Source organism: Micromonospora sp. CPCC 205558 (genome assembly GCF_036902955.1).
GTDB lineage: Bacteria > Actinomycetota > Actinomycetes > Mycobacteriales > Micromonosporaceae > Micromonospora.
In genome coordinates this window covers 1-57,502 of record NZ_JBAKHR010000035.1, presented here as the reverse complement: position 1 = coordinate 57,502, position 57,502 = coordinate 1, and the positions used below count along the sequence as shown (strand labels likewise).

Here is a 57,502-nt window from a genome sequence, read left to right as displayed (position 1 = left end):
CTGACGTTCTGCTTCGGCATTGACGCCTGGGCGTCAGTCAGTCGATCAGCGCCGCCGGACTTGTCGTCCCGGGCTGCGATGCCACCCAGGGCCGCCAAGCCGACCATGCCGGTCAACCCGGCAACACCGGCGGCGACCCAGAGTTTCCGCCGCCCTGTTCTCGGTGGGGCCGGTGCGGCCCCACCGTCGGTACTCGTTACGTCGTTGGACATCAGAGCCTTCCGCCCTCTCCTGCTGCAGACGGGATCGCACCGCCCGAGGCGCCACGACCAGCTACAAATGGCTTGTAGCCAACTGATACCCACCGTATGAGAACCATCTTCGCAATGCAGACTGATCTGAAATATCCACGCATTGGGCGTAGAGCGGACACAGGTGGTCAACCGCGTCGGGTCGACAGAAGAAGGGCTCTACCAGCACAAACGCCAACAGGCGGCGTGGCTGGTTCACCCCGGGTCGCAGCGCCCCACGTGATCCACTCGGCTGGCTGATAGCGCGCTATCTGAGCGTCGGGATGTAAGTCGGGATGGCTGGGTCGGGTGGACGCGGGCCGGCGAGTGCTGGGACAGGCCTGATGGCGCGGTGAGCCTGGGCCGGAAGGGTCTGGCGGAGGGGTGGTGCCGGCGGGTGCGGGCCGTAGAGGGCTGGGTCCGAATGCTTCGACGCGGCACCGAGGGGGTCTTGCGGTGAGGTGAGTCGGGGTCGCGGTGTGCGGATACCGAACAGCGGTCGCCTCCAAAGCATGATCCACTCGGCTTTCCTGATAACGCGGTATCCGGGCGACGCGGATAGCACGACTTCAAGAAAACCGAGTGGATCACGGTCGAAGCTCAACCCGCCACCCCTCGAGCAAGGGCGTGGGCCAGGGGCAGCCCGGTCGGCTGGCGGGCCAGCTGGGCTGGGCGGGTTAGCTGGGCAGGCGAGGGCCGGCTTCGCGCTGTGCGGCCAGCCAGGTTTCCACCTCGTCGGAGGTGCGTGGCAGCCCGGCCGACAGGTTCACCGCGCCGGTCGCGGTGACCAGCACGTCGTCCTCGATCCGAATGCCCACACCGCGCAGCTCGGCGGGGACCAGCTCGTCCTCCGGCTGGAAGTACAGACCGGGCTCGACGGTGAGCACGTAGCCCTCGCCCAGGGCGCCGTCGCGGTACGTCTCCTTGCGGGCGTTGGAGCAGTCGTGCACGTCGATGCCGAGCATGTGGCCGAAGCCGTGCAGCGTCCACCGCCGGTAGACGGTCGACTTCTCGTCCATCGCCTCGTCCACGCTCACCGGCAGCAGACCCAGCTCGGCCAGCCCCTCGGCGAGCACCCGCATGCAGGTCAGGTGGACGTCCTTGAACTTCACCCCGGGGCGGATGGCCTCGATGCCGGCCTGCTGCGAGGCGTACACGATGTCGTAGACCTGGCGTTGCAGGGCGGTGAACCGCCCGCTCACCGGCAGCACCCGGGTCACGTCGGCGGTGTAGAGGTTGCGGCCCTCGACACCCATGTCCATCAGCAGCAGGTCACCCGGTCGGGTGGCGCCGTGGTTGTGCACCCAGTGCAGGATCGTGGCGTGCTCGCCGGCACCGACGATCGAGCCGTACCCGACGTCGTTGCCGTCGTGGCGGGCCCGCAGCGCGAAGACGCCCTCCAGCAGCCGCTCGGAGACCGCCCGGTCGGCCGGCAGGATCCGGGCCACGTCCTCGAAGCCGCGGACGGTGGCGTCGATCGCGTCCTGGAGTTGGCCGATCTCCCACTCGTCCTTGACCAGCTTCATCTCCGAGATGGCGATCGCCAGCTCCCGGTCCCGAGCCGGTTGGCCCTCGGCGCGGGGCCCGTCGTAGGGGCGGACGGCCGCGTCCACCTGGGCGTCGAAACCGCGCAACACCCGGGTACGCCCCGGCGCCAGGTCGGCGAGCGTCGCCTCCAGGCCGGTCAGGTCGGCGGTGGGCAGGCCCAGCTCGGTCGACTTCTCGCCGAGGGTGGGCCGCCGGCCCACCCACAGCTCGCCGTTGCGGCTGCGGAAGAACTCGTCGGTCTCCCGGGAGGACCGGGGCCGCATGTACAGCGTCGCGTCGTGCCCCGAGCCGTTCGGGCGCAGCACCAGCACACTGTCGGCGTCGTGGTCGCCGGTCAGGTAGGCGAAGTCGCTCCCTGGCCGGAACGGGTAGTCGGTGTCGTTGGCCCGGACCTTCTCGGTGCCGGTGGGGATCACCAGCGTCTCGCCGGGGAAAGCCGCCGAGAGGGCCGCCCGTCGCTTCGCGTAGTTGGGTGTCTCCGGGCGGGGCGTCACAGGGAGCGCGGTGTCGTGCCAGCCCTGCCGCATGAAGGACAGGAACGCCTCCGGGTAGTCCGGATCGTGCGATTCCGTACCGTCCGTCGGCGTACCGTCGGTCTGTCCCTCGGTCATTGCGCCGCTCCCTCCGCTTCGTTGCTGGTCCCGACCGTACCGCGCGCCCGGTTGGCGGTAACGCCCCCCGGGAGTCGGGTGGATCGACGGACGGCTGCAAGGGCCGACAGCGCGCGTGGAAAGATGGCCACCATGTGCGGACTTCTGGCCTTCTTCAGCGCGAACGGCAACGCCGCCGCGCATCGCGACCACATCGCCGGAGCGTTGGAATGCCTGCACCACCGCGGCCCCGACGAGACCGGGGTCGAGGTGGTCGGCGACGCCTCCGGCCGGTACGCGGACGGCGTGTTCGCCCACAAGCGGCTGGCCATCATCGACGTCGCGTCGAGCCACGAGCCACTGCCCTACGCGAACGGCCGTTACCTGCTGACCTTCAACGGCGAGATCTACAACTACATCGAGCTGCGCGAGGAGTTGATCAGGAACTTCGGCGCCCAGTTCGCCACCGCCGGTGACGGCGAGGTGATCGTCGCGGGCTACCACTTCTGGGGTGAGCAGGTGCTCACCCGGCTGCGGGGCATGTTCGCCTTCGTCATCTGGGACCGGCAGGAGCGCCGGGCCTTCGGCGCCCGCGACTACTTCGGTATCAAGCCGATGCACTACCTGGAGACCGCCGACGGCCTCTACCTGGCCTCGGAGAAGAAGGCGCTGCTGCCGTTCGCGCACAGCAACTACCAGGGCGACGCGGGCGTCGACACGGCCAACCTGAGCCACTACCTGACCCTGCAGTACGTTCCCGAGCCCGGCACCCTGCACAAGGGCATCAGCCGGATCGGCTCGGGGGAGTACCTGAACTGGACCCCGGGCGGCCGGATCGACGTACGCCGGTGGTACCGGCCGGTGTTCCGGCCGGCGCCGGTCGACGACGAGCAGAAGCTCTACCACGAGATCCGCGAGACGCTGCGGGAGAGCGTGCGCATGCACATGCGCTCCGACGTGCCGGTCGGCTCGTTCCTATCCAGCGGCATCGACTCCACCGCGGTGGTGGCGCTGGCCCGGGAGTTCAACCCGAACATCCTCACCTTCACCGTCGGCTACGACGTGCCGGGTTACTCGGAGATCGACGTCGCGCAGGATTCGGCCCGGCACCTCGACGTCACCACGATCCCCACCAAGATCGGTCCGCAGGACATGATCGACGCGCTGCCGAAGATCGTCTGGCACCTGGACGACCCGGTGGCCGACCCGGCGCTGGTGCCGCTCTACTTCGTGGCCAAGAAGGCCGCCGAGCACGTCACCGTGGTGCTCTCCGGTGAGGGCGCGGACGAGTTCTTCGGCGGCTACACGATCTATCGGGAGCCGCTGTCGCTGGGCACCGTCAACGGCCTGCCCGGCGGTGTGCAGAAGGGGCTGCGCGCGGTCTCCAAGGCGATCCCGCAGGGGGTCAAGGGCAAGAGCTTCCTGGAGCGCGGCACCACCCCGATCGAGGAGCGTTACTACGGCAACGCGCGGATGTTCACCGAGGAGGAGAAGCAGCACCTGATGCGCCGCTACGACCCCTCGGTGCGCTACACGGATGTCACCGCCCCGATCTACGCCGAGTGCACCGAGCTCGACGACGTCACCAAGATGCAGTACGTCGACCTCTACACCTGGCTGCGCGGCGACATCCTGGTCAAGGCCGACCGGATCTCGATGTCGCACTCGCTGGAGGTGCGGGTGCCGTTCCTCGACCGTGAGGTCTTCGACGTCGCGGCGAAGATCCCGGTCGACCTGAAGCTGCCGCCGCGCTCCGACGCCACCAAGTACGCGATGCGTCAGGCGTTGCAGGGGGTCGTGCCGCCGGCCATCGTCAACCGCAAGAAGCTGGGCTTCCCGACCCCCACCCGGGTCTGGCTGCGCGGCGAGATGTACGAGTGGGCACGGCACGTGCTCAGCACGTCGGGTGCGGGCGATCTGCTCGACCTGTCGTACGCGCTGCGGTTGCTCGACGAGCACAAGCGGGAGGAGGCCGACCACTCCCGCAAGGTGTGGACGGTGTTGATCTTCTGCATCTGGCACGCGATCTTCGTGGCCAAGACCCTCGACCCGGGTATCCAGCGCAACCAGTCCGCGCTGCTCACGAAGCCGGTCGTCGGCTCCATGGTCCGCTGACCCACGCCCCACCCTGTTGACCAAGAGGTTTGCGTCGTCCGGAGCGGTTCCGGTGACGCAAACCTCTTGGTCATTTCAGGTGGTGGTCAGCGGCGGGCGCAGGTGACCGTGGGGATCCCGTTGGTTCCTGTACTGCTGGCCAGGAAGCCGAACGTTGTGCTGCCCTCTGGTGCGACGGTGCCGTTGTAGGAGACGTTCGTCGCCGTCACCGTCGAGCCGGACGAGGTCTGGGTGGCACTCCAGATCTGACTGATCGACTGCCCGTTGGGCCAGGTCCAGCTTGCGGTCCAACCGGAGAACGGCGTACTGCCGTGATTCATGATCGTGACCTCGCCCTGGAAACCGCCCTGCCAGGCGCTGCTCACCTTGTAGACGGCCATGCAGTCATTGCCGGACGGCGGTGGGGTGGTCGGGTCGGTCGGCGGATCGGTCGGGTCGGTCGGCGGATCGGTCGGGTCGGTCGGCGGGTCGGTCGGGTCGGTCGGAGGGTCGGTGGGGTTGCCGCCGCCCGGGCCCACGCCGGTGACCTGGCCGCTGCCGCCGTCGAAGGTCACGTCGGAGCAGCCGAAGAAGTTCTCCTGTGAGTCCGAGCGGACCCAGCGGGAGTAGATGATGTGCCGGCCACTCTTGCCCGACGGCAGGTTGCCGCTGAAGTAGTAGTGCCCGTCGTTGCTTCCGACCGACCCGCGCTGCGGCGGGTTGGTCACCGTGAGGAACGGCTCCTCCAGGTCACTCCAGGCCAGGGCCCGGGTCGGGCTCCAGCTGTTCTTGGTCACGTAGAAGTAGAACGTGCCCGGGTGGTGCGCCCAGTTGCTGTACTTGAAGTCCAGCCGCGCGCCGGCGGTCAGGTGGGTCAGCGGCCAGTCGGTACGGGGCAGGTCGTAGCCGCGGAAACCGGAGTTGCCGCCGCTGCACAGTTGCCCGTCCGGGATGAAGCCGGTGGTCCGGCCGCCCGCGTCGGAGCGCAGCACACTGAACCAGTTGTAGAGCGAGTTCGCCCCGCTCTGCGCCACCGCGGCGGAGCACGCGGGGTTGTTCGGCCTGATCTCACCGGTCTGGCTGCGGCCGTCCTGCCAGCACAGGTAGGTGCGGCTGCCGGGCGTCATCGCCGCGCCGTGCGCGGCGGCCGGCTGCGGATTGGACGCCACTGCGACAGCGCCCAGCGCGAGGGTCACGGCCGCGGTGAGTAACGCGGCCGTACGGGAACGATTCACGGGTTCTCCTGACTCGCGAGGCGTGCTGCCTGAGCCGCCTCGCCGCAATCGGGTGGGATGTGGCCTGATCGCCCCGCTGTCGTGAGCGGTGCGACGATCACAGCGACGTGCCCCGGCGGAAACAGCCAGTGGACGTGCGCCGTCGACGGTCCTGACCTGGACCGGTGCCCTCGCGTCTAACCAACCCGGCAACCGGCGGCGCCGCAGCCCTCGCACCGCCCGGTACGCGTCATCCCACCACGTTGCACGGGCTGAGCGCAATAGGCGTTCCTCGATGCAGGAGAAGACCCGCCGGACCCCGTTGAACGCCATATCCTGCCTACGGGGAGCTGGAACGGAGAGGCGGCCGTCGGTGCCGGACGTGTTCGACGAGGTGCACCGCCGGTGCCGCGACGGCGAGCCGGTCGCGCTCGCCACCGTCGTGGACACCTGGCACTCCGCCCCGCAGCCACCCGGCGCCGCCATGGGTGTCGCGGCCGACGGCACGGTCGTCGGCAGTGTCTCCGGCGGCTGCGTCGAGGCGGATCTCTACGAACGGGCCCGCCGGGTGCTCGTCACCGGCCAACCCGAGCTGCACCGGTACGGGATCATTGACGACGACGCGTACGCCGTGGGCCTGACCTGCGGCGGCATTCTCGACGTGTTCGTGGAGCGCGTCGACGCGAGCGCTCTGCCGGCGCTGGACGCGATCGCCGCCGCCCGCCGCAGCGGCCATCCGGCGGCAGTCGTCACCTGCGTGGCCGCCGACGCCAACAACCCACCCGTCGACGCCCACAAGCCATCGGCCAACGCCCACAAGCCATCGGCCGACGTAGACGAGCGGGCCATTGTCCGCAACGGCGCGCACGGCGACCGGCCGAGTGACCCGGCCCGGCGGCTTGGCCGGCGGCTGGTGCTGACCGGCCAGCGGTCCGTCGGCTCGCTCGGCGACGACCGGCTCGACGACGCCGCCAGCGCCGACGCACTCGGGCTGCTCGCCGCCGGGCGTAGCGGGATGCTCCGCTACGGGTACCACGGGCAGCGTCGAGGCCGCGGGATCAGTCTCTTCGTGACCGCGTACGCGACTCCACCCCGGATGATCGTCTTCGGAGCGATCGACTTCGCCGCCGCGGTGGCCCGGATCGGCGCGTTCCTCGGCTACCGGGTCACCGTCTGCGACGCCCGGCCGGTCTTCGCCACCGCGCGACGCTTTCCCGAGGCGGACGAGGTGGTGGTGCAGTGGCCGCACCGCTACCTGCGTACGGAGTTGGCGGCCGGTCGGCTCGACGAGCGGACAGTGGTGTGCGTGCTGACCCACGACCCGAAGTTCGACGTGCCGTTGCTGGAGCTGGCGCTGCGCCACCCGCTGGCGTACGTCGGCGCGATGGGCTCACGGCGCACCCACGACGAGCGACACAAGCTGCTGAGCGAGGCGGGGCTCAGCCCGGCGCAGCTGGCCCGGCTCGCCTCCCCGATCGGGTTGGATCTCGGTGGTCGTACCCCGGAGGAGACCGCCGTGAGTGTGGCCGCGCAGATCGTCGCGGCCCGGTGGGGCGGCACCGGCCGCTCCCTTGCTGCCCTCGACGGGCCGATCCACCAGTCGGGGTAGCGCGCACGTCGGTCCGTGGCCTTCGGCGCCCATTGGGCCGCGCGCTGTGCCAGCCTGATGCCACGGCGATCGGCTCGGCGAGCGGCGGCCGGTGGCGACGACGAGAGGATCGGCATGGGATACGCGGTGGTGCTCGGCGAGGCGCTCGTCGACCTGCTCGACAGCGAGCTCGACGGGGAGCGGGTCTACCGGCAGGCCATCGGCGGCGGGCCGCTCAACGTCGCGGTCGGGGTGGCGCGACTCGGCGGAGCGGCACAGTTCGTCGGCTCGCTCGGTGATGACGCGCTGGGCGGCCGCATCCGCACGTTCCTCACCGCAGCCGACGTCGGGGTGGCCGGTGCGCTCACGGTGCCGGCGCCGACCACGCTCGCGGTGGTCACGTACGCCGGACCGGAGCCGGAGTTCCGCTTCTACGGCGAGCCGGCGTCCTACGGACTGCTCGGCCCCGACGATCTGGATCTGGCGCTGCTGGAGGGCGCCGACGTGCTCTACTGCGGCTCGATCGTGCTGCTCCAACCGAGCACGCTGGCCGCCGCCCGACGTGCCTGGTCGCTCGCCCCCGGCCTGCGGGTCTTCGACCCGAACGTACGCCCCCGGCTGCTGACCGGGCCAGCCGCGCTGGAAGGGCTGCGCGAGGTGGTGGCCGAGTTCGCTGCCGGCGCGCACCTGGTCAAGCTGAGCGCCGCCGACGCCGTGCTGCTCTATCCCGGTGAGCCGGTCGAGGGGGTGGCGGCGTACCTGCGCGAGTTGGGGGCGGCCACGGTGGTGGTGACGCTCGGCGCGGCCGGCGCGGTGCTGGCCGCCGCCGACGCCGATCCGGTCCGGGTGCCGGCCCCCAAGGTCAACGCGATCGACGCCACCGGCGCGGGTGACTCGGTGATGGCTGCGCTCATCGCCGACCTGCTCGTCGACGGCGAACCGGAGGGTCCGTCGGGCTGGGCCGACCGGGTGGCCTTCGCGCTGCGGGTGGCCGGTCTGGTCTGCGAATCCCCGGGCGGTGCCACCGCCATGCCCACCCGCGCCGCTGTGGCAAACCGCTTCGGCGGGTGACACCCCACTGCCGGGGGCACGGTCGAGTTGACGCCCCGCGAGTCAGGCGTCGCCGTTCAGCTGGAGGTAGGCGCGGTGCGTGGCGTCCAGGGCGGGTCGGGCGCCGAAGGGGGCCTCGGCGGCCACCCGTTCCGGCGGTGCGCTGCCGGTGTGCGCGGCCCGGATCAGCCAGGCCAGCTTCGCCAGGTCCGCGTGCTGGGCGCGGACGAAGTCGACGTCCACCGGGTCGCCGTGGCCCGGGATCACCACCGTGCGCGCGGTGGTGAGCCGCAGCAGGTCCGCGACCGCGTCCGGCCACTGCAGGGGGTACGAGTCCTCGAAGGCGGGCGGGCCGCTCTGCTCCACCAGGTCCCCGGCGACCAACACGTCGGCGTCCGGCACGTGCACCACCAGGTCGGCGTCGGTGTGCCCGCGCCCCGGGTGTCGCAGCAGCACCCGTCGGCCCCCCAGGTCGAGGACCGTCTCGACGTGCACGGTGTGCGTCGGGGCGAGCAGCGGGGTGTCGGCCAGCTCGGCGGCGAGCGTCGGGTGCTCCGCGCGCAACTCCTCGTACGCCTCCCGGCGCAGTCGCTCCGGCTCCTCGCGCAGGGCGGTGGCGGCCAGTGCGTGCGCGTACACCGGGCGGGGCGGGTCGCCGGCCAGGACGGCGTTGCCGAAGCAGTGGTCGTAGTGGTGGTGGGTGTTGACCAGCGTCAACGGACGGTCGGTGATCGCCCGGACGGCCGCGGCCAGTTCGGCGGCCTGGGCGGCCGACGACAGGGTGTCCACCAGTAGCGCCTCGTCGTCGCCGACGACGAGTGTGACGTTGACCCGCAGCAGCGGCTCGGCCAGCACGTGCACCCGGTCGGCGACCTCGACGAAAGCGGCGTTCACGACGCGCGCCCGGCGCGCTCGACGAAGCGTCCCCGGTCGACGAGGATCCGCTCCACCCGACCCCGGGCCACCGTCTGGTCGCCGTCGCTGACCGTGACCTCGAACGACAGCCGGCGACCGTCGACGGCCGCCAGCAGCGCCTGCGCCCGAACGGTCCGGCCGACCACGGTCGGCGCCAGGTGCTCCAACTCGACCCGGGTGCCCACTGTCGTCGAACCGGGCGGCATCCCGGTCGCCGTCGCCGCGACCGTGGCCGCCTCGGCCAGCGCCAGCACCCGGGGAGTGCCCAGCACCGGTACGTCCCCGGAACCGACCGCCTGGGCGGTGTCCGCGTCGGTGACGGTCAACTCGACCTGGGCGGTCAGACCCGGCGCGAGGGCCGGCTCGGGCTGCTCCTGCATGGTCGTCAGCCTAGGTGCTCACCGGGCCCGTCGAGCACGCGGCCGGGGATCCGGCACCGCCCGCCCTCCCACCTGTGCACGGCCTCCCCGGGTGGTCCCCGTCGGTCGATGCCGTGCCCGTCGTTAACCTTGACTCCGATGGCCGTCGTGACTGACCCCCAGCCCCCCGCCCGGACCGACCCGCCCGCGTCCCCGGACGGGGGTCGTCGGCGCGTCATCGCCATGACCGTCTGGGCGGTCGCCTTCGTCGCCGCGTGGCTGGCCATCGGGCTACCCACCGACCCGGCGTACGCCTTCGTCTGGATCTGGGCCGCGACCATCGCCTGGAACAGCGATCGGCCGTGGCGTAGCCACCTGCGTTTCGCCCGGGACTGGGTGCCGGTGGTGCTGCTGTTCGTCGTGTACAACCTCTCGCGGGGGTTCGCTGACAACGGGGCCACCCCGCACGCGATGGAGCTGATCGTCGCCGACCGGTTCATGTTCGGCTGGGCCACCGGCGGCGAGGTGCCCACCGTCTGGTTGCAGCAGCACCTCTACCACCCGCAGGTGCAGTGGTGGGATGTCACGGCGAGCTGGGTGTACTTCTCGCACTTCGTGGTGACGCTGGCCGCAGCCGCGGTGCTCTGGCTGCGCGACCGGCACCGCTGGGCCGCGTACATGCGGCGCTGGGGTTTCCTCTGCGCGGCCGGCCTGGTCACCTACTTCGTCTACCCGGCCGCCCCGCCCTGGTGGGCGGCGCAGAACGGGCTGCTCACCGAGGTCGCCCGAATCTCGACCCGGGGGTGGAAGGCGTTCGGCATGCACGGCGCCGGCAACGTCCTCAACGCCGGCCAGATCGCCTCCAACCCGGTCGCCGCGATGCCGTCGCTGCACACCGCGTGGGCGTTGTTCGTGGTGCTGTTCTTCCTGACCTCCACCCGCCGTCGCTGGTGGCCGCTGCTGCTCGCGTACCCGCTGGCGATGACCTTCACCCTGGTCTACTCGGGTGAGCACTACGTGATCGACGTGCTGGTCGGCTGGACGTACGTGGGGCTGACCTTCCTGGTGGTCGGTCTGGCGGAGCGCGGCTGGGCGACGTGGCGCGCCCGCCACCCGAGCGGCTCACCGAAGCAGCCCGACACCCCCGCCGCCGTCGGCCAGCCCGACCCCCCAACCCCCCGCGAACCAGAAACCACCCCCACCCACCCCGCAGTCCCCGCCGACCACTAACAGTGCCCCGGCCCCTCTCCGTCGCTAGCCCTCGTTGATCATGAAGTTATTGCCCTCCCGCGCGGCGTGTCGGGGCAATAACTTCATGATCGACGGGCCGGAGGGCGGGGTCCGGGGGCCGGAGGGCGGGGGGCGGGGGGGCGGGGGGCGGGGTTAGGGGCGGGGGGCGGGGTCAGGGGGTTGAGTGGGTGCGCGCCTGGTGGGCTCTTGTGGTCAGGTCGGCTGCCAGGGCCCAGGCCTCTGCCAGGTCGCGGTCCTGGGCCGTCGCGCCGGAGCCACCGGCGGTGTCCGCGTGGACGGAGGCCAAGCCCAGACGACGCTGGATGGGGCCCTGCACCACTCGCACGCTCTGAATCCGCGCGTACGGCACGATCACCAACTGCCGGGTGAACCGCCCGGAGCGGGTGACGAACACCCGCTCGAAGAGCCCCGCGCCGAGCGCGGCATGGCCCAGCGGGTGCAGCCAACGGGTCCGGCGCGGAGGTGTGCTCAGCGGGAGCGCGTCGAGGCGTACCCCGGGGAGCACCTCGGCGACGATCATCGTCGCCGTCGGCAGGTCGCCGACCGGCAGCAGCCGGTCGGGCCGGTTGCGGTCGTCGTCCTCCATGGCGGAGTAACCGGCCACCTCCAGCCGCAGGCGCAGCCAGCCCTTCATCCGCCACAGCAACGGCCAGGTGGCCCCCACGGTCTGCACCCGCCCCAGCGGCACGGTCTGCGCCCGCGTCTCCAACAGGCCGTTGTGCACCCGCAGCGTGCCACCGTCGCGGGCCAGCCGGAAGTTCCAGTCGTCGAGCACCCGGCGGATCGGTTGCAGCAGGACACCCGCCATCGCGGTCAGGGTGCTCGCCACCGCGACGAACGACCACGAACCGGCGGTGAGGAACTGCACCACGACGAAGGCCACACCGAACGGAAGCAGGAACGCCTGCGGGGTGAGCAGTTGGCTGATCAGCAGGTTCTGGTTGCGTACCGCGTGCAGTGGCCGGCCCGGCACGGCCGCCAGCGGCGCCGTCGCACCCGGGGCCGGTAGAGCCGCCGCGTCGCCGGGCGCGGGCAGCTGCGCCACCCGCCCGGCCAGCGCCAGCAGACGCTCGCGGAGCACGGCCGCGTCGGCCACCCCGAGGTACGCCAGTGGCGCCTCGGTCTTGCCTCCGCCGACCACCTCCAGACGCAGCTCGGCCAGGCCGGTGAGCTGAGCGAGCAGGGGCCGGACCACCTCCACGGCCTGCAACCGTTCCAACGGGATGGCCCGGGTACGCCGCCAGAGCAGCCCTTCGTACACCCGAAGCTCCCGGCCCACCACGTGGTAGCCGGTGTTGTACCAACTGACCACGGACAGCACCGTCGCGCCGAGCGCCAGCACCGCCACCGCGACGGCGAACCAGCCGAAGCCCACCCGGGACAGCGTCGACCAGGACAGCCCGGCGATCACCACGACCAGGGACTTGGCGCCGTGCAGCACCGGGCTGAGCGGATGCAGTCGCTGCCGGGGCTCGCCCTCGCCGCCGCCCGGTGGTGCCGACCACGGCGCGGGCGCCCCCGGCGGCATCGAGCCAGGCGGTGCCGCGCCGGCGGGTAGCACCGGCCCCGGCGGCGTGGAGCCGGTGGGCGGCACGGTGCTCGGCTCGGCGGGCCCGTCGCTCATCGGAGCGGCCCTCGGCGCGGCCGATGATCACCCGCGCGGGTGCTCACAGCCCCTCCGCCCGGTCCTCGCCGAGCGCGGTGAGCCGATCGCGCAGCCGGGACGCCTCCGCCGGCCGCAGCCCGGGGACCCGGGCGTCGCTGGCCGCCGCCGCGGTGTGCAACTGCACGGTGGCCAGGTCGAAGGCGCGCTCCAACGGCCCGGCGGTCACGTCGACGAACTGCATCCGCGAGTACGGCACGATGGAGAGCCGGCGAACCAGCAGCCCGTGCCGGACCAGCAGGTCGTTCTCCCGCTCGGCGTACCCCCAGGCCCGGACCGCCCGGACGATCGCGGTGGCCCGCCACCCGCCGAGAACCAGCACGACGGCGACGGCGAGCCCGAACAGCCAGTGGCCGCTGAAGGCCCAGCCGACGGCCGTCACCACCAGCCCGATGGCGACCACGATCGCCAGCCGGATCAGCTCCACCCAGATCAGGTCGGTGGAGATCGGCTGCCAGTTGACAGTGTCCGGCCAGGGATCCAGAGGGCCCCGGCCGCCCGGAGCGGACGTCAGCAGAGCCGCGGGAGCGCCGGGATCGGACGCGCGAGCGTCGGGAGCGCCGGGATCGGCCGGCAGCAGACCGGGGGCCGGCAGGTCGGGCGGGCGCTGGTCGGCGGCGGGTGCCGGCCCGCGACCAGGTGGCAGCGCGCCCGGTGGCAGTGGGGCGGGCGTCGAGACATCCGGTGCGGCGGGCTCCGGGCCGAGCGTGCCCGGTGCGGGGAACGCGCCGGGCGGCGGCTCGACGCCCGGCGGTGCGCTGGCCGAGGTGGGCGGCCAGGACGGGGGGGTGGGGCCGGGGGAAGCCGGAGGGTCGCCGCTCACAGGTCGAGCGTAGGCGATCTGCGCACCGGAGTGATGGCACGCAGGAAGCCACGAGCGTCCAGGAAGTCACCGAGGCTGCCCCGGTGCTCCGCGCAGGCCAACCAGGTCTTGCGCCGATCGGCGTCGTGCAGACGGGGATTGTTCCACTCCAGCGCCCAGACGGCGGCGGACCGGCAGCCCCGGGCCGAACAGACCAGGGCTTCGTCGGCGGGGGAGGGGATGCTCATCCCGGCCAGTCTAAGACGGCGGGACGGAGAGGTTGAGCGCCGGGCGACCACGGGGGGAGCCGCCCGGCGACGGGGTGAATCGTACACGCGGCGGGCCGGTCCGCGCATACCCGCGACGCGCAATTCGGCTGCTGGTGACGGCGCGGCCAAAATCGGCTTCTCCCCACCTCGACACTCAGCAAGGCGTGCGAGTCTTGATACCGCACGAGCCGCGACGACCGACAAACGCTGTGGAGGACCGGTGGCCCAGCCGACCATGCCCGACGCCCCGACGCCGAACGGAGCGGCACCTGCGCCGGTGACCACACCCGCGCAGGACGCCACCCTGCTGGAGAAGGCGCTGTTCGAGATCAAACGTGTGATCGTCGGGCAGGACCGGATGGTGGAGCGAATGTTCGTCGCGCTGCTCGCCCGCGGTCACTGCCTGCTCGAAGGCGTGCCCGGGGTGGCCAAGACCCTGGCGGTGGAGACCCTCGCCAAGGTCGTCGGCGGGTCCTTCGCCCGGGTGCAGTTCACCCCGGATCTGGTGCCCGCCGACATCATGGGCACCCGGATCTACCGGCAGTCGAGCGAGAAGTTCGACGTCGAGCTGGGCCCGGTCTTCGTCAACTTCCTGCTCGCCGACGAGATCAACCGGGCGCCGGCCAAGGTGCAGTCCGCGCTGCTGGAGGTGATGAGCGAGCGGCAGGTGTCCATCGGCGGCGAGAGCCACCGGGTGCCCGACCCGTTTCTGGTGATGGCCACGCAGAACCCGATCGAGCAGGAGGGCGTCTACCCGCTGCCGGAGGCGCAACGGGACCGGTTCCTCATGAAGATCGTGGTGGGCTACCCGACCGACGCGGAGGAACGGGAGATCGTCTACCGGATGGGTGTGGCCGCGCCCGAGCCGACCGCGGTGTTCGACACCCCGGAGCTGATCGCCCTGCAACGCAAGGCGGACCAGGTCTTCGTCCACAACGCCCTGGTCGACTACGCGGTCCGGTTGGTGCTGGCCACCCGGGCCCCGGCCGAGCACGGCATGCCCGACGTCGCGCAACTGATCCAGTACGGGGCCAGCCCGCGCGCCTCGCTGGGTCTGGTCCGGGCCACCCGCGCCCTGGCGCTGCTGCGCGGGCGTGACTACGCGCTGCCGCAGGACGTGCAGGACATCGCGCCGGACATCCTGCGGCACCGGTTGGTGCTCAGCTACGACGCGCTCGCCGACGACGTGCCCGCCGACCACATCGTGCAGCGCGTGATGTCGACGATCCCGCTCCCGGCGGTCGCTCCCCGGCAGCAGGCCACCCCGCCGTCGATCGCGCCGCCGCCGGGCGCTGGCTGGCCCGGGCAGCGCCCGTGACCTCACCCACCCCTCGTCCGGCCCCCCTCGCCGACCGTAGCGAGGCCGTGCTGTCCCGGCTTCAGCTGCTCGTCACCCGCAAGCTCGACGGTCTGCTCCAGGGCGACTACGCCGGCCTGCTGCCGGGACCGGGCAGTGAGGCCGGCGAGTCCCGCGAGTACCGCCCCGGCGACGACGTGCGCCGGATGGACTGGCCGGTCACGGCACGGACGACCACACCGCACGTGCGGCGTACGGTCGCCGATCGGGAGCTGGAGACCTGGCTCGCGCTGGATCTCTCCGCCAGCCTGGACTTCGGCACCGGGAAATGGCTCAAGCGGGAGGTGGTGGTGGCCGCCGCGGCTGCCATCACCCACCTGACCGTGCGCGGGGGTAACCGGATCGGCGCCGTGATCGGTACCGGCGGCGGGGTCTCCGCGCCGGCCCGACGTTGGCGCGGTGGAGCACCACCGCCGGCCGGGCCCGGGGTGCTCACCCGACTGCCGGCCCGCTCCGGGCGCAAGGAGGCGCAGGGTCTGCTGCGTGCCGTCGCCGGCACCGCCATCCGGCCCGGCCGTGGTGATCTGGGCGCCCTGATCGAGATGCTCAACCGTCCGCCCCGCCGTCGCGGGGTGGCCGTGGTGGTCTCGGACTTCCTCGCGCCGGCCGAGCAGTGGGCGCGGCCGATGCGCAAGCTGCGCGTACGGCACGACGTGCTGGCGATCGAGGTGGTCGACCCCCGCGAGCTGGAACTGCCCGACGTTGGCGTGTTGCCGGTGGTCGACCCGGAGAGCGGCGAACTGCACGAGGTGCAGACCGCCGACCCACGGCTGAGGCAGCGCTACGCCGACGCCGCCACCGCCCAACGGGCCACGATCGCCGCCGCCCTGCGCGGCGCCGGTGCGGCCCACCTGCGTCTGCGTACCGACCGAGACTGGCTGCTGGACATGGTGCGCTTCGTGGCCGCGCAGCGGCACGCGCGTACCCGGGGGACGACACGATGATCCGTTTTCTGCAACCGTGGTGGCTGCTGGCTGTGCTGCCGGTGTTCGCCCTCGCCGCGTTCTACGTCTGGCGGCAGCTGCACCGCCGGGCGTACGCGATGCGGTTCACCAATGTGGACCTGCTGCGTACGGTGGCGCCGAAGGGCCTGGGTTGGCGTCGGCACGTCCCGGCGACCGCGTTCCTGCTCTGCCTGCTGGTGTTGGCCACCGCGCTGGCCCGGCCCGCGGTCGACACCAAGGAGCCGTTGGAGCGGGCCACCGTGATGCTCGCCATCGACGTGTCGTTGTCGATGCAGGCCGACGACGTGTCACCGAACCGGCTGGAGGCGGCCCAGGAGGCGGCCAAGCAGTTCGTCAGTGAGCTGCCGGAGAGCTACAACCTGGGCCTGGTGTCGTTCGCCAAGGCGGCCAACGTGCTGGTGCCGCCGGGTAAGGATCGGGACGCGGTGACCAGCGCCATCGACGGGCTGGTGCTGGCCGAGGCGACCGCGACCGGCGAGGCGGTGTTCACCTGCCTGGAGGCGATCCGGTCGGTGCCGGCCGACGGCGCGGCGGGCATTCCCCCGGCGCGGATCGTGTTGCTCTCCGACGGTTTCCGGACCTCCGGTCGGGCGATGGAGGAGGCGGCGGCGGCCGCGCAGGCCGCCAACGTTCCGGTCTCCACCATCGCCTTCGGCACCGACACCGGCCAGGTCGACATCGGCGGGCAGTTGCAGCGGGTGCCGGTCGACCGGATGGCCCTCGCCGAGCTCGCCGAGACCACCGAGGGTTACTTCTACGAGGCGGCCTCGGTGAGCGAGCTGAAGCAGGTCTATCAGGACATGGGCAGCTCGATCGGGTTCCGCACCGAGCCGCGTGAGGTGACCCAGTGGTACGCCGGGGTGGCGCTGCTGCTGGCGCTCTGCGCGGGCGCGCTCAGCCTGCTGTGGTCGTCGCGGATGCTCTGACCGGTGGACCGGCGGCGGTCAGTGGCCGCCGCCGGTCGGCGGCAACTCAGTGGCCGCCGCCGGCCAGTACGAAGACGATGGCCACCCAGACGGCGGCGAGAGTGAAGCCCAGCGGGGCGACGTAGCGGCTCATGGACGGCTCCGGGTGGCGGCTGGACGGTCCGCGTGCGGGGGCGGACCGCAAGGGGGTGGGGACGCGCACACGAAGTCGTGACCGGGCGGCTCCCGGCGACCGCCCGGGATCGGGCGGCGCGGCACACTCACCTCGGCAGGTGCCGAAGCGGTGGGGGAGCGGAGCTGGGTCAGCTCACCAGACTGAGTCGTGGCTCAGCGGGTCTGACCATCGGCCCGGCCACGACTGGGAGGATCGCTATCTCGCACAGCGATCACCTCCTGCAAGTCGGGCCGGCCGGAACGTCGATGATCGTACACCTGGGGGGCCGACGGAACGCACTCGGCCGACCGGCCGGCGACCCCTCCACCGCCCGGTTGGCGCCGCCCCCTCAGGCCACCCGCCGGCGGGCCGACCCGCACGACCGTGACCAGCACCGCGGCGAGCAGTGGCAGCCAGCAACAGCGCGCCAGCACCCAGCCCACGCCGTCCGGCAGGGTGTGCAGCCCCGGTAGGGCCAGCCCACTGCGGGCGGTGAGGGCGGTCACCGCCACCAGTACCGGCTGGTGGCACAGGTAGATCCGGACGGCCTGACGATTCATCCCGGTCACCGCCCGGCCCGGCAACGGCCGGTCCAGCAGCCGTGTCAGCATCGGCGCCGCGAGCAGCCCCAGCCCGACCTGGCTGACCGCCAGCGCCACGGCCAGCAGCGAGGGCGGGTTCAGGTTGGACACCCCGGCTCCGGGCACTCCGACGGCGCTCACCGGGTAGCCCACGGCCAGCAGCGCCGTCAGCACGGCGGCCCCGCCGCCCGCCAGGGCGCCCGCCGCCCGCCGCCCGACCAGCCGCCCGTCGGCGTGCGCCACGCCCAGCAGGTACGGCACCGACCAGGCCACCAGCACGGTGACCGGGGGCAGGTGGGTCCCGGCCGGCAGGAGACGCAGGGCCAGGTCGACCGCGGCGACCACGGCCACCGCCGGGGCGACGCAGCGCGCCACCCCCCATCGGCGTACGGCGCAACGCAGCGGCCCGGTCACCGCGACCAGGAACACCAACGGCAACAGGAACCACAGGGGACTGACCGCGAGCCGCAGCGCGACGGCGAGCGTGTCGTCCGGCGTCCCGGCGACGGTGGCGGCGAGCAACACCGCGGCGCCCACCCCCAGCAGCGCCACCGTCGGCAACAGCAGCCGGCGCAGTCGACGGGCCAACCAACCGCCCGAACCGCCCTGGTGACGGGCCAGCGACCGGGTCGAGGAGAACCCGGCGGTGAAGAAGAACAACCCGAGCGTCTGCAGGACCCAGGTCACCGGGGCCAGGCCGGGCAACGCGGTCAACGGACTGGCCTGGTGCAGCCCGCCGTCGCCGGTCAACACCAACCCGGTGACCAGCCAGTGCCCCAACACCACCCCGCCGATGGCGTACGCCCGCAGCGCATCGACGGTACGGTCCCGGCTCACCGGGCGTCTCCGATCCGGTCGGCGTCGACGCTGCCCAGCACGACCGCCGCCAACGCGACAAGCGTGGCGCTGCCGGTCGTGAGGTAGCTGTCGTGCCCGGCCACCCCGCCCACCGGCAGGGGTTGAGCGCCGAACTCCGGATCGCCGGGGCGACGGCCGAAGCCGAGGCCGGGCAGCCGCACCGGCGGCACCCAGCGGATCCAATCGCTCGGCGCCTCGGCCGCCCAGAACCGCCGCCCGCCGGGCAGATCCGCGGCGCGCTGCACCCCGGCGCCCACACCGCCGAGGCTGACCACGTCGGTGACCTGGGCCGGGGCGTCCGCCGCCGCCAGGGACACCACCAGTGCCCCGTAGCTGTGCCCGACCAGCGTGATCGTCGCCGTCGGACGCCGCCCGGCCAACTCCCGCAGCAGCACGGCGAGCCCGGCCGCGCCCCGCCGGGCGCTGACGCCGCCGGCAGCCGTCCACGCCCCGTCGGGCGGGTCGTACCCGAGCCAGGCCAGCACCGCGACCCGCGCCGCCGGGTCGGTCGCCCGCAGCTCCCGGTAGAGCTGCCCGGCCTGCACCGCCGGCGCCCGCCGGGCCACCCCGCCCAACCCCCGGTCGAAGTCGGCGAGGGTGCTGCCGACCCCCGGGACCAGCACCGCGATCCGGTCCGCCGTGGCGAGGTCGCCGAGCACCTCGACCGCCCGGCCGTCACCGCGCGCGTCGAACAGCAGGAACCGGCGTCCGTCGGCCGCCCAGTCCGCGTACGGTGGGCCGGCCGCGCGCATCGCCGCCGCCATCACGGGGTACGCCTCGACGAACCCCGCCGCCGTGGCCGGACCGGGTCGGGTCGGCAGGACCAGGTTCACGCCGAGCAGCGCGGCCATCGCCAACCGGCTGGCACCTCGTCGTCGCATTTCGTGCTCCCTCCGGAATGGTGTCCGGAGGCACAGTGCGTGAGTGGGTGGCGCTCGGGCGTCGTCCCAGGGAGCCGTTTGCCGGCTGGCTCTACGGGGCTACTCGCCGGCGGCCACCAGACCCGTCTCGTACGCCAGCACCACGGCCTGGGCCCGGTCGCGCAGACCCAGCTTGGCCAGGATCCGCCCGACGTGCGTCTTCACGGTCTGCTCGGCCACCACCAGGTCACCCGCGATCTCCGCGTTGTTGCGGCCCCGGGCGATCAACCGCAGCACCTCGGTCTCGCGCGGGGTGAGCCCGGCCAGGTCGGTGGGGCGGGGGCGGCTGCGGTCCGGGCGGGCCGCGAACTCGGCGATCAGCCGGCGGGTCACCCCCGGGGCGAGCAGCGCGTCCCCGGCCGCCACCACCCGCACCGCCTGCACCAGGTCGGCCGCCGGGGCGTCCTTGAGCAGGAACCCGCTGGCCCCGGCGCGCAGCGCCTCGTAGACGTAGTCGTCCAGGTCGAAGGTGGTGAGGATGAGCACCCGGGGCCGCTGCGTCGACCGGTCACCGAGCAGCTTGCGGGTGGCCTCCAGCCCGTCCATCACCGGCATCCGCACGTCCATCAGCACCACGTCCGGGTCGAGGTGGCGGGCGGCGGCCACGGCCTGCGCCCCGTCAGCGGCGTCACCCACCACCAACAGATCCGGTTGGGCGGCGAGCAGCGCGCCGAAACCCTGCCGGACCATCGCCTGGTCGTCGGCGATCAGCACCCGGATCATCGGTCCCCGCCCTCCGCGTCGTACGGCAACTCGGCCGCCACCGCGTAACCCCCGTCGGGCAGCGGCCCGGCGGTGAACGTACCGCCCAGCGAGAAGGCCCGCTCCCGCATGCCGGTCAGCCCGTGCCCGGAGCCCGCCTCGCCAGGCCGGGAGCCCGCCTCGGCGGGTGGCGCGTTCTGTACGCGTACCCCCAGGCCGGACGGACCGACGCGGACGGTGACCCGCACCGCGGCGCCGGCCGCGTGGCGGGCCGCGTTGGCCAGGCCTTCCTGCACGATGCGGTACGCGGCCAGCCCGACCGGCGCGGGCACCCGGTCGTCGTCCACCGGCTCGGCGTCCAAGGTCACCGGCAGCCCGGCCCGGCGGGCCGCGTCCACCATCGCGCCCAGGTCGGTCAGGTCCGGCTGCGGCGCGGTCTGCGGCCCGGTCGTCTCGCTGCGCAGCACCCCCAGCAGCCGCCGCATGTCGGTCAGCGCGTCGCGGGCCGACGCGGCGATGGCGACGAACTCCGCGGCTGCCGGGGCCGGCACGTCGGTCAGCCGGTACGGGGCGGTCTCCGCCTGCACCGCGATCAGGGACATGTGGTGGGCCACCACGTCGTGCAGCTCCCTGGCGATCCGGGTGCGTTCCTCCAGCACCCCGCGCCGTTCCTGCTCCCGCTCGCTCAGCTCGGTCTGCGCGGCCAGCGCGCGCCGGGACAGCCGGTTGCGTCGGATCAGGTCGCCGACGATCGCCGACGCGCCGAGCAGCAACAGGACCGGGACCCGGTTGTCGGGGTGCACCAGGGTGAACACCGGCACCGTGCTGATCGTCACCACCCAGGCCAGCACCGGCCGATCGACCCGCGTGACGGTCAGGGCCAGCACCACGACCGACCCGAGCGCCAGCGGCGGGGTCCATGGCCAGGCCTGGTCGGCTGGCGCGTTGAACGTGCAGATCAGCAGGGCCAGCACGGTCAGCCGCCAGGCCAGCAGCGGACGCCGGGGCAGCGCCAGCAGCGGCGCCACGGTCATCGCCGCGAACAGCACCGCGACCGGCGCCGGCAGGCCCCAGTCGCTCTCCACGGTCAGCGTGATCAGGAAGATACCGAGGGCGGCGAGCAGGCCCGCCGGGGCGACGTAGCGGGCCGCTCCGGGCCAGCGCGCCAGCAGCGGCCGTTCGGGCCGGGGATCGGGGGCCAGCAGGGTCTGTCGCAGCGCGCGCAGGGCCACAGCGATCGGTTGCCGGTTCACCACCCGGAGGCTACGGGCCAGCCCCGCCACCAGGCGTGCCACCAGGGGGTGATTCCGATGTCGTACCCCAGTGTGACGCGACTCCCGTTAGCGCTTACCTACCGGTAACGCCTAGGCTCCGACGCGTCTGTGCTGACCATTCGCAAGGGGGAACAGTGGCTCGCACCGTGCTGGTGACCGGAGGCAACCGGGGGATCGGCCTGGCCATCGCGCAGGCCTTCGCCAAGCAGGGCGACCGGGTGGCGGTCACCCACCGCAGCGGCGAGGCACCCGACGGATTGTTCGGCGTACGCGCCGACGTCACCGACGCCGCCTCGATCGACGCCGCGTTCGCCGCCGTCGAGGCCGAGCTGGGTCCGGTCGAGGTGCTGGTCGCCAACGCCGGCATGACCGCCGACACGCTGCTGCTGCGCATGTCCGAGGAACAGTTCACCGACGTGGTGGACACCAACCTCACCGGCGCGTTCCGGGTCGCCAAGCGGGCCTCCGGCAAGATGCTCCGCGCCAAGTGGGGCCGCATGATCTTCATCTCCTCGGTGGTCGGCCTCGCCGGCGGCGCCGGGCAGGTCAACTACGCCGCCAGCAAGGCCGGCCTCGTCGGTGTCGCCCGCTCGATCACCCGGGAGCTGGGCAGCCGCAACATCACCGCGAACGTGGTGGCACCCGGCTTCATCGACACCGACATGACCGCCGGCCTCTCCGGAGACCGCAAGGCGGAGATCCTCAAGTCCATCCCGGCCGGCCGGATGGCCAGCCCGGACGAGGTCGCCGCCGTGGTCACCTGGCTGGCCTCCGACAGCGCCGGGTACGTCTCCGGCGCCGTCATCCCGGTCGACGGCGGCCTCGGCATGGGCCACTAACACCCTTTTGACTACGGAGGAAATCTGCGATGTCCGGACTGCTCGCCGGTAAGCGACTGCTCGTCACCGGTGTCATCACCGACGCCTCGATCGCCTTCTCGGTGGCGAAGCTCGCTCAGGAAAATGGCGCGCAGGTCGTGCTCACCGGCTACGGCCGGCTCTCCCTGGTCGAGCGGATCGCCAAGCGGCTGCCCGAGCCGGCACCGGTGATCGAGGTGGACGTCACCAACACCGAGCACCTGGCCGGCCTCGCCGACCGGGTACGCGAGCACGTCGACGGCCTCGACGGTGTGGTGCACTCGATCGGCTTCGCCCCGCAGAGCTGCCTCGGCGGCGGCTTCCTCGACGCGCCCTGGGAGGACGTGGCGACCGCCCTGCACGTCTCCACCTTCTCGTACAAGTCCCTCGCGATGGCGGCGCTGCCGTTGATGTCGCCCGGCGGCGCGGTGGTCGGCCTGACCTTCGACGCGACGAAGGCGTGGCCGGTCTACGACTGGATGGGCGTGGCCAAGGCTGGCCTGGAGTCCGCGTCCCGTTACCTGGCGCTGCACCTGGGCAAGCAGGGCATCCGCAGCAACCTGGTGGCCGCCGGGCCGCTGCGTACCATCGCCGCCAAGTCGATCCCCGGCTTCGACCAGTTCGAGGACGCCTGGGCGGGGCGGGCCCCGCTGGGCTGGAACCTCACCGACCAGGAGCCGGCCGCGCGAGCCTGCCTGGCACTGCTCTCCGACTGGTTCCCGGCCACCACCGGCGAGATCGTCCACGTCGACGGCGGCTACCACGCCATCGGTTCCTGACGCTCCCCGCGACGCCCCCTGGCCGCCGTAGGCGTGATCTACGCATCCGGACCAGGGGGCGTCGCCGGGACGTCCCGGCCGAGGGGCAAGAATGACCCCATGTCGTACGACGCGGTGGTGCTGGTGTCCTTCGGCGGGCCCGAACGGCCCGAGGACGTGATGCCGTTCCTGCAGAACGTGACCCGGGGCCGGGGTGTGCCGCCCGAGCGGCTGGCCGAGGTCGCCGAGCACTACCAGCACTTCGGTGGGGTGTCCCCGATCAACCAGCAGTGCCGGGACCTGCTGGCCGCCGTCCGCGCCGACTTCGCCGCGCACGGTGTCGACCTGCCCATCTACTGGGGCAACCGCAACTGGGACCCGATGCTCGCCGACACCGTTACCCGGATGCGCGACGACGGGGTGACCCGGGCGCTGGCGTTCGTCACCAGCGCGTACGGCGGTTACTCGTCCTGCCGGCAGTACCAGGAGGACATCGCCGCCGCCCGTGCCGCCGTCGGCCCGGACGCCCCGGTGATCGAGAAGTTGCGCCAGTTCTGGGACCATCCCGGTTTCGTCGAGCCGCACGTCGACGCGGTCCGGGCGGCCCTGGACCAGCTCGACCAGGCGTTGCGGGACACCACCCGGCTGGTCTTCACCGCCCACTCCATCCCCAGCTCGATGGCGGCCAACGCCGGCCCGCACGGCGGCCGGTACGAGGCGCAGCTGCACGAGACCGCCCGGCTCGTCGCCGCAGCCGCCGCACCCGACCTGCCGTACGACCTGGTCTGGCAGAGCCGCTCCGGCCCGCCACAGATGCCGTGGCTGGAACCGGACGTCAACGACCACCTGACCACCCTCGCGCGGGGCGGCACCACCGCTGTGGTGGTCAGCCCGATCGGGTTCGTCTCCGATCACCTGGAGGTCGTGTGGGACCTGGACACCGAAGCGCTGGAGACGGCGAAGCAGCTCGGCCTGGATTTTGTCCGGGCCGCCACGCCGGGCACCGATCCGCGCTTCGTGACCATGGTGCGGGAGCTGGTCACCGAGCGGACCGACCCGGACGGCGCGCAGCTGCGCCGCCGCCTGGGCGAGCTGCCGATGTGGGACACCTGCCCCACCGTCTGTTGCGTGCCCACCCGTCGCCCCTGACCTCTGAGGATCATCATGCATGACCGCAAGCCCGTGCAGAGTTGGCTGACCGACATGGACGGCGTGCTGGTGCACGAGGGCCAGCCGGTTCCCGGTGCGCCGGAGTTCATCAACCGGATGCGCGCCTCCGGCAAGCCGTTCCTGGTGCTGACCAACAACTCGATCTACACCCCGCGCGACCTGACGGCCCGGCTCAGCCGGATGGGGCTGGACGTGCCGGAGGAGTCGATCTGGTCGTCCGCCCTGGCCACCGGCCAGTTCCTCGCCGACCAGCGGCCGGGTGGCACCGCGTACGTCATCGGTGAGGCCGGGCTGACCACGGCCCTGCACGCCGTCGGTTACGTGCTGACCGACTTCGCCCCCGACTATGTGGTGCTCGGCGAAACCCGCACCTACAGCTTCGAGGCGATCACCAAGGCCGTCCGCCTGATCAACGACGGCGCCCGGTTCATCTGCACCAACCCCGACGTCACCGGCCCGTCCGTGGAAGGCGCGCTACCCGCCGCCGGCTCGGTCGCCGCCATGATCTCCAAGGCGACCGGGGTGGAGCCGTACTTCGTCGGCAAGCCCAACCCGATGATGATGCGTTCGGCGCTCAACACCATCAACGCCCACTCGGAGAGCACCGCGATGATCGGTGACCGGATGGACACCGACATCCTGTGTGGCCTGGAGGCCGGGTTGGAGACCATCCTGGTGCTCACCGGGATCAGCAGCCGCACCGAGGCGGAACGGTACCCGTACCGCCCGTCGCGGATCGTCAACTCGGTCGCGGACCTGCTCGACGAGATCTGACCGGCCGGCCTGGGCGGGCTGACTGCTGCCTGCTGGTCGCGCTGCGCGCTGCCCCCGCGCTGGCCGCGCTGCGCCCGCGCTGGCCCCGCACTGCGCCCGCGCTGGCCCCGCACTGCGCCCGCGCTGGCCCCGCGCTGGCCGCGCTGGCCCCGCGCTGGCCGCGCTGGCCGCGATGATCGCGCTGCAACCAGGATGTAGTGGTCACCGTCCGCGCCGGAGGCCACTACATCCATGATCGAGCGCGATCATGGAGGGCGGGCGCGCAGCGGACCCCGGCGGTCGAGGCGCAGCGGACCCGGGCTGGCGCAGCGGACCCAGGCGCGTCGGAGCCCGGCGGCGGGGGCGTGGCGCGTAGGGCCGGGCACCCGGCGCGCGGCTTGACCGGCGGCGGGGCGGTGTGGCGCGTGGGCCCCGGCGCGCGGCATCACCCGTGGCGCGGGTGACCGGTCAGGGGCGGAGTGGGGCGTTGCAGGCTGCCACCAGCGCCTGCCGGCAGGCAGCGGTCAGCGGACGAAGGGCCGCGTCCCGCTGCTGCGCCTCGTAGTTGTTGATCGCCCCGCCGGGCGCGGAGTGCCCGGCCAGCGCGAGCACCCGGTCGAGCACCGCGGCGCGGGCGAAGAGCCGCCGGGCGCGCGGGTCGAAGCCCGGTGGCAGGTCGGTGGTGCCGTCGGGGCGGCGCAGCGCGGCCAGCGCACCGGCCAGCTCGGGCCGCCACTGGGCCACGTCGAGGCGGGTCAGCGCGGCGGTCGTCTCGGCCAGCGCGGCGGCCAGTTCGGCCTCCGCCTCGGCGGCGCCGGGCAACGAGAGGGACGCGGCGGCCGCGTTGGCCGGCAGCGGGTACACCCGCCACAACACCGTCTCGAAACAGTCCCCGGAGCCGGAGGTGTGCAGGCGGACCTCCGGGATCAACCCGAGCCCGCCAGCGACCACGGCCTCACCCGCGACCAGCGCCGCGCCGGCGAAGTCGCCGGGGCCGGGCAAACCCCGGGGGTCGCCGGGCGCGGGCAGCACCAGGCGGATCTCGTCCGGGGAGAGCTTGGCGAGGGTGGGCAGCGCGGCGCCCAGCGGGACGTCGGTCCAGGTGCCCGGGGCGTCCGCAACGAGATGTTCCTCGTCGCCGGCGATGGCGTCGGCGACCTCGTCGTACGGCACCAACCCGGCGCGCCACGCGCGCACCCAGGCAACGAACCGGCTCGACCGGCGCGGCGTGAGTGTGGCCGCGCCCGTTGCGGGGGTGGACATGCCGAAAGGGTACGTGGTCACGACCGGCCCTGTCTCGACTGCCGCTCCGGCCGCCCTGCGTGCCCCGAACTGCCCCCTTCGCCCGATCCCATCCGGCGTCCCTTCCTGTCTCCGTGCCCACCGTCTTGGTCGATCATGGCGTGGTGGTGGGCGACAGGTACCGGTTGGGGCCGTTTCGTGAGGCACCACAACTTCATGATCGACCCGTGCGGGCGGACGGTGTGCGGTCGGCGGTCAGCGGGCGGGGCGGTGTGTCGGGGGTGGGGTGGGCGCGGGCTGGGTTTAGCGTGATCGACATGGCGGGGCGATACGGCGAGGACGTGTTGGCGGGAGACTGGCGTCGGCGGAAGGTCACCCCCGAGGTGGACGCCGAACCGGACCTCGTGGTCGAGGACGCCGACTCCGGGTTCTGCGGAGCGGTGGTGGGCTTCGAGGCCGGTGCGGTGGTGCTGGAGGACCGGCACGGTAAGCGCCGCAACTTCCCGCTGCTGCCGGCGGCGTTCCTGCTCGACGGCCGCCCGGTGACGCTGCGCCGCCCCACCCGCGCGCCGGTGCCGGCGGCCCGTCGACGGACCGCGTCCGGTTCGGTGGCGGTGGACAACGTCCGCGCCCAGGTGGCCAAAGCCAGCCGGATCTGGGTGGAGGGCATCCACGACGCCGCCCTGGTCGAGCGGATCTGGGGTGACGACCTGCGCATCGAGGGCGTGGTCGTGGAGCCGTTGGACGGCATCGACGCGCTCGACGCCGACGTACGCGACTTCGGCCCCGGCCCGACCCGACGGCTTGGCGTCCTCGTCGACCACCTGGTGCCGGGCAGCAAGGAGAGCCGGATCGTGGCCCGGGTGAACTCGCCGTACGTGCTGGTGACCGGGCACCCCTATGTGGATGTGTGGCAGGCGGTCAAGCCGGCGGCGTTGGGCATCGCGGCGTGGCCGGTGGTGCCGCCGGGGCAGCCGTGGAAGGAAGGGGTCTGCGCGGCCCTCGGGGTGGCCGAGCCGGCCGACATGTGGCGGCACGTCCTGTCCCGGGTGAACAGCTTCGCCGACGTGGAAACGCCCCTGATCAACGCCATGGAACGCCTCATCGACTTCGTCACCGAGGCTCCCTGACCGCCCGGTCCTTCCGGAGGGCGGCTCAGGGGGCCTCGTCGGGGCTGCGCGTGAAGACGAACGTGGCGATGTCGAGCGCCGTCACCCGTCCGCTGTCGTCGCGCAGCACCGACAGGATCTCGCCGTTCTCCGGCCCGGAGCGTCCCCGCCAGCGATCCGGCCCCTCGGCGGTGAACCGGCTCACCCGATCACCGCGTAGGTTGGCCACCAGGTCACCCGCGTCCCAGCTCAGATCCATCGGGGTGCCCATCCACCACCAGCGCCCGGTCAGCTCGGCCAACTCCGCGGGTACGGCGGTGGCCGGCCGCCACGGCTGTGGCAACGGCGGCTCGGCGTCCAGCACTGTGGTCAGCAGCCGGCGGCCGAGCCTGGTGAGCGGGACGCTGTACGAGTTGGCGAAGCCCACCACCGCCGTACGGGTCGGCCGGTGCACCGCGAGGGCGGCCACGTACCCGGGCATCGAGCCGCTGTGCCCGACGTACACGCGCTCGCCGTCGCGGTAGAGCTCCAGTCCCAGGCCGTGCCCACCGGTCCAGGAGTCGAGGTCGCTGATCACCACGGGCGCGCACATCTCGGTGAGCGTCCCGGCGGCCAGCACCGACGGGTCGGGGTCGGCGAGGAAGGCGGCCCAGCGGCCCAGATCCTCGATCGTCGACCAGAGCTGTCCGGCGGGGGCCATCGCACCGGTGTCGGTACGCGGTTCCTCGCGCAGCGTGTCGCGCCAGGGGTGTACGACGTAGCCGCGGGCGTACGGCTCGGTGGCTGCGTAGGTGGTGCGGCGCATTCCGAGCGGTCCGAGCAACCGTTCGTCGAGCAGGTCGGCCCAGGGCTTTCCGGTGAGCCGTTCGAGCAGGCCACCGAGGAGCCCGTAGGCCAGGTTGGAGTAGTGGTACGTGGTGTGCGGCGGATAGGCGATCTTGTCGGCGCTCAGGCCGTCGAGCAGCCTGGCCAGGTCGGCGCCGGCGGACCGCTCCCACCAGTCGCCCTCGGGTTCGCGTTGTATGCCGCTGGCGTGCCCGAGTAGTTGGCGCAGGGTGAGCGAGCCCGCTGCGGTGCCCGGCAGGTGCCGTTCCAGCGGGTCGTCGAGGGCCAGCCGGCCGGCATCACGCAACTGCATGATCAGGGTGGCGGTCATCGTCTTGCTGATCGAGCCCAACCGGTACTGCAGGTCGACGTCGGGGCGGGGGTGCTCGCCGGCGACGGCCAGGTGGACCAGCGCGCCATCGCGGACCACGCCCAGCACCAGTGACGGGGTACGACAGGCGACCTGTGCCTGGGCGACCTGGGCGTCGATCTGTCGGGTGGTCGCGGGCAGCAGGGTCACGGCGATCTCTCCTCGATCGGTGGTGCGGACCGGGGCGTTGCCAGGTGGTGTTTCGGCCGGCCAGTCGGTTTCGACGAGCCTACTGATCATCACGGGTGGGCTGCACGTGCATTCGCGTGTCACGATCAGGGGGTGGACGCCGTGGTGTGGATCGTTTTGGGTGTGCTGCTGGCCGTCGCCGAGATTTTCACGACGACGCTATTCTTGATCATGTTCGGGGTCGGTGCGTTCGCCGCCGCCGGAGCGGCCGCGCTGGGTGCGCCGGTCGCGGTGCAGGCGCTGGTCTTCGCGGTGGTGTCGGCGTTGAGCCTGGTGGTGGTGCGACCGGTCATCCGGCGGCACAATCGCTCCGCGCTGGAGAGCGGCGAGCAGCCGTTCGGCGTGGAGGCCCTCGAGGGCGCCACGGCGCTGGTGCTGGAACGGGTGGACGCCGAGCACGGTCTGGTCAAGATCGACGGTGAGCTGTGGACCGCCCGGCCGTACGACACGACGCAAACTTTCGAGCCCGGTCAACGGGTTCGGGTGATAAAGGTCCGGGGCGCGACAGCCCTGGTGTGGCAGGACGATGTTTCTTCCGCCGGCGAGTTGCCGGAATCGAGAGGATGAACGGGATGACGGTAGTTGGGGTGCTGTTACTCGCGGTGGCGTTGATCGCCGTGATTACGCTGGCCAAGGCGGTGCGGATCGTGCCGCAGCAGCGCCAGGATGTGGTGGAACGGCTCGGCAAGTACAAGCGCACCCTCAGCCCCGGCCTCAACCTGCTGGTGCCGTTCATCGACGCGGTCCGCACCAAGGTCGACATGCGCGAGCAGGTGGTCAGCTTCCCGCCGCAGCCGGTGATCACCTCGGACAACCTGGTGGTCTCGATCGACACGGTTCTCTACTTCAAGGTGGTCGACTCGGTCCGGGCGACCTACGAGATCTCCAGCTTCCTGCAGGCCATCGAGCAGTTGACCGTCACCACGTTGCGTAACGTGATCGGTTCGCTCGACCTGGAGCGGGCGCTGACCAGCCGGGACGAGATCAACCGGCACCTCTCGGGCGTGCTGGACGAGACCACCGGCCGCTGGGGCATCAAGGTGACCCGGGTCGAGATCAAGGCGATCGAGCCGCCGGCCAGCATTCGCGACTCGATGGAGAAGCAGATGCGCGCCGAGCGGGACCGCCGGGCGGCGATCCTGACCGCCGAGGGGCACAAGCAGTCGCAGATCCTCACCGCCGAGGGTGAGAAGCAGTCGGCGGTGCTGCGGGCCGACGGTGACCGGCAGGCCCGGATCCTGCAGGCCGAGGGTCAGGCGAAGGCGATCCGTACCGTCTTCGACGCGATCCACCAGGCCAACCCGAGCCAGAAGGTGCTCGCCTACCAGTACCTGCAGGCCCTGCCGCAGATCGCCCAGGGCAGCGCCAACAAGGTCTGGATCGTCCCGGCCGAGCTGACCAAGGCCCTGGAGGGGATGGGCGGCGCGCTCGGTGGGCTGAGCCAGATGGTGGGGGATCTGCCCGCACCGGAGGCGGCGGACCACGCGAGCCAGGTCGAGCGCGAGGCCGCGGAGGCGGCGCAGGCCGCGGCGGCCGCCGCTCAGCAGATCCACGACGAGGTACGCGTCGCCGAGGCGCAGGCCACCGGCGGCAACAAGCCGCAGGGGCTGCCGGCTCCGGAGCCGGTGTCTCCGGCCAGCCTGACCGAGGACCCGGCCGACCAGCGCGAGCGCGGCTGATCCAGGGCACCGGCCGCCCGGCCGGATAAATGCGAGAAAGACTCATGGGGCGCTCCGACGCCTGCCACCATCGGTCCTAGGACGGGTGGTGACCAGGCAATCGGGGCGCCCCGGCGCGTCGGTGCACCGCTCGACGACGAGCGAGGTGACGCATGAAGGATCCGGCGAATCGGATGTGGTCCTCGGCCCCGGTGCCCGGCGCGCACGACCCGGTCGCCCCGCTGGGCTCCCGGCGCAGCGGCGGCGGGTTCGGCGTGTTGCCCTTCGTCGGCGAGCCGAGCCCGGGCGCCCCCGCCACGAACGCCAGTTGGGCCTGGTCGGTGCGTCGGTTCGCCCGGGCGGCGGTCTGGCTGCTGCCCGCGTACGCCATCCTCTACGGCGCGGTGGCGATGGCCAGCGACGGAGGGGTGGGCAACGACCCCTATCCGGCCGACGGCCGCGCGGTGTACCTGATCGGTTGGGTGGCCGCGGTCTGGCTCGGCCTGCTCGCGCTGCTGGCCCTCACCGGGCTGCTGGCCGCGACCCGCAGCCGCCGGGTGGCCGCCGCCGGGCTGCTGGTCAGCATCGCCGGCACCGTGCTGATGCTGCCGTTCGCCGGGCTCGAGGAGCAGACCCCCGTCTTCGGCGCCACCGCGCGGTCGCTGGTCCTGCTCGGCGCGACGTTCTACAGCGCGGGCTGGTTCCTCACCGGGTGGGCGGTGGCCCGCTCGGGCACCTTCAGCCTCGGCGACGGCGTCATGCTGATCATCGCCGCGCCGCTGCTCGGCCTCGGCGGTGCCCTGATCGGCTCGTTGCAGACGTTCGGCGCGATCTTCGTACTGATCGCCGGCATCGGCATCGGCTACCGCTCCGGCCGCCTGATGCCCCGCGAAACCGCCAGAGACGCCGCCAGCGCCAGCCTCAGCACCCCCAACCCCTAAAAACCCCCGCGCCCCGCCCTTTTAGGGGTTGATCATGAAGTTATTGCGCTCGGCCGGCTTGTCGTGGCAATAACTTCATGATCAACGCGAGAGGTGGGGGCCGGGCCGGGGTCTGGGGGCGGGGTTTGGGGCCGGGGGTGGGCGTGAAGTTGGCGACAATGCGGGAGTGGGGATGGTCGGTTGGTGGTTTTTGTGGCAATCCTGGGGAGCATGGCCGCCCCCCGCTCGCCGCTGTCGCGGCTGTTCACCGTGCTGTTCGCCGGCGTGTTGGCCGGGCTCGTCCTGGCCGTCGCCGCGCTGCCCGGCAACCTGCTGCTCGGGCTCACCGCCCGCTCGGCGCTCGGATCGTATGCCGCGTTGCCGGCCTCGCTCAAGACCCCGGCGACGCCGCAGCGTTCGTACCTCTACGCCAACGACGGCAAGACGCTGATCACCACGTTCTACGACGTGAACCGTACCGACGTCCCGTTGTCGGAGATCGCCCCGGTCATGCGGCAGGCGATCGTGGCGGCCGAGGACCGGCGCTTCTACGACCACGGGGGCGCGGACCTGCGCGGCCTCGGCCGGGCGCTGGTGGCCAACGTCAAGGGCGGCGGCACCGAGCAGGGCGGCTCGACGCTGACCATGCAGTACGTCCGTAATGTGCTGAAGACCGACCCCACCCGCACCGCCGAGGAGCGCGCCGCCGCGACCGACCCCACGGTGGGCCGCAAGATCCAGGAGATCCGGTACGCGAGCGCGCTGGACAAGAGCCTCGGCAAGGACGAGATCCTCGACCGGTATCTGAACATCGCCTACTTCGGCTCCGGCGCGTACGGGATCGCGGCGGCCAGCCAGCGGTACTTCGGCAAGCCTCCGGCGCAGTTGACCCTCGGCGAGGCGGCCCTGCTGGCCGGTCTGGTGCAGTCCCCGGACGCGTACAGCCCGATCAGCGGCGACAAGGACGAGGCGCTGACCCGCCGCTCGTACGTGCTCGACTCGATGGTCGCCACCAACGCGATCACCGCCGCGCAGGCCGCCCAGGCCAAGGCGGAGCCGCTGACCCTGCACCCCACCGCCCAGCCCAACGGCTGCACCGCCGTCTCCCAGGGCCACGACGACTGGGGCTACTTCTGCGACTACCTGCGCCGGTGGTGGCTGACCCAACCGGCCTTCGGGGCCACGGTCGCGGAGCGCGAGCAGGCGCTGCGCTCGGGCGGCTACACCGTGGTCACCTCGCTGGACCCGAAGATTCAGGCCACCGCGCAGCAGCAGGCCACCAAGGTCTACGGGTACGACAACAAGCGCGCCCTGCCGATCGCGGCGGTGCAGCCGGGCACCGGGCGGGTGTTGGCGATGGCGGTCAACCGGCACTACAGCCTGGCCGACAACCCGGCCGGGCAGGCGAACTACCCGAACACCGTCAACCCGTTGATCTCCGGCGGCGCCAGCGTCGACGGGTACCAGGCGGGTTCGACGTTCAAGCTGTTCACCATGCTCGCCGCGCTGGAGTCGGGTCGTACCCTCTCCACCGGTTTCGACGCGCCTGCCAAGCTGCCCACCCGGTACGCCGCCGAGGGACCGGGCAGTTGCGACGGCCGCTGGTGCCCGGCGAACGCCAACCCGGACTGGATGGACGGGTACCGGATGATGTGGGACGGTTTCGGCCGCTCGGTGAACACCTACTTCGTCTGGTTGGCCGAGCAGGTCGGCCAGGACAAGGTGGTCGAGATGGCGCAGCGGCTCGGCATCACGTTCCGCGCCGACTCGGACGCCGCCTTCGCCAAGGACAACGCCGCGAACTGGGGCTCGTTCACCCTCGGTGTGGCGGCCACCACCCCGCTGGACCTGGCCAACGCGTACGCCACGGTGGCCGCCGAGGGCACCTACTGCACACCGGTGCCGGTGGTGTCGGTGACCAGTGCCGACGGTGCGAAGGTGCCGGTCGGGCAGCCCTCCTGCAAGCGGGTTCTCGACGCCGACGTCGCCCGGGCCGCGACCGACGCGGCGCGCTGCCCGGTGGGTCAGCAGTCGGCGTTCGGGCAGTGCAACGGCGGCACCGCCACCGGTGTGAACGACATCCTCGACGGCCGACCGGTCGCGGGTAAGACGGGCAGCTCGGAGCAGAACTCCACCGAGACGTTCGTCGGCTTCACCCCGCAGGTCGCAGTGGCCGGCATCGCCGCGAACCCGGACGACCCGGCCGACTCGGTGGGGTCGGCGGTGCAGACCAAGGTGATCGACGCGGTCGCCCGGGTCATCGCCACCGCCGTGAAGGGCCAGCCGGAGAAGGCGTTCGTCGCACCGAGCCACGAGCTTGCCGGCGACCCCCACCGCCCGGTGGAGCGCCCGACGGTGCCGAACCGTCGACAGGACCCCACCACCGACGACCCCCAGTCAGCCCTCCAACGCTGGCTAGACCGCCGAGGCTGACCACCCGCACCCGCACCCCGCCCGCCCGCCCCCGCCCCCGCCCGCACCCCGCGATCTTGCACTTTCGGTCGCCGACAAGCACTCTTTTGCCAGCTTTGTCGGTGCAGAAAGTGCAAGATCGCGAGGGCGCGGGGGCGCGGGGGCGCGGGGGCGCGGGGGTGCGAGGGTGCGAGGGTGCGAGGGTGCGAGGGCCGGGGTCAGCGGTCGCGGCGGCGGGGGCGGTAGCTGGTCAGGGTGGCGGGGATGCCGCGGCGGATGATTCCGGCCCAGTCGGTGTCGCCGCGCAGCACCGCCGCGGCGGTCTTGCGGGCCTGCTCGGCGGTGAAGTGCGGTGGCAGCATCAGCTCGGCCGGGTCGACCAGGGCGTTGATCACCACCGGCCGGTCGGCGGTGAGCGCCCGGTCCCAGACGTCGCGCACCTGCTCCGGGGAGTCGACCAACTCGCCGCGCAGCCCGAGCACCTCCGCCCACTGGTGGTAGGCGATGTCCGGCAACTGCTGACTGTCCGGAAACATCGGCGTCCCCTCGGTGGAGCGCTGTTCCCAGCTGACGAACGCCAGGTCCCGGTTGTTGAGCACCAGCACCACGAAGCGCGGGTCGGCCCAGCTGCGCCAGTACTTCGCCACGGTGATCAGCTCGTTGACGCCGTTCATCTGCATGGCGCCGTCGCCGATCAACGCGACCAGCGGCCGGTCCGGGTGGGCGAACTTGGCGCTCAGCGCGTACGGCATGGCGCCCCCCATGGACAGCAGCGTGCCGGAGAGGCTGGCCCGCATCCCGGGGCGTACCTGGATGTGCCGGGCGTACCAGGCGGTGGTAGTGCCACAGTCGACAGCGAGCAGCACGTCGTCGGGCAGCCGTTCGTTGAGGGTGTGGAAGAGCAACTGCGGGTTGACCGGGTCGGCGCTCTGCTCGGCCAGGTCGCGCTGCACCTGGCGCCACGCCGAGGTGGCCTCGGTGACCTCCGCCCGCCAGGCCGTCGGCCCGGGGCCGGGGCCCAGCTCGTTCAGCAACGCCCGCAGCGTGGGGCGGGCGTCGCCGGTCAGGTTCACCTCGGTCGGGTACCGCAGCCCGAGCTGAGTGCCGTCCAGGTCGATCTGCACCGCGCGGGCCTGTCCGGGCGGCGGGTAGAACTCCGAGTACGGCATGTTGCTGCCCACGATCAGCAGCCGGTCACAGCCACTCATCAACTGCCAGCTCGGTCGGGTGCCGAGCAGCCCGATCGCGCCGGTCACCCACGGCTCGCGGTGGTCGACGGCGGTGAAGCCGAGCAGCGCGGTGGCCACGCCGGCCCCGAGCCGATCAGCGATCTCGCGGACCTCGTCGCGCGCGCCGAGGGCACCCTGGCCGACCAGCATGGCCACCCGCTGCCCGCCGCGCAGCACCTCGGCCGCCCGGCGTACGTCGGCTTCCGGTGGCACCGTCGGCGTGCTGCTCGGCGCGTTGCTGGTCTGGTAGTAGCCGTGTGCGTGCGGCGGGTTCGGGACGGCCGGCTCGTCCTGGATGTCCAGGGGCAGGACCAGGGCGGTGACGGTACGCCGGGCCAACGCTGTCCGGCAGGCCCTGTCGACGAGGTGTCGGACCTGCGCCGGATTGTCGAGCTGGGCCAGGAACGCCGCGGCCACGTCCTTGTAGAGGGCGAGCAGATCCACCTCCTGGTAGTAGCCGCCGCCCTCGGCGGTGGTGGCGGTGTGCCCGACCAGGGCGATCACCGGTTGGTGATCGAGCTTCGCGTCGTACAGGCCGTTGAGCAGGTGGATCGCGCCCGGCCCGCTGGTCACCAGCGCGCAGCCCAGCGGGCCGCCGCCGTACTTCACGTGCGCGGAGGCGGCGAAGCCGGCGGTCTCCTCGTGGCGAACCTGGATGAACTGGGCCCGCCCGTTGGTGCGTTGCAGCGCGGACGTCATGCCGTTGATGCCGTCGCCGGGATAGCCGAAGTAACGGTGTACGCCCCAGCTGAACAGCCGCGACACGATGTGGTCCGCGACGGTCGGGCGCCGGGGCAGGGCGCCCACTTCGCCCGGTGCCGTGTGGTCTGCGCTCACCTGGCCGGTCCTTCCCGTCGAGTCCGATGCTCCGCCGGTCATTCCCCTTCGTCTTCGGACAAAACACCCCGACGAGCGGGCGTCGGAGCGCGATGACCGCCGTCCGGCAGAATCGTCCGGTGCCCGTACACCAGATCACCGACCCTGACGACGACCGGATCGCCGACTATCGGGCGCTCACCGACGTCGAGCTGCGCACCCGCTGGGAGCCACCGCACGGCCTGTTCATCGCCGAGGGGGAGCTGGTGCTGCGCCGGGCGCTGCGCGCGGGCTACCCGGCCCGGTCGTACCTGGTCGACGCCAAGCGGGTCGACCAGCTCGCCGACCTGGACACCGGAGACGCGCCGGTCTACGCCGCGACCCAGGACGTGCTGCAACGGGCCACCGGCTTCCACGTACACCGGGGGGTGCTGGCGTCGTTCCACCGCAGGCCACTGCCGACGGCGGCCGAGGTGCTCGCCGCCGCGCGCCGGGTCGTGCTGCTGGAGGACGTGAACAACCACACCAACCTCGGCGCGGTCTTCCGGGGGGCCGCCGCGCTCGGCATCGACGCGGTGCTGCTCTCGCCATCCTGCGCCGACCCGCTGTACCGGCGCAGTGTCCGGGTCAGCATGGGTGAGGTCTTCGCGATGCCGTACGCGAAGCTGGACCGCTGGCCCGGGGGTCTGGACCAGGTGCGGGAGGCCGGCTTCACGGTGCTCGCCATGACGCCCGCGCCGGACGCCGTACCAATCCAGCGGTTGACCCCGGCGCAGCGTGAGCGGGCGGCCCTGCTGCTCGGAGCCGAGGGGCCCGGCCTCACCGCGGCGGCCCAGGCTGCCAGCGACGTGCGGGTGGTCGTTCCGATGCGGCGTGGCGTCGACTCGTTGAACGTCGCGGCCGCGGCGGCGGTGGCGTTCTGGGAGCTGGGCCGCGACGATCCGCCGTTCGGCGGCGAGTAGAGCCTTCAGCTTGCATGGCCATGCGTTCTATTGCATAATTTTCCCCGTGTCCAAGGTTCTCACCTCCCTGCCCACCGGCGAACGTGTCGGCATCGCCTTCTCCGGCGGCCTCGACACCTCGGTCGCGGTCGCGTGGATGCGCGACAAGGGCGCCATTCCCTGCGCCTACACCGCCGACATCGGCCAGTACGACGAGCCCGACATCGCGTCGGTGCCCGGTCGTGCGCTCAGCTACGGCGCCGAGGTCGCCCGCCTGGTCGACTGCCGCGCCGCCCTGGTCGAGGAGGGCCTGGCCGCGCTGACCTGCGGCGCCTTCCACATCCGCACCGGCGGGCGGGCCTACTTCAACACCACCCCGCTGGGTCGCGCCGTGACCGGCACCCTGTTGGTGCGGGCGATGGTCGCCGACGACGTCCAGATCTGGGGCGACGGCTCGACCTTCAAGGGCAACGACATCGAGCGGTTCTACCGGTACGGCCTGCTGGCCAACCCGATGCTGCGCATCTACAAGCCGTGGCTCGACACCGCCTTCGTCACCGAGTTGGGTGGGCGTAAGGAGATGTCCGAGTGGCTGCTGGAACGCGGCCTGCCCTACCGGGACAGCACCGAGAAGGCGTACTCGACCGACGCCAACATCTGGGGCGCCACGCACGAGGCGAAGACCCTGGAGCACCTCGACACCGGCATCGAGACGGTCAACCCGATCATGGGCGTCCGGTTCTGGGACCCGTCGGTGGAGATCCCGACCGAGGACGTCACCGTCGGCTTCGACCAGGGCCGCCCGGTCACCATCAACGGCAAGGAGTTCGGCAGCGCCGTCGACCTGGTGCTGGAGGCCAACGCCATCGGCGGCCGGCACGGCCTGGGCATGTCGGACCAGATCGAGAACCGGATCATCGAGGCCAAGAGCCGGGGCATCTACGAGGCGCCCGGCATGGCGCTGCTGCACTACGCGTACGAGCGGCTGGTCAACGCCATCCACAACGAGGACACCCTGGCGAACTACCACAACGAGGGTCGCCGCCTCGGTCGGCTGATGTACGAGGGCCGCTGGCTGGACCCGCAGGCCCTGATGCTGCGCGAGTCGCTGCAGCGGTGGGTCGGCACGGCGGTCACCGGCGAGGTGACGTTGCGGCTCCGCCGGGGCGAGGACTACTCGATCCTGGACACCACCGGCCCGTCCTTCAGCTACCACCCCGACAAGCTGTCGATGGAGCGTACGGAGGACTCGGCGTTCGGCCCGAACGACCGGATCGGCCAGCTCACCATGCGCAACCTGGACATCGCCGACTCGCGGTCGAAGCTGGAGCAGTACGCCTCCCTCGGACTGGTCGGCGGCGGCAACACGCAGCGCATGATCGGGGCCGCGCAGGCCGCCTCGACCGGGCTGATCGGCGCGATGCCGGAGGGCGGGGCGGAAGCCATCGCCTCCCGGGGCGTCGCCACCGCCGAGGACGAGGCGCTCGACCGCGCCGCGATGGAGTTCGGCGTCGACTGAACGCAACGCCGTCAGGCACCGGGCCGCGCCCGAACGGCGCGACCCGGTAGGAAGTCAGCCGCGACGAACCGTTGGTGAGGATCACCGGCCGCCCGGATCCTCACCAACGGTTCGCTGCTGCGGGTCAGGCGAAGTACGTCGACCAGAGATTGTGCGACGGCCAGCTGCTCACCGCCCGGGAGGCGGTCCACAGTGCCGAGTCGATGGCGCCGTAGCTGAGCCCGGACGGGTCGTCGCGCTGGTTGAAGACCACCGCCCAGCTCATCCCGTGGTAGGTGCGCACGAGGAGGCTGTAGGTGCCGGGCATGCTGCCGGTGTGCCAGGTGTTGCGGCCGGTGCCACCGCTGACCGGCCGGACCTGCCAGCCCAGGCCGTAGTACCAACCGTCGGGGTTGACCCCGACGGTAGGCACCGCGAAGACCCGGTTGAGCGAGGTGGCGTTGAGCACTGTGCTGCCGGTGTCGAAGGCCGAGGCCCAGCGGGCCAGGTCCACGGCGGACGCGATCCAACCTCCGTTCGCGTCCTGCAGGCGCATGCTGAAACTGCCGTACGGCGCCGGCACCGTCGAGCCCGAGCCGTCCAGGACGGTCGGCCCGCTGTACTGCGAGCGGTAGCCCACCTCGCCGCTGTGCCGGGTGATGCTCCAGCCACTCGCCATCCGCGTGATCTTCAGAGGGGCGAGCAGCTTCTGCTTTACGTACGTCTCGTAGGGCAGCCCGCTGACCGCCTCGATGACCCGGCCGGCCAGCAGGTAGCCGTAGTTGCTGTAGGAGACCGTCGAGCCGGGGTTGTGGACCAGCGGCTGTCCGTTCATGAACCGGATGACGTCCTTGTGGTGCAACTCCATCGGCACGCCCAGCGCCTGCGCGATGATCCGGTCCTTGAACAGCGGGTCGAACGCCGTCTGGTCCCGGTCCCAACCGCTGGTGTGCTGCAGCAGGCGCCACATCGTGACCTGCGGCAGCCGCGGGTCCACGGCCTGTCCGGCCGGCGGGGTGAGGTCGATGTGCTTGGCGATCGAGTCGCCCATGGTCAGCTTGCCGTCCTGGGCGAGCCGGACGATCGCCGCCGCCGTCAGCGACTTCGACAGGCTGGCCACCCGGAACAGTGACGTCGGCTGGATCGTCTCCGGCGAGTTGTTGCCGTAACCGCGGGCGAGCACGAGCCGGCCCTGGTAGGTCACCGCGAGCTGCCCGGCGGAGATCCCCCGCGCCTGCATGAAGCTCTTCATCGTGTCGTCGAATGAGCGTAGGGCGGTGACCGCCGTTCCGGTGGCGGTCCAGGTGGCGGCGGCGGCCGGCAGCCCGACGCCGGCGGCACCCACCAGAGTTCCCGTGCCGGCGGCACCTACCAGTTTTCCGAATGTCCTGCGGCTGACTTTCATCCCGTCCATGCCCGTCCTTCCGTTTTGATCACGAGCACCGGGCACGCTACTGGAGAAGATCGTTTTGGTGGGGGCGAGTCGTACCGCCCGGCGGCTTTCGATGCCGGCGCTTTCGGGGTGGCGGCACCGGGCGTCAGTCGGACGTGATGGTCGAGTTCGGGGTCACGCAGGGTAGCGTGTCGGCCGTGTTCCCTACCGTCCGTGAGGTCTTGGCCCTGGACCCCGTCCGCCACGGCGCCCCGCGACTGGTCGCCGGTGAGGCCGGGCTGGATCGGCCGGTGCGCTGGGTGCACGTCGCCGAGGTGCCGGACATCGCGACCCTGCTGGGCGGGGGCGAGTTGGTGCTCACCACCGGCATCGGGCTGCCGGGCGACGACGCGGGTCTACGGGCGTTCATCGGTGACCTGGCCGACGTGGGCGTCTCCGGCCTGGTGGTGGAGCTGGGCCGCCGGTACGGCAGCGCGGTGCCCCGGGTGATGGCCGCGGCAGCCGAGCGGCGCGGGCTGCCGCTGGTGGAGCTGCGCCGGGCCACCCCGTTCGTCCGGATCACCGAGGCGGTGCACGCGCTGATCGTCGACGCGCAGCTCACCGAGCTGCGCGCCACCGAGGAGATCCACCAGCGGTTCAACGACCTCTCCGTCGAGGGCGCCGACACCGCCGAGGTGATCCGACAGGCCGCCGAGCTGTCCGGTTGCCCGGTCGTCCTGGAGAACCTGTCCCGGCAGGTGCTCGGGTACGACCCGGCGGGCGAGAGCGCCGAGCTGCTGCTTGACGGTTGGGAGCAGCACTCGCGGCGGATCCGTCCGGCCGGGCGGACCGCGTACGACCCGGACAGCGGTTGGCTGGTGACCACCGTCGGCGCCCGTGGGCAGGACTGGGGTCGGCTGCTGCTGCGCTGGCCGGCCAGCGGGGACGTGCCCAGCGCCCGGGCCGTCGAACCGATCGCCGGCCCGCCCACCCGGCTCACCATTCTGATCGAGCGGGCCGCGTCCACCCTCGCGTTGGGCCGGCTGATCCGCCGCGACGCCGAGGGCCTGGAACGGCAGATCCATCGCACCCTGCTCACCGCTCTGCTCGACCACTCCCGCCCGGTGGACGAGGTGGGGCTGCGGGCCAAGGCGCTCGGCGTGGTGCTCGACCGGCGGCACCTGGTCGGTGTGATGGTCCGCCACCGCGCCGACGACCCCGCCGGGGAGGCCGGCCCCGAGGCCGCCCAGGCCCGGCTGCGGGATCTCGCCGAGGCGGTCGGCCAGGCCCTGCGAGAGGCGAAGCTGACCGCGCTGACCAGCGCCGTCGACGACAATTCGGTGGGCGCGCTGCTGGCCCTACCGGACCCGGCCGCCGAGGACCGCGCGCTGTCCGCGTTCGCCAGCGCTCTTCGTCGGGTACGCCTCGACGCCGGCGCCGGCCGGCCGGGTCCCGGTGCCGAACCGGCTCGGTCCGCTTCCAGCGTCGACCCGGCCCGCTCCGACCCCTCCCGTGCGGCGGTCGGTGCCGATCCGTCCCGGGCGGGGTTCGGGGTGGATCCGTCCCGGGTGGGTTCGGGGGTCGACGCCACTCGGCCGGGAGTTGGCGTCGATCCGCTCCGGGGCGCTGGCCCGGGTGCCGTGATCGTGGCCGCCGGGTCCGGGGTGGGCACCCTGCGGGAGGCCCGCCGGTCGCTGGTCGAGGCGCGGCAGATCGCTGAGGCCGCCCGGCGTGACCGGCGTGACCTGCCGATCTTCCGGCTGCCGCACGTCGGTCTGGCCGGGCTGCTGCACCTGCTGCGCGACGAGCCCCGGCTACAGACGTTCGTGGAGCGCGAACTCGGGGCGCTGCTGGAGTACGACGCCCGGCACCCCCGGGAACGGTTGCTCGACACCCTGCGCGCCTACCTGGAGCAGGGGCGCAACAAGTCCGCCGGCGCGGCCGCCGCGCACCTGTCCCGGCCGGCCTTCTACGAACGCCTGGCCCGCATCGCCCGCATCCTCGACGTGGACCTGGACTCGGTAGAGGCCAGCCTCTCCCTCCACGTAGCCCTACTAGCCCTAGAAGCAGTCCGCACCCCCTAGCACGCCCGTCACGCCCGTCACGCCCGTCACGCCCCTCTCACGCCGCGATCTTGCACTTTCTGCTGCGACAAATAGCCGTAAAGACGGCATATCGACAACACAAACTGCAAGATCGACGAGGGTGGGGTGGGGTGGGGTGGGGTGGGGTGGGGCGGGGGGCTGGGGGTGGGGGTTAGGTGAGGGCGTTTAGGGCTTTGGCGTAGGTGGGGGGGATGTGGTTGGGGCCGCCGGGGGTGAAGACGTCCGACGTGGCGACCGCGGACCAGGCCGTTGCCGGGACGGCGTCGACCAGGGCCTGGATCACCGGGGCGTCGCGCCACTGGTCCTGCTCGGCGAGCAGGCCGAGGGCCACCACCGACTCCTCGACCTCGCCCACGCACTCGAACGGCTTGTGCCCGTCCACGCCCAGCAGCTCGCGGTAGCCGGGGATCTGCGACTCGTCGGCGAGCAGGTCGCCGCCGAAGATGTGGGTGATCCGCTCCCGGGGCATGAACGGCGCCATGGCCAGGAAGACGAACCGGCACTTCGGGCAGTCACGGCACCAGCGCTCGCTGGCGTCGCGCAGCTTGAACGCGGCGTTGCAGCTGGTCACCACGTCGTCGTACCGGGTGAACTCGGCGAACAGCCGGGCGATGTGCAGCTCGGACAGCGAACGGAGCAGGGAGAAGTACGGTTCGGTCAGGCCCGCGTGCTCGGCCAGCGACGCCCGCAGCAGCCCCTCCGCCTCGACGCCCTTGGACCACTGGTGGTTGATCTCGTGGCCGTCCCAGACCAGGTTCGGGTCGGACGCCGAACGCTCGTTGGACATCACCACCGGGCCCAGCCCGTGCAGCACGGCGGTGGCCACCGCGATCAGCGAGTTGATGGCGGTCACCGGGATGTGCCCGTTCAGCGCGCCGGCCGCGTTCAGGTCGAACAGCACCGGGTCGATGCGCCGCCGGGCGGCCAACGGGACCAGCCCGGACGCCTCGTTGACGGCGACGATCACGTGGTTCGGGTTGACCGAGAACGGCACCGGGTCCAGCTCGGCTCGGCGCAGCGCCTCCAGGCTGACGATCGAGTCCTTGCCGCCACCGACAGCCGAGAGCGGGCGACGGTCGGAGTCGTCGTACACCCGTGGCGTCTCCGGGGAGCCGGCCGGCACCTCCGGGCGTAGCTGGAGCACGTGCGGCAGCTGGTTGCGGTACGCGTACTCCGCGAGGCCCTTGGTGTAGACGGCCGTGACGTAGTCGACGGTGGCCGCGCCCAGCGGCGCCGGCAGCACCAGCCGGGGCGGCGCGGCGGCCTTGTAGTAACTGACCCCGGCGACGAGGTGCAGCACCTCCAACACCCGGTTGAGGGTCGCCACCGTCTCGTCGGAGGGCGGCTCCGCCGGCAGCGGAAGGGTGATCACCTCGGTGAAGCGCTGCTCACCGGCCGGGCCGGTCAGGGCGTAGTCGAACAACACCTCGCCGGTGGCGAAGTCGATCGAGTAGGACGGGAAGGTGAAGGCGTCCATCCGCCGGAGCTGCTCGTTGGGCACACGCCATACTAGGCCCTGGTTCGTCCGGCCGTGTCCGGACCGGGCCCGCCCTGCCGCCGCCGTTACCCCCGAGGAGAGCCTCGTGCGCCTTTCTGACCTGCGCGGACGCACCGTCGCCGTCTGGGGCACCGGTCGGGAGGGCCGGGCCGCTGTGACAGCCATCGCCGCGCACGGCCCGGCCGAGCTGGTCGCCGTCGACGACAGTGCGAACTTCCTGTCGCTGCCCTGGGACGGCCCGCTGGCCGAGGCGGCGCCGCTGGTCACCGGTGAGGCGGGCTTCGAACGGCTGGCCGCGGCGGACGTGGTGGTCCGTTCCCCGGGCGTGCCCCAGACCCACCCGTGGCTGGTCGAGCTGCGCCGACGCGGGATCATGGTGACCCAGGGCACCGCGTTGTGGATGGCCGACCACGCCGCGCGCACCGTCGGGGTCACCGGCAGCAAGGGCAAGAGCACCACCTCCAGCTTGATCAGCCACCTGCTCACCGCGATGGGCCGGCCGAATGTCTTCGGCGGCAACATCGGGGTGCCGACCCTGGATCTTCCCGAGTCGGAGCTGTACGTGCTGGAGCTGTCCAGCTACCAGTGCAGCGATCTCGCCGACTCGCCCCGGGTGGCGGTGGTCACCGCGCTCTTCCCCGAGCACCTGGACGCGCACGGCGGGGAGCGGGAGTACTACCGGGACAAGCTGAACCTGCTGGCCCACGACCCGCAGACGATCGTGGTCAACGGTGACGACCCCCGGCTGGCCGCCGAGTTGGGTGAGCTGCCGGCGGTCCGGGCCGGTCGCCCCGACACCTTCCACGTCGCCGCCGGTGGCGACGGCGCACCCTGGTTCCACGTCGGTGACCAGCCGCTCTTCCCGCGTGCCGTGCTGCCGCTGGTCGGTCGGCACAACGAGGGCAACCTCTGTGTCGCGCTCGCCGTGCTGGATGCGCTCGGCGTGGACGTGCTGGCCGGCAAGGACCACCTCGCCGTCGCGGTCGCCGAGTTCCAGGGGCTGGCCCACCGGCTCACCGAGATCACCGACCCGTCCGGGCTGACGTTCGTCGACGACACCCTGGCCACCAGCCCGTACGCGGCCATGCACGCCATCGACGCGTACGACGGGCGGCCGTTGACGGTGATCGTCGGCGGCAACGACCGAGGTCTGGACTACACGCCGTTGGCCGAGCACCTGGCCGAGCGGGAGCTGACCGTGATCGGGATTCCGGACAGTGGCGCCCGCATCGTCGAGGCGCTCGCCGGCCTCCCGAAGGTGCGTACCGAGCTGGTCGACGACCTGGTGGACGCGGTCCGGCTGTCCCGCGAGGTGACCCCGGCCGGCGGGGTGGTGCTGCTCTCCCCGGCCGCGCCGAGCTACGGCCGGTTCCGCAACTTCGAGCACCGCTCGGAGGTCTTCGCCCAGGCCGTCGCCGACACCGCAGGCTGACCCCCGACCCGGCCCCGCCGGCTCAGCGGGATCGTGACGGCCACCGGCGCAGCCAGGAACGGCGGGCCGGCACCGCCTCGTCACCGAGGTCGGGCTGCGGTTGGCCGGTTCCCTCCCGCTGCCACCGGTTGCCCTGCTGGTCGGTGAATCGCAGTCGCACCGTCGCCGAGGCGTACCCGCTGAGGTCGACGCTGCGGTCGACGTTGATGAACAGCTCCGCGGCGGCCCCGCCGTCGAGCCGGTCGACGGGGCCGGTCACCGTGGCCACCGGCACCTGACGGCCGCCGGGACCCGGGTCGCCGGTGTGCGCAATCGGCGTGGCGGCGAGGTCGAAGACCGGCCCGTCGCTGTCGTTGGCGACCCGTACGCGCAGCACGCCCTTGCCCTCGGTGCGGGTGGTGCTGGAGACGAGCCGCGCCTGTCGGGCCTGCGCGGCCCGGTCCTCGCGCCGTCGGGCCCGCAACTCACGGCGCAGGCTGAGCACGCCGAAGAGGAGTGTGCCGACGGTGCCGAGGCCGCCGAACCAGTCCGGGACCGATCCCCAGTCGATGCCCCAGCCGGCCGGGATGAACGCCAGAGTCTCCACAGTCGACATGTGTCCACGGTAGTCGTGGTACCGCAGTCCGCCCTCGGCTCCACCGTTCAGCGCCGGCCACCGGCCGTCCCGCCGACGGGACTGCATCTTTCATCCGGGTGCGGCTGCGTAGAGTGTTGGCGTGGGCTTCAGCGGGTAGTGTTTGGGCAACGGATCACGCGGTCGACCGCCATCCCCTCGGCGTGGACCGACCATCGTGGAGCCTGCCGTCACGCCCCTCCGGGAGGCCAGATGACCCACCGTCGCCCCACCCTTCACCGGCCCGGCCGGACCCGGCCGGCCCGCCTCCTGATGGGCCGTCCGGAGCGCGGCAGCCCAGAGATGCGCCGAAGGGAGCCGGGCCGCACGGAGCCGAGCCGATGACCGCGCCGGCACAGGTCACCGGATTTTCGATCATTCCGCCGCGCCGTAACCGGCTGCCGCTGCGCGGGCGCGACGAGCTGGTCGAGACGATCCTGCGTGCCGCCGAGCCGCCCGCCGGCACGGTGCGTGCTCCGGAGGAGGCCACGCAGATCCTCTTCGGGCTGGGCGGCTGCGGCAAGAGCCTCACCGCTCAGGAGGTGGCCCGCCAGCTCGAGGAACGTGGCCGGCTGGTCTGGTGGATCTCGGCGAAGGACTCGGCACGGGTCAGCGCCGGGATGCGCGAGGTCGCGGGCCAGCTCCAGGCTCCGGAGAACCAGCTCGACCTCGCCTGGGCCGGAAAGGCCCGCAGCCCGGTGGAGCTGGTCTGGGACCTGTTGAACAACTCTCCCCGGCCCTGGTTGCTGATCTTCGACAATGCCGACGAACCGACTCTGCTGGCCCCCGCCGACGGGCAGGTCGCCGACGGCACGGGCTGGCTCCGCCAACCGCGTACGGCCAATGGGCTGGTTCTGGTCACCACCCGGGACGGCAGGCGGGACACGTGGGGCGAATGGTCCACGATGTACCTGGTGGACGAGTTGTCGCCGGAGGACGGCGGGCAGGTGCTCGTCGACCTCGCCGGCACGGCCCCCGGCACGCTGGAGCAGGCGACCGGGCTCGCCGCCCGGCTCAAGGGGCACCCGCTGGCGCTGCGTGGCGCCGGCACCTACCTGGCGGAGGCCAACCGCATCCCGGTCGGCACCACCCGGTCCTCGATCCGCACCTACGACGACTACCGGGAGGCACTGGACCGGCGCACCGGCACCGGCATCCGGCGCACCGGCTCCAGCGGCTTCGACATGGCTGTCCGTCCGGTGGTGCAGTCCTGGGAGATGTCGCTGGACCTGCTCGCCGGGCGCGGGCTCGACCAGGCTCGGCCGGTGCTGCGCCTGCTGGCCTGTCTCGGTGACGCGCCGATTCCCTACACCGTGCTGCTCGACCCGGTCCGGTTGTCGGCCTCGCCGCTGATCGGCGAGATCGGCGAGGACCGGCTGCGCGAGGTCCTGCGTTCGCTGGCGGACTTCGCGCTGGTCGACCTCGGGGTGGTCGAGTCACTGCCGGCCCAGTCCTCGGTGGCCCACGTGGTCACCCTGCACCCGTTGGTACGCGAGCTGATCCGGGGCCTACCCGACGTGGTGGCCGCTCGGGCGGAATACCACGACCTGGTGCTCGACCTGCTGGACGCGCTTCGGTTGCGCGACCCGGACCGCCCTCGCGAGGAGGAGTTCGACCCCGACGAGCCGGACAAGTGGGCGAGCTGGCACCTGCTGGCACCACCCACGATGGGCGCGGTGTTGGATTTCCTCGACAGCGGCGACCTGCCCCGGACCCGGCCGGACCTGCTGGACGTCGCACTCGATCTGGCCCGGCTGATCGCCCGCTACATCCTGGCCGTGGGCCTGCCCGGGCAGGCGGAGATCTTTTTGGACCTCTGCCTGGAGGGGTGCCGCCGCATCGGCGTCGACCTCAACGACCGGCCGGCGCTGAGCCTCCGCCACGAACGTTCCCGGGCAGCGTTGGAGCAGGGGCACCTGAGCTGGGCCGAGACCGAGCTGCGCGCCATCATTCCGGCCCGGGAGGCGCTGCTCGGACGGGAGCACCGCAACACCCTGGCCAGCCGGCACAAGCTGGCCCGGACCATCCTGGAACAGGGCCGGTGGCACGACGCCGAGGAAGAGCTGCGCGACATCGTCCGGGCCGAGTACCGGGTGCGCGGCCCCGAGGACCGGGACACCATGACCGCGCGGCACAGCCTGGCCCGTGCGATCGTCTACCAGGGACGGTACGCCGACGCCCACGCCGAGTTGGCCGAGATCCTGGAGATCCGCCTGCGGCACTGGGCGCCGGACCACTTCGAGACCCTGACGGTCCGGCACACCCTGGATCTGTGCCGGCTGCGCGAGGGTGAGGTCGAGGAGGCCCTCGCCGACCTCCGCGAGCTCCTCTCGACGGACAGCGCCAAGCGGCAGGTCCAGCACGTCGCGATGATCGCCGCCCGGCACACTCTGGCGGAGTGTCTCATCGCCACCGGCGCCAGCGACGAGGCGGAGAAGGTGCTGTCCGGGGTGGTCAAGGACCGGCGGCGGATCCTCGGCGACGACCACGCCGACACGGTCCGGGCCGAGACCGACCTCAGGAAGCTTCGTGGCGAGTGACGGACGGGACGTCGAGGTCCCGCTCCGGTTCCGCAGCCCAGCCTGACGAGGAGCTGAAGTGAGCGATCAACTGCGCCGCCGGGACCGACTGACCGCCGAGTCTCTGCGGGAGTTGGCGACCGGTGAGATCGACGTGATCTGGCACCGCGAGTACTACCCACCGCAGCTGTGCGACGCCGCGTTGCCCCGGGTGGTCCGCGCCGTCGACGAGGCGAACTTCCTGCTCACCAAGGAGTTCACCAGCGTCGGCACGTCGATGGGCGAGGTGGCGAACGGCGGCGACAGTGTCCGGCGCTACCTGGACACCGCCGCCGACACGACCCGGCTGATCCGGCACGACGTGTTCGCCGAGCAGCAGTCACCCACCGACCTGATCCGGCTCGACCTGGATGAGATGTGGCCGTACGGGGCGACGGTCGGGCGGCACGACGGCCGCATGATGCTGCCCGGTGTGCTGCGTCGGATGACGCCCGGTGGTCGGGGCCGCCCGCACATCGACCGCCGGCAGATCCCACTGCTCGACGCGTACCGGCTGCACCGGCGGTTGGGGGTGAACATCTACCTGGAGGTGCCGGAGCCCGGCGCGGGTGGCGAGATCGACTTTTGGGGGACCCTGTCCGAGGAGGAGTTCGTGGCGCTCAAGACCGACCCGTTCGACTACGGAATCGAGCCTGAGCGGGTCGGCCCACCGTTGGACACCGTGCTGCCCGGCAAGGGCGATCTGGTGATGTTCGAGGCGGGCCGGATGCACGGCGTCCGCGAGGTGCGGGCGGGCTGCCGCACCTCGGCTGCCTGTTTCATCGGCGTTCGCACGGAGACCGACCCGCTGTTGGTCTTCGCCTGAGGAGTCACCGCGCCGGGTGCGTCAGGTCGGTGTGCAGGGCGCGCATCGAGCGGATCGCCGAGCGGATCTCCTGGAGGTAGCGCCCCGGCGTGAGCGTCTGCTCGGGCAACACGGCCAGGTCGGCCAGCGCCGGGTCCACCCCGACGGTGTCGATGCCGCAGCCGTACGGCACGGCGAGCGTGCGTAGCGCGTCGCAGTGCTGGAACGGCACGTAGATCGGCGCGGTGACCATCAGCACCTCGTCGCCCGGGGCGAGCTGGACGTGCCCGGCCCAGAACCGCTGCGTGTCGGCGGTGTGCGCGCGCCGCCGGTGCGGTTCGCTGGACGGCGCGGCGAGCACCCGCACCGGCGGCAGCCCGTCCGGTCGGTAGGTCCGCGACGACCAGGAGTGGTGCGGGTGGCCGGCATCGACACCGTCCTGCTCCGCGGGGGTGGCCACCCCGAACACCCGCCGGACGGCCGTGTCGAGCACGTCGACCTCGGTGTCGTCGGCGGGCAGACCCGCGTCGGCCAGCGTCCGGCGTTCCCAGTCGGACAGCGGCCGGAAGCTGCCCAGCACGGCGACCTCGCCGCGCACCGGCACGCCGGCCCGCAGCAGGTGAGCGGCGTACCCGACCCGGCGTACGCAGGCGTGCGCCAGGCCGCCGAGAACCACCAGGTGGGCGTACGCCGGTCGGGCCGGCGCCACCGGCCGGATCAGGCCGAGGGACGCCGCCGCCTGGAGCACCAGCTCGACGGTGCCGGCGTCGAGGTCCGGCTCCCGGGCGTCGGGCCGCTCCCGGCCGCCCCGGAAGTCCCAGTGTCGGGCGGAGAACTCGTCCAGGAAGCGGAGCACGTCGGCGAGGTCGCCGTCCGGCCAGCTGCCGCCGAAGCGGTCGACCAGCCGGCGCATCGGTTCCCCGCAGACCCACTCGGCGATGCCGGCGGCCGGGTCGCCCGACACCCGGATGGGCAGTGGTACGGGCAGCTCAGGCACCGCCGGATCGTACCGGGCGGACGGCGTCACCACTGCCGGCTGACGCACTGTCAGGGGCGGGTGCGCGCTGCGCTACACAGTGGCAGTTGTCCACACCGGCCGCCGGTGGGAGCGTGCGGTATCCACGAACGCCGCTGAAGGGTTGCCACGATGACCGATGACCTGCTGGCCCGGCACCGGGCCGTGCTGCCGTCCTGGATGCCGTTGTACTACGCCGAGCCGATCGAGCTGGTCTCCGGCTCGGGCCGCCGGGTCACCGACGCGCAGGGTCGCAGCTACCTGGACTTCTTCGGCGGCGTGCTGACCAACATGATCGGCTACGACATCCCGGAGATCCGCGAGGCGGTCGAGCGTCAGCTCGCCACCGGCATCGCGCACACCTCGACGCTCTACCTGATCCGCCAGCAGGTGGAGTTGGCCGAGAAGATCGCCCAGCGCTCCGGCATCCCGGACGCGCGGGTGTTCTTCACCAACTCGGGCACCGAGGCGAACGAGGCGGCGCTGCTGGTGGCCACCAACTACCGCCGCTCGCACCAGGTCCTGGCCGTGCGCAACAGCTACCACGGCCGGTCGTACGCGGCGATGGGCGTCACCGGCAACCGCAACTGGTCGGCCAGCGGCCTCAACCCGCTCCAGGTGGCCTGGCTGCACTCGGGTGACCGGGTGCGCGGCCTGCTGGCCCGGCTCAGCGCCGACGAGCAGGTCGACGCGGCGGTGGAGGATCTGCGCGAGGTGTTGGCCACCCAGACCGCAGGTGACGTGGCCGCGTTGATCGCCGAGCCGATCCAGGGCGTTGGCGGTTTCGTGTACCCGCCGGACGGGCTCTTCGCCGGCTGGAAGAAGGTCCTCGACGAGCACGGCATCCTGTTCATCGCCGACGAGGTGCAGACCGGTTGGGGGCGTACCGGGGAGCACTTCTGGGGTTACCAGGCGCACGGCGTCACCCCGGACCTGCTCACGTTCGCCAAGGGCATCGGCAACGGGTTCGCCCTCGCGGGGGTGGTCGGCCGGGCGGAGGTGCTGGAGTCGGTGTCGGCCATCAGCTTCTCCACCTTCGGCGGCAACCCGATCTCCACGGCGGCCGGCAACGCGGTGCTCGACTACCTGATCGAGCACGATCTCCAGGCGAACGCGGCCCGCGTCGGCGCGATCCTCGCCGACGGCCTGCGGTCCGCCGTGGGCGGTCTCGACTGCGTCGCCGAGGTACGCGGAAAGGGGCTGATGCTCGGCGTCGAGTTCGTTCGGCCGGGCAGCAGTGAGCCGGACCCGGCTCTCACCAACCGGGTCTTCGAAGCCGCCCGGGACGGTGGCCTGCTGGCCGGCAAGGGCGGTCTCCACGGCAACGTGCTGCGGATGGGCCCACCGTTGACGCTGACCGAGGAGGAGGTTCGTGAGGGCCTGGCGATCCTCGTCGACGCGATCCGTTCGGCGGCGGGGGTGGCGGCGTGAGCATCGGTCACTTCGTCGACGGCAAGCGGGTGAGTGGCACGTCCGAGCGGCGCGGTGACGTGTTCGACCCGGCGACCGGTCGGCGTACCGCTGAGGTGGAGCTGGCCTCGACCGCGGACGTCGACGTCGCGGTGCAGGCCGCCGCCCGTGCGGCGCGGTCCTGGCGGGACGCGTCGCTGGCGCGGCGCTCCGCGGTGCTGTTCGCCTTCCGCGAGCTGGTGCACGCCCGTCGGGACCGACTGGCCGAGGTGGTCACCGCCGAGCACGGCAAGGTGCTCGCCGACGCCGCCGGCGAGGTGCAGCGCGGCCTGGAGGTCATCGAGTACGCCTGCGGCCTGCCCTCGGCGCTGCGCGGCGCCTTCAGCGAGAACGTCTCCACCGAGGTCGACTCGTACACCATCCGGCAGCCGCTCGGGGTGGTGGCGGTGATCTCCCCGTTCAACTTCCCGGTGATGGTGCCGCTGTGGTTCGTGCCGGTCGCGGTGGCCTGCGGCAACGCGGTGGTGCTCAAGCCGAGCGAGAAGGACCCGAGCGCGGCGCTGCTGCTGGCCGAGTGGTTCGCCGAGGCGGGCCTGCCCGACGGGGTGCTCAACGTGGTCAACGGCGACAGGGAGGCGGTCGACGCCTTGTTGGAGCACCCGGAGGTGCGGGCGGTGTCGTTCGTCGGCTCCACCCCGGTCGCCCGGTACGTCTACCAGCGCGGCACGGCCGCCGGCAAGCGGGTGCAGGCGCTCGGTGGGGCGAAGAACCACATGGTGGTGCTCCCGGACGCCGACCTGGACCTGGCCGCCGACGCGGCGGTCAACGCCGGGTTCGGCTCGGCGGGGGAGCGGTGCATGGCCATTTCGGTGCTGGTGGCGGTGGAGCCGGTGGCGGACGCGCTGGTCGAGCGGATCGCCCAGCGGGTGACCGGTCTGCGCACCGGCGACGGCCGACGGGGCTGCGACATGGGCCCGCTGGTCACCGCCGCGCACGCGGCGAAGGTGCGCTCCTACGTGGACGCCGGGGTGACCGCCGGCGCGGTGCCGGTGGTGGATGGGCGGGACGTGACGCCGGACGGCGACCCGAGCGGTTTCTGGCTCGGCCCGACGCTGTTCGACAGGGTGACCCCGGACATGTCGATCTACACAGACGAGATCTTCGGACCGGTGCTGAGCGTGGTCCGGGTCGGCTCGTACGACGAGGCGGTGGACCTGGTCAACGCCAGTCCGTACGGCAACGGCACGGCGATCTTCACCAACGACGGCGGCGCTGCCCGGCGCTACCAGCACGAGGTGGAGGTGGGCATGGTCGGGATCAACGTGCCGATTCCGGTGCCGATGGCGTACCACTCGTCCGGCGGCTGGAAGTCGTCCCTCTTCGGTGATCTGCACGCCCACGGTGAGGACGGGGTGCGCTTCTTCACCCGGGGCAAGGTCGTCACCAGCCGCTGGTTGGATCCGCGGCACGGTGGGGTCAACCTCGGGTTCCCCACCCAGACCTGAGCAGTCGCAGCACGCCCGCCCCGGCCAGGTACGCCAGCAGTGCCGGGACGGGCGTGCCGAGCGGCTCCGGGGCGCGGGAGGCCGTCGCACTGTTGAGCAGCAGCGCCGCCACCACGGCGGCGTAGGCGGCCACCGTCAACGCCGTTCGGGCTGGCGTGCCGCGACCGGTCCGACGCCCGGTGCGAAGCCGGCCGGTGCGCGCCTCCACCGGGCCGAAGATGGCGACCAGCACCGCCAGAACGGCGCTGAGCAGCAGCAACCACGGCACCCGCCAGGCCCACCAGGCGGCGCTGCCGACCGCCGGGGTGGGCAGCGCCCCGATCGCGTCGAGCACTCCGATCAGCAGGATCGCGGCGGTCAGGTGCCAGAGGAAGACGGTGAGCACCACGAGGTTGACGCCGATCACCAGCGACCAGGGGCCGGTGCGGCGCAGCAGGCGCTCTGCCGGGCCGGACAGCAGCAGGATCAGACCGAGCTGGCCGGCGGCGACGGCCAGCAGCGCGAGGCTGGGCGGCGCGGCGTTGTCCAGGCGCTCGCCGGGCACGTGCAGCATGACCACCGGCCACGGGCCGGGCCCGGTGAGCAGCAGTACCGTGGCCAGGCCGCCGGCCAGGAACACCAACCCGGCCCGCCGCGAGGTGGGCAGTCGTCGCCAGCGGCGTACCCCCGGACGGTCGTGGGCCGACGGCCCCGCGGCGGGCGGCGGGCCGGCTTCCGGCGGTGTCGCGGCGGTGTCGCCCGACGGCTCGGTGGGCGGCGGCGTCTGCCGGGTGTCGTGCCAGGCGAAGCCGAGCTGGTGGACGGCCAGCCAACCGAACAGGTAGTTGCCGTAGCTCAGTTCCTCCGGCCCGCTCAGCCGGCCGAGGTCGCCGAGGCCGACCAGGGCGACGAGCACCAGCGGTACGGCCAGGCCGAGGCGGCGGTGCAGCGCGTACATCGGTGGGGTGAGCGCGACCACCGCCAGGTAGGCGACCAGGAACCAGAGCGGAATGGTCGCGAACCAGAACACCTCGCGGATCCTGGTCGGGTCGGTGCCGCGCAGCCAGGCGACCGCCGCCCCGGCGGTGAGTACGAGCAGCAGCGTGCTGGTGGGGCGGACCAGGCGGGCACTGCGGTCGATCAGCCAGCCGGCGGCGTCGCCGCCGCGGGCTCGCAGGCGGGTCAACGAGGCCGCGTTGGCGTAGCCCCCGACCAGGAAGAAGACGGGCATCACCTGGGCCAGCCAGGTCAGCGGGTACGCCCAGCGCAGGTCGCCGAGCGCGGAGTGCCCGGTGACCTGCCCGGCGGCGTCGCGTCCGATCGCCGTGACGCCCCAGTGTCCGAAAACGACCATGGTGATGGCGAGCGCGCGGAGCAGGTCGACGTACCGCTCCCGCCCAGCGGGGGTGCGCTCGGCCAGTTGGCGCAGACGGCGCATCGCCCAAGGCTAGGCGACCTGGCGGCGGCTGGTGGCGATAACGGTTCGACCCTGAGGACTTGAAGTCCGAGCCCGGCTGTCGTAGAAATTCTTCAGAAATAGAGCATGAACTGAAGAGAACTACCGCCCCTCGCGCGGCGGACGCCTCCCCCACAGACCGGCGATCCGCCCGACCCGACCCGAGGAGAACCCATGAACAGGCGTGACGTCCTGCGGCGCAGCGCCGCCGCCGGCCTCCTGGCCACCCCCGCCGCCGGCCTGCTGTCCGGCTGCGCCACCAGCGGTGGCGGCGACAAGAACGATGCCGAGACCTACCAGGGCACCAAGAGCGCGCAGAATCCGCTCGGCGTGAAGGAGGACGCCCCACTCGAGGTGGTGATCTTCGGCGGCGGGTTCGGTGAGGAGTACGCCAAGGCCCACGAGGCCATGTACACCGAGAAGTACCCGAAGGCGAAGATCAAGCACTCCTCCACCCAGGAGATCAGCAAGACCCTCCAGCCGCGCTTCGTCGACGGCACCCCGCCGGACGTGGTCAACAACTCCGGCTCCAGCCAGATCGACTTCAACGGCCTGGTCAGCCAGAACGCCCTCGCCGGTCTCGACGACCTGCTGGCCGCCCCGAGCCTCGACATCCCCGGCAAGACGGTCAAGGACACCCTGCTGCCCGGCGCGGTCGAAGTCGGCTCCTACGACGGCAAGTTCCTGGTGCTCAACTACACCTACACCGCCTACGGCATCTGGCACTCCGCCAAGCTCTTCGCCGACCGCGGCTGGACGTACGCGAAGACCTGGGACGACCACATCGCGCTCTGCAAGCAGATCAAGGCCGCCGGCATCGCCCCCTGGACGTACGCCGGTCTGCACCCCCGCTACATGAGCTGGCCGCTGATCTCCACGGCCATCAAGTTCGGCGGCCCGTCCGTGGCGACCGCCATCGACAACCTGGAGCCGAACGCCTGGAAGTCCGACTCGATGCGCGCCGCCGCCGACGCCTGGCACCAGATCGTCAAGGACAAGTACATCCTGGAGGGCTCGCCCGGCCTGGACCACAAGCAGTCGCAGACCGCCTGGTGTCAGGGCAAGGCCGCCTTCATCTCCTGCGGCTCCTGGCTCGAGAGCGAGCAGAAGGACGTCACCCCGGCCGGGTTCAACATGACCATCGCACCGACGCCGAGTCTGGGCAGCGGCGACAAACTGCCGTTCGAGGCGATCCGGGGCACCGCCGGTGAACCGTTCATGGTGCCCGCCAAGGCCCGCAACGTCGCCGGTGGCCTGGAGTACTTCCGGACCATGCTCTCCAAGAAGGGCGCCCAGGACTTCACGAAGAAGGTCGCCAGCCTCACCGTGGTCGCCGGTGCCACCGAGGGCGTCGAGTTGCCGTACGGGCTGAGCACCGTGGTCAAGGCTCTCGACGCGTCCGGCGCCAACGGCTTCAACTGGGTCTACAACAACTTCTACCGCAAGCTCGAGCGCAACCTCGTCGACGCCGCCTGCGGCGAGTTCTTCAGCGGCCGGATCGGCCCCGCGGAATTCCTCGACCAGTGCCAGAAGGGCGCCGACTCGATCGCCCAGGACAGCTCGATCAAGAAGTACAAGCGAGCGGCCTGACCGCCCGGCCGGTGGGGGAGAGGTTCGCCCCCACCGGCCGTACCCCATCGGAAAGGTCCTCCCCGTGAAACATGGCAAGTGGCCGCTGATCGTCACGTTCCTGGTGCCGCCGGTGCTGCTGTACGTGTTCTTCGTCGTCTCGCCGTACCTCCAGGCGTTCCAGATCTCCACCACCGACTGGCTCGGCTACTCCGCGGACGCCAACCCGGTCGGCCTGGCCAACTTCAAGACCCTCTGGCACGACGACTACGTGTGGAACGCGCTGAAGAACAACGCGATCCTGCTGGGTCTGGTGCCGGTGCTGACCATCGTGCTCGGGCTCTTCTTCGCCACCATGCTCGCCATGGGTGGGCGTAAGGGCAGCGCCGGCGTGACCGGCGTACGCGGCGGCGCGTTCTACCGCACGGTCTACTTCTTCCCCCAGGTGCTCTCCGTGGTGATCATCGCGCTGCTCTGGAAGGAGGTGTACCACCCCAACCAGGGGCTGCTCACCAGCGCCGCACACGCGGTCGGCCTGCCCGCGCCGACCTGGCTCGGCGACCCGGCGACCGCCTTCTGGTGCGTGCTGGCGGTGATGGTCTGGAGCAACGTCGGCTTCTACGTGGTGCTGTTCGGCGCGGCGATGTCAGCCGTACCGAAGGAGATCTACGAGGCGGTGCTGCTCGACGGCGCGTCCCGGTTCACCACCCTGCGCCGGGTCACCCTGCCGCTGCTCTGGGACACCGTCCAGGTCGCCTGGGTCTACCTGGCCATCTTCGCCCTGGACGGGTTCATCCTCGTACAGCTGATGACCAACGGCGGGCCGAACTTCTCCACCGACGTGATCGGCGTACGCATGTACGACACCGCCTTCGGCAGCGAGACCAAGTTCGGCTACGCCTCGGCGATCGGCGTGGTGATGTTCTTCCTGACCCTCTCGGTGGCGGTGCTGTCACTGCGGGTCGGCCGGCGCGAACGGATCGAGTACTCGTGACCACTCTGGATCAGCCCACCGCGACCTTGGTTGCCAGCCAGGACCGCCCGGTACGCCGGGAACTCGGCGTGGCCAACGCCCTCTCGCACGGCTTCCTGCTGCTCTGGGGCCTGCTCACCGTCCTGCCACTGCTGTGGATGTTCATCAGCTCGTTCAAGACCAACGGTGAGATTCTCGCCGACCCGTGGGGGCTCCCCGGCGCGCTGCACCTGGACAACTGGGCACGGGCCTGGACCGGCGCGCACATCGGCCGGTACTTCCTCAACAGCCTGGTGGTGGTGACCGGCTCGGTCAGCCTCACCATGCTGATGGGCGCCACCGCCGCGTACGTCTTCGCCCGGTACGAGTTCCGTGGCCGCCAGGTCGTCTATTACCTGTTCGTCGGCGGTCTCATGTTCCCGGTGTTCCTGGCCCTGGTGCCGCTCTTCTTCGTGGTCCGCAACGCCGGCCTCTTCAACAGCTGGCTCGGGCTGATCCTGGTGTACGCGGCCTACTCGCTGCCGTTCACGGTGTTCTTCCTGACCGCGTTCTTCCGGACCCTGCCGACCTCGGTGGCGGAGGCCGCACTGGTCGACGGGTGCGGTCACTTCCGGCTGTTCTTCCGGGTGATGCTGCCGATGGCGCGTCCGGGATTGATCAGTGTGGCGATCTTCAACTTCCTCAGCCACTGGAACCAGTTCCTGCTGCCGCAGGTGTTGTTGCAGGGAGACGAGTCCAAGTGGATGCTGGCGCAGGGCCTGTTCGCGCTCTCGGTCAGCCAGGGCTACGCGGGCGACTACGCCCGGCTCTTCGCCGGGCTGAGCATCGCGGTGCTCCCGGTGCTCGCCATCTACGTGGCGTTCCAGCGACAGGTGCAGGCGGGCCTCACCGCAGGGCAGCTCAAGTAGGCTCCGTTCCCGCCGACCACCGTGATCGTGCTGGTCTCGGGCGCCCGCGCACCGGTGATCGCGCTAAATCCTGGAAAGAGTCCCCTCGTCGCGGCCGGAGGGCACTACATCCTGGATCGAGTGCGATCATGCCCGCGCTACGGCGTGGGGCGGTGCGCGGGCCGGTGCGCGGGGCGGTGCGCGGGGCGGTGCGCGGGGCGGTGCGCGGGGCGCGTGCGCGGGGCGCGTGCGCGGGGCGCGTGCGCGG

At 72.0% G+C, this 57,502-nt stretch carries 48 protein-coding genes (1 of these 48 cut by a window edge); 27 read left to right on the top strand and 21 right to left on the bottom strand.

Annotated elements, in window-relative coordinates; genetic code table 11:
• Together V6U86_RS29065 and V6U86_RS29060 are read right to left on the bottom strand one after the other, a co-directional pair.
• Positions 1–212: the beginning of a hypothetical protein gene (locus V6U86_RS29065; protein WP_334508812.1), read on the bottom strand. 1,228 nt of this gene lie to the left of the window's left edge; the window shows 212 of its 1,440 coding nt (coding positions 1–212); it begins with the start codon at positions 210–212; its stop codon lies off the left edge, out of view.
• Positions 213–907: 695 nt separating this feature from the next.
• Positions 908–2,389: an aminopeptidase P family protein gene (locus tag V6U86_RS29060; RefSeq protein WP_334508810.1), complete on the bottom strand. Its 1,482-nt coding sequence runs from the start codon at positions 2,387–2,389 to the stop codon at positions 908–910.
• Positions 2,390–2,521: 132 nt separating this feature from the next.
• Here V6U86_RS29060 and asnB point away from each other — a divergent pair, with 132 nt between their 5' ends.
• The gene (gene asnB / locus V6U86_RS29055; RefSeq protein WP_091405235.1) at positions 2,522–4,483 is read left to right on the top strand and encodes an asparagine synthase (glutamine-hydrolyzing); all 1,962 of its coding nucleotides are present in this window, start codon (positions 2,522–2,524) and stop codon (positions 4,481–4,483) included.
• A gap of 86 nt (positions 4,484–4,569) precedes the next feature.
• Here asnB and V6U86_RS29050 read toward each other — a convergent pair whose 3' ends face one another.
• On the bottom strand, positions 4,570–5,697 hold the full coding sequence (locus V6U86_RS29050) for a lytic polysaccharide monooxygenase (RefSeq protein WP_334508804.1): 1,128 nt from the start codon (positions 5,695–5,697) through the stop codon (positions 4,570–4,572).
• Between the two features lie 352 nt (positions 5,698–6,049).
• On the opposite strand from V6U86_RS29050, the gene V6U86_RS29045 reads away from it, so the two are divergent.
• Both V6U86_RS29045 and V6U86_RS29040 read left to right on the top strand, forming a co-directional pair.
• Positions 6,050–7,285 (top strand): XdhC/CoxI family protein, encoded by a 1,236-nt coding sequence (locus V6U86_RS29045; RefSeq protein ID WP_334508802.1) that lies wholly within the window; start codon positions 6,050–6,052, stop codon positions 7,283–7,285.
• Between the two features lie 114 nt (positions 7,286–7,399).
• Positions 7,400–8,335, top strand: coding sequence for a PfkB family carbohydrate kinase (locus tag V6U86_RS29040; protein ID WP_334508800.1), 936 nt, complete (start codon positions 7,400–7,402; stop codon positions 8,333–8,335).
• A 42-nt stretch (positions 8,336–8,377) separates the two neighbouring features.
• Here the strand turns inward: V6U86_RS29040 and V6U86_RS29035 are convergent, their stop codons facing one another.
• Positions 8,378–9,208 carry an MBL fold metallo-hydrolase gene (locus V6U86_RS29035; RefSeq protein WP_334508798.1) on the bottom strand — a complete coding sequence of 277 codons (831 nt, stop codon included), beginning with the start codon at positions 9,206–9,208 and terminating at the stop codon, positions 8,378–8,380.
• Complete coding sequence (locus V6U86_RS29030) at positions 9,205–9,609, bottom strand: thioesterase family protein (RefSeq protein ID WP_334508796.1); 405 nt, start codon at positions 9,607–9,609, stop codon at positions 9,205–9,207. Before V6U86_RS29030 ends, V6U86_RS29035 begins: the two co-directional genes overlap by 4 nt.
• 138 nt (positions 9,610–9,747) lie before the next feature.
• Here V6U86_RS29030 and V6U86_RS29025 point away from each other — a divergent pair, with 138 nt between their 5' ends.
• A complete protein-coding gene (locus V6U86_RS29025) occupies positions 9,748–10,818 on the top strand; it encodes a phosphatase PAP2 family protein (protein WP_334508794.1) in 1,071 nt (356 codons plus the stop codon).
• A gap of 172 nt (positions 10,819–10,990) precedes the next feature.
• Here V6U86_RS29025 and V6U86_RS29020 read toward each other — a convergent pair whose 3' ends face one another.
• From V6U86_RS29020 to V6U86_RS29010, 3 genes are all read right to left on the bottom strand, one after another.
• Positions 10,991–12,463: a PH domain-containing protein gene (locus V6U86_RS29020; protein WP_442935026.1), complete on the bottom strand. Its 1,473-nt coding sequence runs from the start codon at positions 12,461–12,463 to the stop codon at positions 10,991–10,993.
• A gap of 43 nt (positions 12,464–12,506) precedes the next feature.
• The gene (locus V6U86_RS29015) at positions 12,507–13,019 is read right to left on the bottom strand and encodes a PH domain-containing protein (protein WP_334508828.1); all 513 of its coding nucleotides are present in this window, start codon (positions 13,017–13,019) and stop codon (positions 12,507–12,509) included.
• Positions 13,020–13,321: 302 nt separating this feature from the next.
• Positions 13,322–13,552, bottom strand: a complete 231-nt coding sequence (locus V6U86_RS29010; protein WP_334508792.1) for a hypothetical protein — start codon at positions 13,550–13,552, stop codon at positions 13,322–13,324.
• Between the two features lie 241 nt (positions 13,553–13,793).
• Here V6U86_RS29010 and V6U86_RS29005 point away from each other — a divergent pair, with 241 nt between their 5' ends.
• The 3 genes from V6U86_RS29005 to V6U86_RS28995 are packed head-to-tail and all read left to right on the top strand — an operon-like array spanning position 13,794 to position 16,821.
• The gene (locus V6U86_RS29005) at positions 13,794–14,891 is read left to right on the top strand and encodes an AAA family ATPase (protein ID WP_334508789.1); all 1,098 of its coding nucleotides are present in this window, start codon (positions 13,794–13,796) and stop codon (positions 14,889–14,891) included.
• On the top strand, positions 14,870–15,874 hold the full coding sequence (locus V6U86_RS29000; RefSeq protein ID WP_334508826.1) for a DUF58 domain-containing protein: 1,005 nt from the start codon (positions 14,870–14,872) through the stop codon (positions 15,872–15,874). Before V6U86_RS29005 ends, V6U86_RS29000 begins: the two co-directional genes overlap by 22 nt.
• Positions 15,871–16,821 carry a VWA domain-containing protein gene (locus V6U86_RS28995; protein WP_334508787.1) on the top strand — a complete coding sequence of 317 codons (951 nt, stop codon included), beginning with the start codon at positions 15,871–15,873 and terminating at the stop codon, positions 16,819–16,821. The genes V6U86_RS29000 and V6U86_RS28995 overlap by 4 nt, the downstream gene beginning before the upstream one ends.
• A gap of 46 nt (positions 16,822–16,867) precedes the next feature.
• Here the strand turns inward: V6U86_RS28995 and V6U86_RS28990 are convergent, their stop codons facing one another.
• The 5 genes from V6U86_RS28990 to V6U86_RS28970 all read right to left on the bottom strand — a co-directional run bounded on the left by V6U86_RS28990 (position 16,868) and on the right by V6U86_RS28970 (position 21,289).
• Positions 16,868–17,023 (bottom strand): hypothetical protein, encoded by a 156-nt coding sequence (locus V6U86_RS28990; RefSeq protein WP_334508785.1) that lies wholly within the window; start codon positions 17,021–17,023, stop codon positions 16,868–16,870.
• Between the two features lie 125 nt (positions 17,024–17,148).
• Positions 17,149–18,393: an acyltransferase family protein gene (locus V6U86_RS28985; protein WP_334508783.1), complete on the bottom strand. Its 1,245-nt coding sequence runs from the start codon at positions 18,391–18,393 to the stop codon at positions 17,149–17,151.
• Positions 18,390–19,295, bottom strand: a complete 906-nt coding sequence (locus V6U86_RS28980) for an alpha/beta hydrolase (RefSeq protein ID WP_334508780.1) — start codon at positions 19,293–19,295, stop codon at positions 18,390–18,392. Before V6U86_RS28980 ends, V6U86_RS28985 begins: the two co-directional genes overlap by 4 nt.
• A gap of 99 nt (positions 19,296–19,394) precedes the next feature.
• A complete protein-coding gene (locus tag V6U86_RS28975; protein WP_334508778.1) occupies positions 19,395–20,057 on the bottom strand; it encodes a response regulator transcription factor in 663 nt (220 codons plus the stop codon).
• Positions 20,054–21,289 carry a sensor histidine kinase gene (locus V6U86_RS28970; protein WP_334508777.1) on the bottom strand — a complete coding sequence of 412 codons (1,236 nt, stop codon included), beginning with the start codon at positions 21,287–21,289 and terminating at the stop codon, positions 20,054–20,056. Before V6U86_RS28970 ends, V6U86_RS28975 begins: the two co-directional genes overlap by 4 nt.
• A 155-nt stretch (positions 21,290–21,444) precedes the next feature.
• On the opposite strand from V6U86_RS28970, the gene fabG reads away from it, so the two are divergent.
• The 4 genes from fabG to V6U86_RS28950 all read left to right on the top strand — a co-directional run bounded on the left by fabG (position 21,445) and on the right by V6U86_RS28950 (position 24,869).
• Entirely contained in the window at positions 21,445–22,149 is a 705-nt protein-coding gene (gene fabG / locus V6U86_RS28965) for a 3-oxoacyl-ACP reductase FabG (protein WP_091403857.1), read from the top strand.
• Between the two features lie 29 nt (positions 22,150–22,178).
• Positions 22,179–22,946 (top strand): enoyl-ACP reductase FabI, encoded by a 768-nt coding sequence (fabI, locus tag V6U86_RS28960; RefSeq protein WP_334508771.1) that lies wholly within the window; start codon positions 22,179–22,181, stop codon positions 22,944–22,946.
• Between the two features lie 99 nt (positions 22,947–23,045).
• Positions 23,046–24,074, top strand: a complete 1,029-nt coding sequence (locus V6U86_RS28955; protein WP_334508769.1) for a ferrochelatase — start codon at positions 23,046–23,048, stop codon at positions 24,072–24,074.
• A 15-nt stretch (positions 24,075–24,089) separates the two neighbouring features.
• Complete coding sequence (locus V6U86_RS28950; protein WP_088988620.1) at positions 24,090–24,869, top strand: HAD-IIA family hydrolase; 780 nt, start codon at positions 24,090–24,092, stop codon at positions 24,867–24,869.
• Positions 24,870–25,316: 447 nt separating this feature from the next.
• Here the strand turns inward: V6U86_RS28950 and V6U86_RS28945 are convergent, their stop codons facing one another.
• Positions 25,317–26,111 (bottom strand): hypothetical protein, encoded by a 795-nt coding sequence (locus tag V6U86_RS28945; protein WP_334508766.1) that lies wholly within the window; start codon positions 26,109–26,111, stop codon positions 25,317–25,319.
• A 296-nt stretch (positions 26,112–26,407) separates the two neighbouring features.
• Between V6U86_RS28945 and V6U86_RS28940 the strand changes: the two genes are divergently transcribed.
• The gene (locus tag V6U86_RS28940) at positions 26,408–27,220 is read left to right on the top strand and encodes a DUF3097 domain-containing protein (protein WP_334508764.1); all 813 of its coding nucleotides are present in this window, start codon (positions 26,408–26,410) and stop codon (positions 27,218–27,220) included.
• A gap of 25 nt (positions 27,221–27,245) precedes the next feature.
• On the opposite strand, the gene V6U86_RS28935 is transcribed toward V6U86_RS28940, so the two are convergent.
• A complete protein-coding gene (locus V6U86_RS28935) occupies positions 27,246–28,544 on the bottom strand; it encodes a serine hydrolase domain-containing protein (RefSeq protein ID WP_334508762.1) in 1,299 nt (432 codons plus the stop codon).
• Between the two features lie 132 nt (positions 28,545–28,676).
• Between V6U86_RS28935 and V6U86_RS28930 the strand changes: the two genes are divergently transcribed.
• The 4 genes from V6U86_RS28930 to V6U86_RS28915 all read left to right on the top strand — a co-directional run bounded on the left by V6U86_RS28930 (position 28,677) and on the right by V6U86_RS28915 (position 33,594).
• Positions 28,677–29,150 carry an NfeD family protein gene (locus tag V6U86_RS28930; RefSeq protein WP_334508760.1) on the top strand — a complete coding sequence of 158 codons (474 nt, stop codon included), beginning with the start codon at positions 28,677–28,679 and terminating at the stop codon, positions 29,148–29,150.
• Positions 29,147–30,262, top strand: coding sequence for an SPFH domain-containing protein (locus V6U86_RS28925; protein ID WP_334508758.1), 1,116 nt, complete (start codon positions 29,147–29,149; stop codon positions 30,260–30,262). Before V6U86_RS28930 ends, V6U86_RS28925 begins: the two co-directional genes overlap by 4 nt.
• Positions 30,263–30,414: 152 nt before the next feature.
• Positions 30,415–31,182, top strand: coding sequence for a hypothetical protein (locus V6U86_RS28920; RefSeq protein WP_334508756.1), 768 nt, complete (start codon positions 30,415–30,417; stop codon positions 31,180–31,182).
• Between the two features lie 210 nt (positions 31,183–31,392).
• Positions 31,393–33,594 carry a transglycosylase domain-containing protein gene (locus V6U86_RS28915; protein ID WP_334508754.1) on the top strand — a complete coding sequence of 734 codons (2,202 nt, stop codon included), beginning with the start codon at positions 31,393–31,395 and terminating at the stop codon, positions 33,592–33,594.
• Positions 33,595–33,791: 197 nt separating this feature from the next.
• Here V6U86_RS28915 and V6U86_RS28910 read toward each other — a convergent pair whose 3' ends face one another.
• Positions 33,792–35,639, bottom strand: coding sequence for a thiamine pyrophosphate-requiring protein (locus V6U86_RS28910; RefSeq protein ID WP_334508752.1), 1,848 nt, complete (start codon positions 35,637–35,639; stop codon positions 33,792–33,794).
• 92 nt (positions 35,640–35,731) lie between these two features.
• Between V6U86_RS28910 and V6U86_RS28905 the strand changes: the two genes are divergently transcribed.
• Together V6U86_RS28905 and argG are read left to right on the top strand one after the other, a co-directional pair.
• A complete protein-coding gene (locus V6U86_RS28905; RefSeq protein ID WP_334508750.1) occupies positions 35,732–36,580 on the top strand; it encodes a TrmH family RNA methyltransferase in 849 nt (282 codons plus the stop codon).
• Between the two features lie 46 nt (positions 36,581–36,626).
• Positions 36,627–38,078, top strand: coding sequence for an argininosuccinate synthase (gene argG / locus V6U86_RS28900; RefSeq protein ID WP_334508748.1), 1,452 nt, complete (start codon positions 36,627–36,629; stop codon positions 38,076–38,078).
• Positions 38,079–38,202: 124 nt separating this feature from the next.
• Here argG and V6U86_RS28895 read toward each other — a convergent pair whose 3' ends face one another.
• Positions 38,203–39,471 carry a serine hydrolase domain-containing protein gene (locus tag V6U86_RS28895; RefSeq protein ID WP_334508747.1) on the bottom strand — a complete coding sequence of 423 codons (1,269 nt, stop codon included), beginning with the start codon at positions 39,469–39,471 and terminating at the stop codon, positions 38,203–38,205.
• Positions 39,472–39,647: 176 nt separating this feature from the next.
• Here V6U86_RS28895 and V6U86_RS28890 point away from each other — a divergent pair, with 176 nt between their 5' ends.
• The gene (locus V6U86_RS28890; protein WP_442935025.1) at positions 39,648–41,513 is read left to right on the top strand and encodes a PucR family transcriptional regulator; all 1,866 of its coding nucleotides are present in this window, start codon (positions 39,648–39,650) and stop codon (positions 41,511–41,513) included.
• A gap of 172 nt (positions 41,514–41,685) precedes the next feature.
• Here the strand turns inward: V6U86_RS28890 and V6U86_RS28885 are convergent, their stop codons facing one another.
• Complete coding sequence (locus V6U86_RS28885; protein WP_334508744.1) at positions 41,686–43,035, bottom strand: hypothetical protein; 1,350 nt, start codon at positions 43,033–43,035, stop codon at positions 41,686–41,688.
• An 82-nt stretch (positions 43,036–43,117) separates the two neighbouring features.
• Between V6U86_RS28885 and murD the strand changes: the two genes are divergently transcribed.
• A complete protein-coding gene (gene murD, locus V6U86_RS28880; RefSeq protein WP_334508742.1) occupies positions 43,118–44,464 on the top strand; it encodes a UDP-N-acetylmuramoyl-L-alanine--D-glutamate ligase in 1,347 nt (448 codons plus the stop codon).
• A gap of 22 nt (positions 44,465–44,486) precedes the next feature.
• On the opposite strand, the gene V6U86_RS28875 is transcribed toward murD, so the two are convergent.
• Entirely contained in the window at positions 44,487–45,059 is a 573-nt protein-coding gene (locus V6U86_RS28875; protein ID WP_334508739.1) for a hypothetical protein, read from the bottom strand.
• Between the two features lie 359 nt (positions 45,060–45,418).
• Here V6U86_RS28875 and V6U86_RS28870 point away from each other — a divergent pair, with 359 nt between their 5' ends.
• Both V6U86_RS28870 and V6U86_RS28865 read left to right on the top strand, forming a co-directional pair.
• The gene (locus V6U86_RS28870; RefSeq protein ID WP_334508737.1) at positions 45,419–47,617 is read left to right on the top strand and encodes a tetratricopeptide repeat protein; all 2,199 of its coding nucleotides are present in this window, start codon (positions 45,419–45,421) and stop codon (positions 47,615–47,617) included.
• A 58-nt stretch (positions 47,618–47,675) separates the two neighbouring features.
• Entirely contained in the window at positions 47,676–48,461 is a 786-nt protein-coding gene (locus tag V6U86_RS28865) for a 2OG-Fe(II) oxygenase (RefSeq protein WP_334508735.1), read from the top strand.
• Positions 48,462–48,465: 4 nt separating this feature from the next.
• Here V6U86_RS28865 and V6U86_RS28860 read toward each other — a convergent pair whose 3' ends face one another.
• Positions 48,466–49,437, bottom strand: coding sequence for a hypothetical protein (locus V6U86_RS28860; RefSeq protein ID WP_334508733.1), 972 nt, complete (start codon positions 49,435–49,437; stop codon positions 48,466–48,468).
• A 150-nt stretch (positions 49,438–49,587) separates the two neighbouring features.
• On the opposite strand from V6U86_RS28860, the gene V6U86_RS28855 reads away from it, so the two are divergent.
• Together V6U86_RS28855 and V6U86_RS28850 are read left to right on the top strand one after the other, a co-directional pair.
• On the top strand, positions 49,588–50,886 hold the full coding sequence (locus tag V6U86_RS28855; protein ID WP_334508731.1) for an aspartate aminotransferase family protein: 1,299 nt from the start codon (positions 49,588–49,590) through the stop codon (positions 50,884–50,886).
• A complete protein-coding gene (locus V6U86_RS28850; protein ID WP_334508728.1) occupies positions 50,883–52,370 on the top strand; it encodes a CoA-acylating methylmalonate-semialdehyde dehydrogenase in 1,488 nt (495 codons plus the stop codon). Before V6U86_RS28855 ends, V6U86_RS28850 begins: the two co-directional genes overlap by 4 nt.
• Here the strand turns inward: V6U86_RS28850 and V6U86_RS28845 are convergent.
• Entirely contained in the window at positions 52,342–53,787 is a 1,446-nt protein-coding gene (locus V6U86_RS28845) for an acyltransferase family protein (RefSeq protein ID WP_334508725.1), read from the bottom strand. The two genes, V6U86_RS28850 and V6U86_RS28845, sit on opposite strands and share 29 nt — an antisense overlap.
• Positions 53,788–53,979: 192 nt before the next feature.
• On the opposite strand from V6U86_RS28845, the gene ngcE reads away from it, so the two are divergent.
• From ngcE to V6U86_RS28830, 3 genes are all read left to right on the top strand, one after another.
• Positions 53,980–55,395, top strand: coding sequence for an N-acetylglucosamine/diacetylchitobiose ABC transporter substrate-binding protein (ngcE, locus tag V6U86_RS28840; RefSeq protein WP_334508723.1), 1,416 nt, complete (start codon positions 53,980–53,982; stop codon positions 55,393–55,395).
• A gap of 64 nt (positions 55,396–55,459) precedes the next feature.
• Positions 55,460–56,368, top strand: a complete 909-nt coding sequence (locus tag V6U86_RS28835) for a carbohydrate ABC transporter permease (RefSeq protein WP_334508721.1) — start codon at positions 55,460–55,462, stop codon at positions 56,366–56,368.
• On the top strand, positions 56,365–57,255 hold the full coding sequence (locus tag V6U86_RS28830; RefSeq protein ID WP_334508719.1) for a carbohydrate ABC transporter permease: 891 nt from the start codon (positions 56,365–56,367) through the stop codon (positions 57,253–57,255). The genes V6U86_RS28835 and V6U86_RS28830 overlap by 4 nt, the downstream gene beginning before the upstream one ends.
• Positions 57,256–57,502: the final 247 nt, after the last annotated feature.

What these genes read in the sequence shown, in the direction of transcription:
- V6U86_RS29020 (WP_442935026.1), bottom strand. Translation starts at nt 12,463, where the DNA reads ATGAGCGACGGGCCCGCCGAGCCGAGCACCGTGCCGCCCACCGGCTCC.
- ngcE (WP_334508723.1), top strand. Translation starts at nt 53,980, where the DNA reads ATGAACAGGCGTGACGTCCTGCGGCGCAGCGCCGCCGCCGGCCTCCTG.
- V6U86_RS29040 (WP_334508800.1), top strand. Translation starts at nt 7,400, where the DNA reads ATGGGATACGCGGTGGTGCTCGGCGAGGCGCTCGTCGACCTGCTCGAC.
- V6U86_RS28845 (WP_334508725.1), bottom strand. Translation starts at nt 53,787, where the DNA reads ATGCGCCGTCTGCGCCAACTGGCCGAGCGCACCCCCGCTGGGCGGGAG.
- V6U86_RS28870 (WP_334508737.1), top strand. Translation starts at nt 45,419, where the DNA reads ATGACCGCGCCGGCACAGGTCACCGGATTTTCGATCATTCCGCCGCGC.
- V6U86_RS28915 (WP_334508754.1), top strand. Translation starts at nt 31,393, where the DNA reads ATGGCCGCCCCCCGCTCGCCGCTGTCGCGGCTGTTCACCGTGCTGTTC.
- V6U86_RS28855 (WP_334508731.1), top strand. Translation starts at nt 49,588, where the DNA reads ATGACCGATGACCTGCTGGCCCGGCACCGGGCCGTGCTGCCGTCCTGG.
- V6U86_RS28955 (WP_334508769.1), top strand. Translation starts at nt 23,046, where the DNA reads ATGTCGTACGACGCGGTGGTGCTGGTGTCCTTCGGCGGGCCCGAACGG.
- V6U86_RS29010 (WP_334508792.1), bottom strand. Translation starts at nt 13,552, where the DNA reads ATGAGCATCCCCTCCCCCGCCGACGAAGCCCTGGTCTGTTCGGCCCGG.
- V6U86_RS28975 (WP_334508778.1), bottom strand. Translation starts at nt 20,057, where the DNA reads ATGATCCGGGTGCTGATCGCCGACGACCAGGCGATGGTCCGGCAGGGT.
- V6U86_RS29025 (WP_334508794.1), top strand. Translation starts at nt 9,748, where the DNA reads ATGGCCGTCGTGACTGACCCCCAGCCCCCCGCCCGGACCGACCCGCCC.
- asnB (WP_091405235.1), top strand. Translation starts at nt 2,522, where the DNA reads ATGTGCGGACTTCTGGCCTTCTTCAGCGCGAACGGCAACGCCGCCGCG.
- V6U86_RS29060 (WP_334508810.1), bottom strand. Translation starts at nt 2,389, where the DNA reads ATGACCGAGGGACAGACCGACGGTACGCCGACGGACGGTACGGAATCG.
- V6U86_RS28945 (WP_334508766.1), bottom strand. Translation starts at nt 26,111, where the DNA reads ATGTCCACCCCCGCAACGGGCGCGGCCACACTCACGCCGCGCCGGTCG.
- fabI (WP_334508771.1), top strand. Translation starts at nt 22,179, where the DNA reads ATGTCCGGACTGCTCGCCGGTAAGCGACTGCTCGTCACCGGTGTCATC.
- V6U86_RS28940 (WP_334508764.1), top strand. Translation starts at nt 26,408, where the DNA reads ATGGCGGGGCGATACGGCGAGGACGTGTTGGCGGGAGACTGGCGTCGG.
- V6U86_RS28980 (WP_334508780.1), bottom strand. Translation starts at nt 19,295, where the DNA reads ATGCGACGACGAGGTGCCAGCCGGTTGGCGATGGCCGCGCTGCTCGGC.
- V6U86_RS28950 (WP_088988620.1), top strand. Translation starts at nt 24,090, where the DNA reads ATGCATGACCGCAAGCCCGTGCAGAGTTGGCTGACCGACATGGACGGC.
- V6U86_RS28895 (WP_334508747.1), bottom strand. Translation starts at nt 39,471, where the DNA reads ATGGACGGGATGAAAGTCAGCCGCAGGACATTCGGAAAACTGGTAGGT.
- V6U86_RS28925 (WP_334508758.1), top strand. Translation starts at nt 29,147, where the DNA reads ATGAACGGGATGACGGTAGTTGGGGTGCTGTTACTCGCGGTGGCGTTG.
- V6U86_RS28875 (WP_334508739.1), bottom strand. Translation starts at nt 45,059, where the DNA reads ATGTCGACTGTGGAGACTCTGGCGTTCATCCCGGCCGGCTGGGGCATC.
- V6U86_RS28920 (WP_334508756.1), top strand. Translation starts at nt 30,415, where the DNA reads ATGAAGGATCCGGCGAATCGGATGTGGTCCTCGGCCCCGGTGCCCGGC.
- V6U86_RS28995 (WP_334508787.1), top strand. Translation starts at nt 15,871, where the DNA reads ATGATCCGTTTTCTGCAACCGTGGTGGCTGCTGGCTGTGCTGCCGGTG.
- V6U86_RS29030 (WP_334508796.1), bottom strand. Translation starts at nt 9,609, where the DNA reads ATGCAGGAGCAGCCCGAGCCGGCCCTCGCGCCGGGTCTGACCGCCCAG.
- V6U86_RS28905 (WP_334508750.1), top strand. Translation starts at nt 35,732, where the DNA reads ATGACCGCCGTCCGGCAGAATCGTCCGGTGCCCGTACACCAGATCACC.